The organism is Maribellus mangrovi (assembly GCF_037646455.1).
Lineage (GTDB): Bacteria > Bacteroidota > Bacteroidia > Bacteroidales > Prolixibacteraceae > Draconibacterium > Draconibacterium mangrovi_A.
Genome location: NZ_JBBIXN010000001.1, coordinates 1,238,368 through 1,296,038, shown reverse-complemented (window position 1 = coordinate 1,296,038; position 57,671 = coordinate 1,238,368). Strand labels below are relative to the sequence as shown.

Here is a 57,671-nt window from a genome sequence, read left to right as displayed (position 1 = left end):
ATCGGAGCAGTATTACGACGAATCCAATAAGCAATTTTTAGCCGACCGTTACATTATCGGTACCTGTCCGAAATGTAGTTTCGAGAAAGCTTATGGCGACCAGTGCGAAAGTTGCGGAACTTCGCTGAGCCCAACAGATTTGATCAATCCAACATCGGTGATCAGTGGCAACAAACCTGTATTGAAAGAAACCAGGCACTGGTATTTGCCGCTCGATGAATACGAACCGTGGTTGCGCGAATGGATTTTGGAAGGGCACCAGGAATGGAAACCTAATGTTTACGGGCAGGTAAAATCGTGGATCGACGGAGGATTACAGCCTCGCGCGGTTACCCGCGACCTCGACTGGGGAGTGCCGGTGCCGGTTGAAGGTGTTGAAGGCAAAGTACTTTATGTGTGGTTCGATGCACCAATCGGTTATATCTCGGCGACCAAGGAACTTACTGAAGATTGGGAGAAATACTGGAAAGATCCGGAAACCCGCATGTTGCATTTTATCGGGAAAGATAACATTGTCTTTCACTGTATTATTTTTCCGAGTATGTTGAAAGCTGAAGGAACGTTTAACCTGCCTGAAAATGTGCCCGCCAACGAATTCCTGAACCTCGAGAACGATAAGATCTCGACTTCACGGAACTGGGCAGTTTGGTTGCACGAATACCTCGAAGAATTTCCCGGGAAAGAAGATGTACTGAAATACGTGTTAACTGCCAATGCACCCGAAACAAAGGATAACGATTTTACCTGGAAGGATTTCCAGACCCGCAACAACAATGAGCTGGTAGCCATTCTTGGAAACTTTGTCAACCGGGCTTTGGTGCTTTTGAACAAATACTACGATGGGCTGGTGCCTGAACGTGGCGAACTCACTGATTTTGATCGGGAAACGTTGGAAGCCATTTCAGGAATTAAAGCTGAAGTTGAAAAAAGCATTGACAATTTCCGTATTCGCGAGTCTTTAAAAAATGCGATGGATCTGGCACGTTTGGGAAATAAATACCTGGCAGATGAGGAACCCTGGAAAGTTGTGAAAACCGATCCGGAACGCGTGAAAACCATTATGAATATCTGTTTGCAGATAACGGCGAATCTGACCATTTGCCTGGAGCCTTTCCTGCCGTTTAGTATGGACAAACTGCGCGGCTTTTTAAATCTTGAAAAACTGGATTGGAGTAAATTTGGAGATACTGAATTATTACCGGTCGGGCATAAAGTAAACAAGCCGGAGCTGCTTTTCGAGAAAATTGAGGATAAAGTAATCGAGGCCCAGTTGAAGAAACTTGAGAATGCGCGTAAAGCAAACGAAATGGCTGAAGCTAAAGCTGTGCCGGCCAAAGAGAACATAGAGTTCGACGATTTTGTAAAAATGGATGTTCGTGCCGGTACGGTAATCGAATGTGAAAAAGTGGCTAAAACAAAGAAATTGTTGAAACTGACAGTTGACACCGGAATCGATCAGCGCATAGTGGTTTCAGGAATTGCTGAATACTATCAGCCTGAAGACCTTGTTGGCAAGCAGGTTTCTATTTTGGTTAACCTGGCACCGAAGAAACTTCGGGGTATTGAATCGCAGGGAATGATTCTTTGTGCCGAGAATGCTGACGGATCGCTTTCAATTGTTTCGCCGGATAAAACCGTTAAAAACGGATCAGAGATTCGATAGTTCAGAAAAGCAGTTTCATTCACCCCTTTGTCTCTCTTGAAACTTCGGCATCGACATCTCCCCTTGAGGAGAGAACTGAAGAGGGATGATCTTGAAGTATGAGTTTTACTATGAAGATTGATTAAGATTACAAGCGCCAACATAGCGTTGGTGCTTTTCCGTAAGGGTTCTTGCCGCTTAAGCGGGTAGAAAACTTACTCCATTATATTTAGACCGTTTCTGTACGCAGGAGCGGTTTTTTTATATGATAATCAGGGCGGCAAGTAATATAATCAGCAGAATGAGCAGTATAAACTGATTGCGAACAAAAAGGCCAAGAAGAATCAGAATTTCCACCTCTTCGTTCATGGGAGTAGCCAGTTCGATGGTTCCTTTGTCCTTGGTTATAAATTCGTGCGAAGTATAAGTAATGATGTCCGAACCGTCGAATTTCCACGACCATTTCGACTGCCAGAAGTTCTTGATTTCGAGTTCGAACCGTTTTCCGTTAATAAGGATATCGCTACGGGTATTAAAAAAGTTGATCATAATCGTCCCCAGCAACGCCTGGCTGTTAGAATCGTAAATTTCGAGTTTCGAGAGAAAAAATTCACGGTTAAGCGTAAACAATCTGCCACTGATAATAGCCTGTGCTTTAGAGCTCACCATGCTTTCCCAGTTGATGCTCCCAATCTTTTCATTTCCCTGCGAAATTTCGAGTTTCGACCCGAAAATCTCTTTCGTCCAACTCAGTTTTTCCATCTTCCTGTCTTCGCTTTCGAAATGCAATTTATGAAAATTCGATCGAATAAATAATGGAGAACATTTACATCGGGACGTTTTGACATTTATTAACATATTGCCCGACAACAAAAAAGGTGCTGGTGTTTCGCAGTGGAATATTCTAGACGTATTCCTGTATTTTTCGAATCTGGTTTATAAACGTTTATCCGAGGTATTTTCTGAATTCGCGGAAATCTTTTACCGTTTTAAAATTACGTGGCAACGAAGGCGAATTGATCTCTACTTGAAGCCCTGTTATAAAGATTTTTTGTTTGGGGAAGCATTCTTTCAAGTCTACGAGGTATTGCTCAAGATCTTGTTTTGAAATGGCATTGGTGAAGGCAGTAAAAACAAAGTCGATTTGTTTTTGACTATTAACTTTAGCTAGGTCACCAAATGGAACTGATTGCCCGAGATAGAAAATATTGTAGCCACTTTTCTTGGCCAGGTACGAATAAAACAACAGACTTATTTCATGTAGTTCTTCTTCGTGCAAAAAGAAAAGAATGGTGGCGTTTCTGGTATTAAGCCTTTCTGTTCTGTCGATCGAAGAAATTAGTTTTTGACGGAATAAACTGGTAACAAAATGTTCCTGTGCCGGAAAAATCGAGCCGATTTGCCAGTAGGTTCCAACGCGTTCGAAAAGCTGGAAGAAAATGTTAAAGTATGCTTCTTCAAAATCGTATTTCGAAAGCACTTCGTTTAGTAGCTCTTCAAAACCTTTGTTGTCCATTTCCACCATAAGGATCATAAATCGATCGATGTAATCCGATTCGGAGGTGCGGCTCTCGGAAATGCTTAGTACTTTTTCCCTGATCTGTTCTTCTTCCCAATTGGCGACTTTCGAAATTTTAAATCCGTTTTTTGTGAGCATCGAAATGTTCAGCAAACGTTTCAGGTCGTTATCGTCGTACCAGCGAATATTTGTATCGGTTCGGTGCGGCGTAAGAAGATTGTAACGCTTTTCCCAAATCCTGATCGTATGCATTTTAATACCGGATAATACTTCGAGGTCTTTTATGGAATATCCTGTTTCTTTCATTTTTACCTGTGGATTCAGAAACCTGCCGGGATCTAATATGTTGTTCAGTGTTATCATTACAAAGCTAAACACTTTTATTTAATAATGAGGTTTTTTAGGGACTTGATTTTAAGAATTACGAAACAAATAAAAGGATTCACGAGGAATCCTCTTATTGGTATCGTCTGTCATAGCGTAATTTTATCGTGTTATTCCGGAATCAACACTTTGTCGATTACGTGAATTACTCCGTTCCTTCCCTTAATGTCTGCTTTAATAACTTGGCTCTCGTTGATGTGAACTCCGTCCGAAAGATCAACTTTAATTTTCTTACCATTCAATGTGGCTACAGAAGCGTTCGACAGATCGCTTGACATCACTTCACCACTCACCACGTGATAGGTTAAAATAGGTGTAAGTTGCTCAGCACTTAAATCATCGATCCCTTTTACCCCAAGTTGTTTAAATAAGCTGTTGAAAGCATCGTTAGTCGGTGCGAATACAGTAAACGGTCCGTCGGCGCTAAGAGCACCTGCAAGGTCGGCTTTTGTCACTGCCTCAACAAGTGTTGAAAATTCGGGATTCGAAACCGCAATTTCTACTACGGTCGAAGACTCACTGTCGTTGGTTGCGCTGGTATTTAATGATAGTCCTGAAACTAAAACTACTGCCAGCATTAATGCAAAAAATGTTTTCATTGTTTTCATTGTTCAATTTTTTAAATGGATTTATATCTGCTTAAAATGTTTTTATAAGAACCACAGCATTGCCTTTTTGCAATGCCGTGGTAATGCATTTCTATTGCGGTAGGAGGACTTTGTCGATTACATGAACTACTCCGTTTGCTCCCTGTATATCTGCTGCTATTACATTACTGTCGTTAATCTTTACCCCTGATGATAAATCGACTTGCAGCGTATTTGTTGTATTTAATGTACTTACTTCGCCATTCGCGAGGTCGGTTGATAACACATTGCCCTGAACCACGTGGTACAACAAAATTGGTGTCAGTTGAGCGGCCGTTAGTTCATCGATGCCTCCAATTCCAAGGTCCTGGAAAAGTGTTTCAAATGCCGCATTTGTTGGTGCAAATACCGTAAATGGTCCGGCACCACTAAGTGCATCGGCTAATCCGGCTTTAACCACCGCATTAACTAAAGTGCTGAAATTCGGGTTATCGATGGCAATATTCACTACCGATGGCGGCAAAATTACATGGTCAACAACATGAATTAATCCATTATCGGCAACAATGTCCGCGGTGGTAACCATTGTATTACTATTGATACTTACTCCGTTATCCACACTAATGTACACATCCATAGGATTGTTGCTAAATGTCGATAAGGTGGAATAATAACCAGTTTCAAGATCGCCCGACATGGCTTTGCTGCCAATTACATGGTAAAGCAAAATGCTTTTCAGTGTTTCAGTCGGAACATCATTGAGCGAACCAGCGCCCAAATCTGAAAGAAGCGCATTGAAAGCGTCGTTGGTAGGCGCAAAAACAGTCAATTGTGCCCCTTTATCCGAAACCGCACTAACCAGGTCAGCTTTCGTCAGCGCTTCAACCAGAATTGAAAACTCCGAATTTGCAACAGCAATATCGGCAATCGTATTACTTTCCTCCGGCATCATATCATCATCGTCATCATCACACGCAACAAAAGTTACCGCAATTGCCATCATCAGAATCGGGATTAACTTAATCCTGGATTTGAAAATTTTCATAAATTCAATTGTTTTCATCTTTTTAATTTTTAATAATCTTGTTTCAATTTTATCTGTTAAAATGTTTAACTATCACTAAAACATGGTTAAACAAATAATGTTTAAAAATAAATATAAAAAAATAAACAAAAAATTATTACTGACTCATAAAGCACGTAAATAAAGGGTTTAAATGATTTGTTAAAAAAAGTTAATACGGTTTACGCCTCATTTCTTTTGAAAGAAGTGTGCCATGTTAGATTACTTTGACATGACTGAGAAATGTTATCAATAATTTACATAGCTAAGGACTTTCTTTATAAACATATGTCGACTTAACTGTCTGTGTATCTGTATTATATCGTCTTTTGGGTTGATATTTGTCAAGCCTTAAGGGTATTTTTGATAGGAATATATCTTTAAATTGGAAGATATAACTAATTAAACATAAACTATGCCGGTTCAGTTAAAAACACTGCTCCCCCTCTTTGCATTGTTTATTCTGATATTTTTAATCGCACGTCATTTCCTCATCCCTGATTCTTTTGGCAAGTACGGTCATTATCGTGCCGATTCAATGGATGAGATTGCTGCACTTCCTGTCCACTATGCCGGGAAAAGCCTGTGTATCGAATGTCACGATACGGAAGCTGAGATGCTTGCGTTGGACCAACACGCTGGTCTGTCGTGCGAAATTTGTCACGGTCCTAATGCCAAACATGCTGATGACTATGAGGTAAAAGAGTTTCTGGTTAAAGATGGCAGTAGAAAATTTTGTGGCAGATGTCACTCCATAAATGCTGCCCGTAAGCTGGAAAATGTGATTCAGGTTGATATTGTTGAACATCACCCTGAAAAAGAAAAATGTATTGATTGTCATAATCCACATGCGGTATGGGAGATAAAAGAATGAAAAATACGCGACGGAATTTTATTAAAAAGTCGGCTGCGCTTACCGGAACGATTTTGGCAGCATCGGCGCTAAACCAGGTTTCTGCTGTAATTTTTGCTACCGAAAAGCCTGAAGATCCGGGCAAACCTTGGTATGGGATTGGGATCGATATTGAAAAGTGTATTGGTTGCGGAATGTGTGCCAAAGCCTGTAAACTGGAAAATGATGTGCCGCAGGAACCTTTTTATTTCAGATCGTGGGTAGAGCAGTACACCATTAAAACAGACGGTACAATAAAGGTTGAGTCACCCAACGGAGGAATTGATGGTTTCAAACAGTCAGTTCCGGATGAGGAAATATTTAAAACCTTTTTTGTACCGAAAATGTGCAATCAATGTGCAAAATCGCCATGTACACAAGTCTGTCCGGTTGGAGCAACTTATGAAAGTCCCGAAGGTGTTGCACTGGTGGATGAAAAATATTGTATTGGTTGCAGGTATTGTATTCAGGCCTGCCCGTATGGTTGCCGGTACTTACATCCCGAGAAAAAGACAGTTGATAAATGTACACTGTGCTACCACAGGATCACTAAAGGTTTGCAACCGGCGTGTATGGAAGTTTGCCCGACACATGCACGGATTTTTGGCGATATGAACGATACTAAAGGAGAGTTATATCAGTTTATGAAAGAACATAACTGTCAGGTTCTGAAGCCCCATTTAAATACTGGATCAAAATTATTTTATAACGGTTTAAGTGCGGAGGTAAGATAGTATGGAACATTTATACGACATGCTTAGCAGAGTTGACGGATATATTTACCCCAATGAGATTGAGCTTCACTGGGGAATCCTGATTGTACTTTACCCATATATTACCGGGCTGGTAGCCGGGGCATTTATTCTAGCTTCGCTCGAACGGGTTTTCAAAGTTAAAGCACTCCGGCCTACATATCAACTGGCGCTGTTAACCGCACTCGCTTTTTTGATTGTTGCCATAATGCCTTTGGTGAGTCATTTAGGCAAGCCATTCAGGGCATACGAAATTATGACAACACCTCATTTAAAGTCGGCAATGGCAATTTTCGGATTTATCTATCTCTGGTACTTGATGGCGGTGTTGTTGCTCGAAATCTGGTTCGATTATCGTCGCGATCTCGTGTTGTGGCAAGATCAATCCACCGGATTTAAACGCAGACTCTATAAAATTCTCACATTGGGTGTTAACGATATTTCACCAAAAACCGTGGAGTGGGATGATAAGCTGGGCTACTTTATAACAGTAGTTGGTATTCCTTCAGCTTTCCTGCTTCATGGTTACGTTGGTTTTATTTTTGGTTCCATTAAAGCTAATCCCTGGTGGTCGACAGTTCTTATGCCGGTAATCTTTCTTTTTTCTGCCATGGTTTCAGGTATAGCACTGGTTATGTTTCTGTATATGGCAGTGTCCTATTTCAGAAAAGAAAAAATAAATATGCTGTGCCTCGATGAGATTGGCAAATACCTGTTTTATGTTTTGGTGCTCGATTTTGCGTTGGAATCATTGGATCAGGTTCATCGGATTTACGAGGCCGAAGAGTCGTTTGAAATACTCGATGTTCTGGTAAACGGTAGATTGGAATACACCTTGTTTATTTTTCAGGGCCTTCTCGGAACAATTATTCCTTTGCTTACACTTGGCTTCTTACGTATTTATAAACCCCGGGAAAATATAAGGAAAGGACTATACCTTGCCTTGAGTTTACTTATTTTGATGGGTATTTTCTTTATGCGCTGGAATGTGGTTATTGGCGGCCAGTTGTTCTCAAAAAGCTTTCTCGGATTTACCAGCTTTAAATTAGGGCTAATTGGCGCAGAAGGATTTTTAATGGCTGCTTTCTGGTTGATTTTACCTTTTGCGATTCTTGCTTTTTTGCTGTGGCTTCTTCCTCCATGGAAAAAGGTTCAGGAAGGTCACACGAGCTGATCAAATACTACTTTTTAATTTAAGTTGGAGGATTGTACTATGAACGGCAACATCAATGAGCAATCGGAACTTAATAGCCTCCAAAATCAACTGAATTCTCTCGAAGAAAGGGTGCTTGGAATAGAAAAGCTGCTGCAGGAACTTAAAGCCGGTAAAAATATTTCGGATCCATCCAAAACTGCAGGATCAGTTGAGGCACTTGATATTCGATTCCCGTTTCAGGGGAAAGGTTCTATCGAAACCGGAATTGGTGAATATGGAATGGCATGGCTCGGAAACATTGTATTGCTCTTTGGAATTACCTTCCTTGTTCAGAGTTTAGTTCGCTCCGGAAATATTTTGTTATCGGTATTGAGCGGATACCTTGCCGTTGCCTTGATCTATATTGTTGCCAGGTATTCAAGCAAAACCTATACATACCTCTCCAGATTGCTGTATTACAACGGCCATTTAATTTTATATGTAATTACCTTAAGATTACATTTCTTTCAAGACGTTCCGATTATTACCAATCCATTCTTCGCCGTGGTTCTTCTGTTCGGAATTAGCCTGGTTTTGTTTTTGATTGCTTACAATAAAAAGTTCCAGTTTCTGGCAACGCTCGCTTTCCTGATGGCACTGTTTACCGGAATTGTCAGCAATTCAACCCAAGCTATGTTGGGAGCTGTTGCTATTGTTTCGGCCCTTACTTTGTTTTTGTATTACCGCTTTAATTGGATCAAGCTTGTTTATGTTTTTATCACCTTGGCGTACTTTGTTTTTCTCAACTGGCTTTTAAATAATCCATTTATTACGAATGAAGCCAACTTTCGCGAACAACCGGATTTTGGAATGTTTTACCTCTTTCTTCCCGGGTTGATTTTTTCTACAATAGCACTTCTTCCGAAGAAAGAAGAGCTTAACGGCGACTGGATAACAACAGCTCTGATCTGGAATGGGATGGGATTTACGACGGCACTCGTTCTTATGGTTTTGCACTATTTTAGTGATAATTTCATTCTGATATTCACAATTATTGCAGGCTTTTGTCTGATTTATTCAGTACTGTTAAAAAAATACTCCATTCTTAAAATAGCAGCATCCATGTACGCTATTTATGGTTTTGTGGCCATGAGTATTTTCATCTTTGGTATTTTTAAGTTCCCGCGTGCATATCTCTTACTTTCGGTTCAAAGTTTTCTGGTTGTATCGATGGCTTTGTGGTTTCGATCAAGGTTTCTTGTGCTTACAAATACGCTATTGTTCTTTTTACTGCTTATCTTTTATATAAAGGCCCCTGCTACTTTCCCATCAACCGATTTCACATTTGTGATGGTGGCTTTTATCACGGCCAGAGTAATGAACTGGAAAAAGGATCGGCTAAACCTGAAAACTGAGTTTATAAGGAATTTGTACCTCCTTGCAGGATTTGCGATGACACTGATTTCTTTGTATCACGCTATTCCGAAAACATATGTTACGGTCTCGTGGATTATTGCGGCATTGTTGTTTTTTATTGTTGGGTATTTACTCAAGAATATAAAATACCGTTGGCTGGGAATAGGAACAATGATTGCATCTTTCGTAAATCTCGTTTTTGTCGATATGAAGAATATGGACATTACTTTCCGAGTTCTTATTTTCCTCTTTTTGGCCATTATTTCTATTGCCGTTTCAGTGATCTATACAAGATTTGTCTCAAATCGGAATGAAACAGAAAGCATTGAAGAAGAACCCACTAAATAATCCAATTACGTAATAAAGGATATTTGCTGAATTGATATTAGTGAAATGTGAAACAATTAACATAGTTTCATACGTATGTACAACTAATATAAGCAGGTACAATGTATTTTAATTCAACCTTAAGTGTGATTCCAATAAATATGATTTTTGTTAACATTCGTCAAAAACAACAGGCTTCCAGTCACTCAATCAGCTAAAAGCCTTAATTTTGGCGCACGATTTTCAAAAAAACAACTTTCAACATGGCAGAAAAAGATAAAAAGCTTTTCGCTGATTTTAGCCCTGTTTCTACAGAGGAGTGGGAAGCCAAGATTAATGCCGATTTAAAAGGCAAAAACTACGAGCGCGCACTGGTTTGGAAGACTTACGAAGGATTTAGCGTGCGTCCGTATTACCGTCAGGAAAACCTTGCCGGGAAAGAGAACCTGGACAGCTTACCGGGTGAATTTCCATATGTGCGGGGAAACAATAAGACCGGCAACGACTGGTTAATTCGTCAAAACATTTTTGTGACCGATTTCGAGGCCGCCAACAAAAAGGGACTCACCGTTTTGGGTAAAGGAGTTACTTCGCTCGGTTTTTTATTTAGCGATTGTTGTTCAGTAACTAAAGAAAACCTGGCTGTTTTGCTGAAAGACATTTGTCTGGAAGCAGCCGAAGTAAACCTGGTTTGCCCGAGCGATGATTGCAACCTGGCCGAATTGTTTGTCGACCTGGTATCGGCAGGTAAATGGGACAACAAAAATGTAATAGCATCAACCGCAACCGATCCGATCGGTACGTATGTACTTAAAGGCGTGATTGCAGATGACGCGGTAACAAAACTCAAGGCTGTTGTAGAAAAAGCCAAAATGGTTCCGAATTTCAGGACCATTGCCGTTCATGGTAAATTCTTTGCCAACAGCGGTTCATCCATTGTGCAGGAACTGGCATTTGCATTGGCAGAGGGAGCTGAGTATTTAACTCAACTCACCGAAGCCGGCGTTTCTATCGACGATGCTGCGAAAGCGATCAAATTCAACATGGGAGTTGGCAACAACTATTTTATGGAAATTGCCAAGTTACGTACCGGCCGACTTTTATGGTCAAAGATTGTTGAAGCTTACGGACCGGACAGCAAAAGTGCTGCAAAAATGATCGTTCACAGCGAAACCAACCGCTACAATAAAACGATTTATGATCCGTATGTGAATATGCTTCGTACTCAAACCGAAGCCATGTCGGCTGCTTTGGGCGGAGCGCATTCGGTTACTGTTCTTCCGTTTAACGCGGTTTATGAAGAAACTACCGAATTTTCGGAACGGATTGCACGTAACCAGCAAATATTGTTGCAGGAAGAATCGCACCTGAACAAAATTGCTGATCCGTCAGCCGGTTCGTATTACATCGAAACATTGACTGAATCGATTGCAGACCAAGTCTGGAAATTGTTCCTCGAAGTTCAGGAAAAAGGTGGATTTATTGCTGCTTTCAAAGAAGGATTTATTCAGAATGAAATTAAAGCGATGGCTGCCGAACGCGATAAACGCGTTGCTCAACGTCGCGACAATATATTAGGGACCAACCAGTTCCCGAATTTCAGTGAAAAACTGAAACCCGGTTTTGACGGTTCACTCTTCGAACCGATCGATCTTAGTGAAGAGGGTGCCAAAGTGGAAACATTAAAACCATATCGCGAATCGCAGGCTTTTGAAGCTTTGCGCTACACCACCGATATGTATTCGCAGGATAACAAACGCCCGCTGGCTTTTATGTTGACAATGGGTAATCTGGCATTTCGTAAAGCACGTGCACAGTTCAGTTGTAACTTCTTTGCGGTTGCCGGGTTCGATGTGATCGACAATAACGGTTTTGCAACTGTTGAGGACGGTGTTGCCGCAGCTAGAAAAGCCGGAGCCGATATCGTTGTGCTTTGTAGTTCTGATGATGAATATGCGGAAATTGCTCCGAAAGTTGCTGAACAACTGGATGATGAGATACTGGTTGTTGCCGGAGCTCCAGCCTGCATGGACGAGCTGAAAGAAAAGGGCATTACCAATTTCATTCATGTGAAGAGCAACATTCTGGAAGAATTGAAGGGATATCAAAATAAACTGGGAATATAAACAAGAGATGCTAGATACTGGTCGCTGGATACCGGATAGGATATCCAGTATCGAGAATCCAGAATCAAGTATCAAATATCTGAAATTATGAAGCCAGATTTTAAAAACATAAATATCAAAGCAGCTACAGAGCAGGCAAAAGTTGCCGACTGGACTGCAAAAAATAACATCAAAAAAGACTGGATGACACCGGAGCAAATTCCGGTAAAACCGGTTTACACCAAAGAGGATCTGGAAGGCATGGAGCACCTGAACTACGCAGCAGGTTTGGCACCTTTCCTTCGCGGACCCTATTCGGCCATGTATGCCATGCGTCCGTGGACGATCCGTCAGTATGCAGGATTCTCAACTGCCGAGGAATCGAACGCTTTCTACCGTCGTAACCTTGCGGCCGGTCAAAAGGGTTTGTCAGTGGCATTCGACCTTGCTACACACCGCGGATACGACTCTGATCACCAGCGTGTGGTGGGTGATGTTGGTAAAGCAGGTGTGGCTATCGACTCGATTCTGGATATGAAGATCCTGTTCGACGAGATCCCGCTGGATAAAATGTCGGTGTCGATGACCATGAACGGTGCGGTGCTTCCGATTATGGCCTTTTACATTGTAACCGGTCTGGAGCAGGGTGCAACGTTGGAGCAACTTTCAGGAACCATTCAGAACGATATTCTGAAAGAATTTATGGTACGTAATACCTACATTTACCCACCTGAGTTCTCGATGAAAATTATTGCCGACATTTTTGAGTACACTTCTCAAAATATGCCAAAATTTAACTCGATCTCAATTTCGGGTTACCACATGCAGGAAGCAGGTGCAACTGCCGATATTGAAATGGCTTACACTCTTGCAGACGGTTTGGATTACTTACGCACAGGTGTTAAAGCCGGTTTGGATATCGATGCTTTCGCGCCACGTTTGTCCTTCTTCTGGGCAATTGGAATGAACCATTTTATGGAGATTGCAAAAATGCGTGCTGCGCGTATGATCTGGGCGAAGTTGGTAAAACAGTTCAATCCGAAAAACCCAAAATCGATGGCACTGCGTACACACTCGCAAACATCGGGTTGGTCGTTAACTGAGCAGGATCCGTTCAACAATGTTGGACGAACAGCCATTGAAGCGATGGCTGCCGCACTGGGGCACACACAGAGTTTGCACACCAACGCACTGGATGAAGCGATTGCATTGCCTACCGATTTTTCAGCACGTATTGCACGTAACACTCAGTTATATATCCAGCAGGAAACCGAAATTTGTCGTTCGGCTGATCCATGGGCAGGTTCGTACTATGTTGAAGCATTAACGCATGAGCTGGCACAGAAAGCCTGGGCACACATCGAGGAAGTTGAAAAACTGGGTGGTATGGCAAAAGCCATTGAAACCGGTGTGCCAAAAATGCGTATTGAAGAAGCTGCGGCACGTGCACAAGGTAAGATCGATGGTGGGACTCAAACCATTGTGGGTATCAATAAATATCGCTTGGAGAAAGAAGATCCGATTGATATTCTGGACATCGATAACACAGCAGTTCGTTTGTCGCAGATCGAGCGACTGAAAAAACTGCGTGCCGAGCGTAACGAAGAAGAAGTACAGCAGGCACTGTCAGCCATTACAAAAGCTGCTGAAACAGGCAAAGGCAACTTATTGGTCTTGTCGGTTGACGCCGCTAAAAAACGTGCTTCCTTAGGTGAGATTTCAGATGCCTGCGAAAAAGTTGCAGGACGTTATAAAGCAGTAATCAGAACTATTGAAGGCGTGTATAAAGCAGAAGCACAAGACAAGTCGGAGTTCCAGGAAGCTCAGGCTTTAGCGAAGAAATTTGCAGAGATGGAAGGTCGTCAACCGCGTATTATGATCGCTAAAATGGGTCAGGACGGACACGACCGTGGTGCAAAAGTTGTTGCTACCGGTTATGCCGACCTTGGTTTCGACGTGGATATGGGACCACTGTTCCAGACTCCTGAAGAAAGTGCCAAACAAGCCGTTGAAAACGATGTGCACGTGGTAGGTGTTTCTTCACTGGCAGCCGGTCATAAAACATTGGTTCCTGCCATTATCGAGGAGCTGAAGAAACTGGGTCGCGACGACATCATGGTAATTTGTGGTGGTGTTATTCCTCACCAGGATTATCAGTATTTGTACGATGCAGGTGCAGTTGCCATCTTTGGCCCCGGTACCAGTGTTGCAGGTGCAGGTAAAAAGATCCTTGAGATTTTGATTGAAGCCTATCAGGAAGACTAGATCAAGGCATAAGGATAAAGTCAAAAGTCAAAAAAAATGACAATATAGAAAGCCGGTTCCGTTTGGGGCCGGCTTTTGTTTTGTTTGTGTAATCCAACTTCTACCGGGTCATTATAAATCACATCACTGCAAAAAGTTACAAAAGAAAAAATATTTCAATCGATTTATATCTGATAGTAGGCGTGGAGTATAAAGATGATAGATGCCGGCGTCTAGAAGTGAAATTATGTTACTTTTATGGGTAAAAATAAATCATTACTAAAATCAACTAAAATGAGGAAAGTTCTCTTTATCCTATTGCTATTTCTTTTTAGTGTTAACAGTTCATTTGCGCAATATACTCCGTTTTACCAATGGACTTTGTTGCCTCCGGCTGTGATGGATGAAATTATTGGTGAGTCATCGGGTGAAACAGCCATAAATCATGTGATTGAGATGGTAGGTTATCAGCGCAACCGACCGGCTAGTGAATACGGTACAGCTGCCTTTCGCGAAGGGAAATACGTATTGAATAAGCTAAATGAATATGGAATTGCAGGGGCTACAATCGAACGTTTCGAAGGTGGCGAAACCTGGGATGGTATAAAAGGAGAATTATGGGAAATTGAACCGGGAAGAAAAAAACTGGCCGATTATAAAGACATTGCTCTTTCGTTGGCAAGTGGAAGTCAACCAACCGATGTAACTGCTGAATTGATCTGGGTGGAAGACGGTGAGGAAGAGGATTTTGAAGGTTTGGATGTTGCAGGTAAAATTGTTGTAACATCAGGAACAGTTGGTAGAGCCCATCGAACGGCGGTTGAAAAAGGTGCTGTTGGTGTTGTTGCTTTTGGCTCGAGCCGCGAGTTTACGGCACCACTTGCTATCCCCGCCAGCGGAATCAGGGGAGATAATGCCACGTTTGGTTTTTACCTCACGCCGCGCGAAGGTTACAAACTACGCGACCGTTTGATTCATGGTGAAAAAATTAAGGTCCATGCTGTTGTCGAGTCGCAAATATTGCCATACGAATTGCAGGTACCTACCTGTGTTATTCCTGGCAGCGATCCCGATGCGGGAGAAGTAATTCTTTCAGCACATATTTTCGAAGGCTACACAAAACAGGGAGCCAACGATAACGTATCGGGCAGCGCAGCCATTCTCGAAGTGGCACGCATCATCAACCAGTTAGTTGCCGATGGCCGCGTGGAACAACCAAAAAGAAGCATCCGTTTTATCTGGGTGCCCGAATTTTCGGGAACAATTCCGTGGGTGAGTGCCCATAAAGATATTATGGACCAAACACTCTGTAACATCAACCTCGATATGGTGGGGCTTCATCTAAAAAGTAACAATTCTTTTTTTAGCATGATGCGTACCACTTTTGGTAACCCGCACTATGTGAACGACGTGATGGAAAATTACTTTGTGTACATGGGCGAGGTAACCCGTGAAATTCTTGCCAACAGGAGCAATAAAAAAATTGCGAATCAGATTGTAGCTCCCAGCGGAACCGACGATCCGTTTTATTACCAGGTAGAACAACATTACGGTTCATCCGACCACGAAGTTTTTAATAACTGGACCGTGCATGTGCCGGGAGTGATGCTGATTACCTGGCCCGATATGTACTACCATACTTCGGAAGATACACCTGATAAACTCGATGCCACACAAATGAAGCGTGCAGCAGTTATCGCGGCTGCAGGCGCTTATAACATCGCTTCGGCCGACGAAGAAATGGCGGGATCGATCGCGGAAACCTCATTTACTTACGGATCGAAAAGAATGGGGATTGAATTGGGTCGTGCCCTGGATGAATTGAAGTACGCCAATGCTGAGTCGTTAGAATCTACCTGCAAAAAAGTGAAAGCCTATTTGGAAACTACTTATAAAAACGAGCTTGCCACACTTCAATCGGTAGCAGAACTGGCTCCGGACGGCAAGGTGCTTGGCAATCAGTTGGAAACGCTGAGTGCATCAACAAAGCAGTTATTCGATGCCAACTCAGTTGTTCTGGATAATCAAATTAAACTGACAGCCGAAAAACTAGGCACGAGAGTTCCGTCGTACAAGCTTTCAGAACTGGAAAAACAAGCCAGCGAATTTATTCCTGTTCCATCAGAAAAATTAGCGACAGGTACTTTCAGGATTGAACGTGCGGTGTATGGTCTACCCAAAGATGTTCTGGAAAAATATCCCTTTAAGAACATTGCCAATTCTACTGAACTTTGTGCTTTAATTAATGGTAAAAACAGCGCTTTGGATATTAAAAAGATGTTGGATACTCAACATAAAAAAGAATCGGATTTGCAAAGTGTTTTAAACTATTGTGAGTTGTTGCGCCAAGCAGAACTTATAAATTAAGCACTCGAATTCAGTTCATCGAGAAAATGAAATTTAGCCGGTTCCATGGGGCCGGCTTTTATTTTGTTTTTTCAAGGGAATACAAAAAAAGCGAATCCAATTGGATCCGCTTTTCACGTTGAATGTTACCTTTTCTCTTAGACTACTATTAATTAATCACTACTCTATGCTCATAAATATCGAAGTCGTTTGTAAGAACTATTTTATATTCTCCGCGATTCAACTGTGAAAGATCAAGACCCTTGTGGATGGCTAAGTCGTTTCCCAGTTTGACTTTTTTCAACAATGTTCTGTTGTCGTAGATGTACAGGCTAACGTTCTCTTTTTCGTAGTTCAGGTACGAAAGTTTAACATTTTCTCCGTCCTGGTGAAAATAGGGATCGATCGTTTTTCGAATGTCCATTACTTCAATTTCACCATAGGAAAGGGAAAACTTTTTGCTTACTTCCTCGTTGTCTGTTCTAACGTGATACCAGTATACACCATCTTCAAGATTCGAAAAGTCGTAACGTTTCTTCAATTCACTACGCGGTGCTTGCGTATTCATTTCGTAAAGTTTGTTCCCAACTTCGTCGAATAACTCGATTTCGTAGTTAACCATTTCGGCGTTCGAAATTTCAACCACAGCTAATTCGCTGTCGTTGGTCGCCAAATTCACTTTCAAATTTCCCGATGCCAATGCAACACTTGTTATCAGCATTGCAAAAATTCCTGTTAATAGAGTTTTCATTGTTCTAATTTTTAATTGTTTTTGTTTTGCTTTTACAATACTTAAAGGATTAAATCGATAAAATGTTCAATAAATAATAACAATAGATAAACAAAAAAAATAATTGTGTTCCAAATGCCAACAAAATAAGGCTATTTGCAATAAAGTTAAGGTATGTTAAAACGCTCATAAACTCAAGGTTACTTCTTTAAGAATAGAAGCAAAGCTTAAGATGGCTTTCAACTAAACAGGAAAAGCGAATCATAAAGCGATCCGCTTTTCGGGTTAATTCTACCTTTTCGACCGGAAGAACGATTCTAATCGATGTTAATTTCGTATTTGTAATTTTCTGATTGTGTTGAAATGATGGCATTATAACTTCCTGTGTTTAACTCCGAGAAATTAAGTGCGTGCTGAATTGCAAATTCCCGATTGAAACCTTTTCTGTACAGCACTTCATTGTTCTGGTTATCGTACACAAGAAGTAATAACTTCTCCCTCTCGAAATTCAAAAAACTGATCTTCAGTTGTTTGTCGCTGAGCAAAAAATGAGGTTCTAAATCCTTTCGTTGATCGATGACTTTTGCCTCTCCATTGTTAATTTCCAGGAGGGCGGTAATTGTTTCATTATCTAATTTCACACTGTAGGTGTATACACCGTCGTTTAACACGGAATGGCCGTAGGAATAATTGTACGAAGCACTCGGATTTTTGGTTGTCTTGTAATAGACAATATCGCTGTTAGAGTCGATGACTTCAATTTCGTAGGTACTTTTAACGGCATTCGAGATGTTCACGTCAAGATTGTTTTCCCCGGGTACGATTTTTAACTCCAAATTTCCACTTGCTGCAACAGTCGCGCTAAAAAAAAGCAAGGCCGACATCATAATTGTTTTTAATGTTTTCATGGTACTTTAGTTTAATTGTTATCATTTTGCTTTCATAACACTAAAAGGATTAAGTCGACAAAATGTTTAAGTAAATATACGAAATAATAAACAAAAAAAAGTAATTGTGGCATTTGTGTTAATAAAATAAGCATGTTTGGGCGTAGATTAAAATATGTTAAAATAGTATTTTAAAGCCGTGGTTACTCCTGTAATAATGGAAAAAAGCTTCAATCGGCTTTCAATTAAAAGGGAAAAGCGAATCATAAAGCGATCCGCTTTCCGGGTTTCTTCTACCTTTTCTACTGGAAGGTCAATTCTAATCGATATTAATTTCGTATTTGTAATTTTCTGATTGTGTTGAAAGGATGGCATTATAGCTTCCCTTGTTTAACTCCGAGAAATTAAGTGCATGCTGAATTGCAAATTCCCGGTTGAAACCTTTTCTGTACAGCACTTCATTGTTCTGGTTATCGTACACAAGAAGTAATAACTTCTCCCTCTCGAAATTCAAAAAACTGATATTCAGTTGTTTGTCGCTGAGTAAAAAATGAGGTTCCACGTCTTTTCGTTGTTCGATGACTTTTGCCTCTCCCTTGTTAATTTTGAGGAGGGCAGTAATTGTTTCATCTTCCAATCTCACCTTGTAAGTGTATTCCCCGTCGCTTAACGAAGAATAACTGTAGGAATAATTGTACGAAGTACTCGGTTTGTTGGTGATTTTGTAATAGACGATATCTCCATTCGAATCGGTGACTTCAATCTCGTAAGTACTTTTCACGGCGTTCGAGATGTTCACGTTAAGATTGTTTTCCCCGGGTACGATTTTTAACTCCAGATTTCCACTCGCCGCAACGGTCGCGCTAATAAAAAGCAAGGCCGTCATCATAATTGTTTTAATTGTTTTCATGGTGTTTGTGTTTAATTGTAATCATTAATAACTGTGTTGAGGTTTGACCGTTTTGAATTGGAGTTCTGTAACACAAAGCTACGGCGAAAAAATACCAAAAAGTATTTTAATATGATTTAATTTATACGGGTTAACGATTTATTAATGATGCAAAAATCTGTTCAAATAGATCAAATTGAATTTATTTTGACCTGTATATATCAAATTGATATTTAATAATACAAAAAGAAGTCAATATGGATTTTGGGCAAAGTAATTTAAAATGTAGGCTGTTTTTTTATTTCAACATTCGTTGGGCTGAATGGCATTTATGAAGCCTTACTTCGGGCTAATTCATAAAAAAAGCGAATCGTTTGATTCGCTTTATATAGGTTTTGTTTAACGCTTACATCAATTCAAAATCGTAATTATAAAAGCTCTTTCCGCTGATAAGAACAGCCATGTATTCTCCCGTATGGAGTTCCGACAAATTAAGTGTCTGCTCAATATCATATTCCGGAATTAAACTTTCCTGATAAACCCAGTTGGCATTGTCTTTATCAAAGAGCAGTAACCTGGCTCTCTTATCTTCGATATTTGGGAATGTGAATTCCAGGAACTTTCCTTCAAGTTTGAATTCCGGTGCAAGTTGTTCTTCCCGGCCTGTTATTTTCACTTTTCCGTTTTCTACTTCAATGTTGTTTAAGCTATTCTCGTCGCCCACCTCAACGACAAAAGTGTAAGTCCCGTCGGCAAGCTGTGAAAAATCGTACAGTTTTTTAAAATCATATTCCGATGACTTTTCTTTATCAGAATAAACAACGTTGCCGTAAATGTCCTCCAATTTTACAACAACAGGAACATTTGGTGCTGTTAGTACATCAACTTCCGTTTTATTTTTCTGACCGGGAACAACTTCAACCTGAAATATTTCATTTGCTTTTGTTATGCCTGATGCCAGAACTATTAAGAACAACATCAGTAAAATTCTTATTTTTTTCATGGCATTAAATTTTAATTGTTTTTAATGTTAAGGTTGTCGATTAAAAAACGATATCAAAACCGGTTCGTTCTTTAAAACACTCAACCTGATTCTTGTTATAAATGAAACTCGTAATTGTATAACTGATCGCCGGCTTCAAGAACGGCATTGTAATTGCCGGCTTTTAGTTTCGACAGATCAACTTCTTTGGTGATGGTAAAATTATTTGCCAGGTCGTTATTATATATCAATTGATTGCTACCGTTGTAAAGTAGAAATTTAACATCCTGTTTTTCAAAGTTCAGGAAGGTGAAATCGAGTTCATGCCCTTTAAGTTTGAAATAAGGTGCCACCATTTCTTTTTGATTGGAAAGCTGAACATTTCCATCTTCAACCCTCATAACATTTTCGATGGTTTCATCACCAAGTTTAACCGATAAGGTATAATTCCCATCGTCAAGTTTCGAGAAATTGTAGATCTTGTGGTAAGAAACTCCGGGATTTTTGATATGATGCCAGTAGATCATTTCACCGTTCGCATCGGCGACTTCAACCATACATCTGTCACCTTCATTATCACTCACACTTACCAGTGCTTTTTCGTTTTTGCCGGGGATAACGCTTACATTTAATAATCCGGTTGCCATAACCGAGCCGGATGCTAGAATTGTTACAAGTAGTAACATCGCTTTTTTAAAATTTTTCATGACATCCAATTTTAAAGTTAAAACTTATGTTTTCTTTCAATTCTCTCAACATACTTAGACGCTTTCAGTTTAATAAAGTATGTAAATAAAAATTAAATACTGTTAAGTGTTATATAGAATGTAAGGCGCTGTATTAAAATGTATTAAATGAAGGCTTGTAGGTGTAAAGTTTGTGAAATTTGAGCTGATGTCTGAAGTATAAATAAAGGTAAAATCAGCAGCGAAAAACATAAATGGCTTGAAAATTTTGGATAAAAGGGATTCAAGCAAATTGGATTGGATTACTGCAATATTTTTTCGAAATACTAACAGATAATGAATGTCTTCCGGCACGGCTTGGAGTCTGACAAAAAAGAAAAAGCGAAACCATTCCGGAATCGCTTCTTACTTATCTTTTCTCACTAAACCGAAGGGTTTAATCGATATAAATATCGTATTCGTGTGTTCCCTGGTTACTGACCAACATGGCACTGTATGATCCACTTTTTAATTTGGAAAGGTTAACGGCGTGGTTCATTGCGAACTCAGTACCCAGATCTTCTTCGTACAACATGCGTTTCGAACTGTCGTCGTACACATAAAGCACAATGTCTGATTTGTTGAAATTCAGATAAGAGATTTTCAAATAATTGTTGTTCAAAGCGAAATACGGATCCAGTTCTTTATTGTAATCAATCACCTCAACTTTACCGTTAGTTACATTTACCATGCTTGTGCTCGTTTCATTGGCCACGTTAACCGTAAATGTATATTTTCCATCGTACAGGCCCGTTAAATCATAAACACTGGAGTACGTTTTTGATGGTCGCTGTGTTTGCTTGTAATACAAAATGTTGCCGCTTGCATTTTTTACTTCAATTTCGTAAACACTGTTAACGGCGTTCGAAATTTTCACGATTGCTTCGTTTGCTTCTTCCTGAACAATAGAAACCTTCAGGTTTCCGTTTGCCATTGCCAGTCCCGAAGTGAAAATAAGGGCGGCAACAAATAATAATTTTGCTAAATGTTTCATGTTTTGACTGTTTACTTGTTCTTAATACTTTATTTATAGAACCGTTTGACTACCAGAAGGTTTAAAAGGGGAAGTGTAGTTGAATAATAAAATACCAATAACTCTTTTAAAATCAACGACAAAGACTGTTTATGAACGGATTGACAGTTTAATTGATGTTTTCGTCTTATTCGGCCGAAAGTTTAAATAATCGCTTGAATTGCGTTTTATTATTGGCAAAAAAATGACGCCGGTTGATTTAATTGATGTTCATAGTACATAAAAACAACCGCTGGTGATGAATGGGACGAGAAATATTCCGAAAATCAGAACGTTGCTATGATTTCGGCAAAGATTGAATAATCTCCCTCAGAAAATTATTAAAATTAAAGTTTGTGTGCCCGAATCCCATACGCACTACTACCAGTTTTTTCGATGGAATAACATAAATACGCTGCCCCAGAAAACCATCGGCAAAGAATACATCATTCGGGACATCTTTTAGTGCCTGTATAGGATTTGATTCTTTTAGCCAGAATGTACCCGCGTAATTTCCATCGGAAGATTCAGCGGGACTTTTCATAAAATCGACCCACTGCTTCGAAAGAATAGTGTCGCCGGCAAAAACTCCATCGTTCAAAAAAAGCATCCCGAATCTTGCCCAGTCGCGTGTTGAACCGTAGCTGTACGAAGAAGCTACAAACAAACCGCTGGCATCTGTTTCCACTTTTGTATGCAACATTCCGGTGGGGTAGAGCAATTTGGTGTAGATAAAATTGTGGTAGTCCGTGTCGTTGTTAATTCGGTTCCTTAAAATCCCGGACAAAAGGTTGGCATCGCCCGAAGAATAATTCCAGTAACTTCCTGATGCATAATGCTGTTTATTGTCAAGTATCGATGCCAGCATATCGTCTTCCTGCATAAGCATAACAGTAGCATCCGAAATGGTAAAATAGTTCTCGTACCAATCCAGCCCCGATGACATTTGAATAATATCTTTTACGGTAATGTTTTTCCGCTTGTCTTTGTTCCACTCCTCAAATCCGGCAGGTTCATCAATGGTCAGTTTTCCCTCATCGGCTAAAATTCCGGCTAAAGCACCGGTAATCGATTTGGTCATCGACCAGCCATGAAACATGGTTTCAGCATCGTAACCATCGAGGTATTTTTCGGCAATCAGTTGGTTATCGTAAACCACTGCAATTCCAAGTGTTTTTTTGAATGGTTCGCTGCCGGGGGCATCAAAACAGGTATCTATCAATTCATTTAATCGGGCATAATTAACACCGGTCGGTTTCTCTGCGGGCAAAACACTGCCTTTGGGCCATGGAATTGTATCCGGAGAGTATCCCGGTTCAGGAATGGTGACGGCGGCTTCCTTCAACTTTTTCTCGTTTCTGTTTCTCACCAAAACAGCACCCAGTCCCTCTCGATAAATGGCTTTTCGTTTAGCCAGTCCAAAAACTTTTGAAGTCACCGATTTTTCATCATAGTCGATCTTCGACTTTGCAAGGTTGATCGGGAAAAAGGAAAGGTCTTCAGCCACAACACGCTCAGGTGTTTTGTTCGTCAGGAAAATACTCGAGCACATTCCTTTGGCGGCAAAGGCCGTGATTATAGGAAGTCGGGGCCAAACAAACCATATGGCAACTGCGAGCACCAATACCAGGAAGGCCCCCAGAATTTTTTTTAGTCGTCTCTTTTTCATGATCCTTTTTATCGAAAAGTGAAACCTAAAATTAAAAGTAGAATATTTCCTCGGTCGGAAATCTTATGTCACACAAAATATGAAGTTTAGCTAAATTTAGGTGAAATATGGTATTTTTACAAGATTAAAGAAACTTAGAATTATGAAAAATCAAAGTCTGGCAAAAATATACACCGATGCTTTTCACCAGAACTGGGATAGTCTGGCATTTTCTGATTTCGATGGCGGCGATTTTAAATACAAAGATGTGGCTAGGTCCATCAAATCGCTGCATCTTTTTTACCAGTTATCAGGATTACAACCCGGTGATAAAATCGCGGTGCTGGGGCGAAACTCAGCACGATGGGGATCCGTTTTCCTTTCGGCCATTTCTGCAAAACTGGTAATTGTTCCTATTTTGCCCGATTTTAATAAAAGCGATACCAATCATATCATCAAACATTCCGAGTCGAAGATTGTGATCAGTACACGCAATCAACTGGAAAAAATCGATATGGATCTTTCAGACGATCTGCAGGCTGTAATTGTGCTCGACGATTTTAGTTTTCATGGCGGAAAAGATGAGAACCTTCAATATAAACTCAGCGACGGATTTCAGTATTATGAGGAAAATGAATTCACAAAAGAAGCATTTAAATTCGAAGAGTGGGAGCCCGAAGAAATGTGTGTGATTTCCTATACATCAGGAACTTCGGGTTTTACAAAAGGAGTTATGATCCCGGAGCGGAGCCTGGTTTCGAACATCATTTACGCACAGGAACATATGCCGCTGAAACCGGGTAACCGAATCGTTTCTTTTTTGCCGATGGCACACGTTTACGGTTTGTTGTTTGAATTCTTATTCCCGTTGTCAACCGGTTGCCACATCACCTTCCTGAGTAAAATGCCAACTCCGGCCGTCATCACTAAAGCTTTCGGCCAGGTAAAACCGCACCTGATTCTTTCAGTTCCATTAATTATTGAGAAAATTTACAAGAAACGAATTTTGCCCGCGATAGATAAGCCAACGATGAAAATCTTGTTGAAACTTCCGGTGATCTCAGGAGTCATTCTCAAAAAGATAAGGGCTAAAATGATCGAAACTTTTGGAGGCCAGTTTTTCGAGATTGTTATTGGTGGTGCACCATTGAGTGCCGATGTGGAGAAATTCTTTAAGCGAATAAAATTCCCATTCACAATTGGTTATGGGATGACCGAATGCGGTCCGCTGATCAGTTATGAAGCCTGGGATAAGACCATGCCGTCATCGGCTGGGAAACTGGTTGACAGGATGGAAGTTCGAATCGATTCGGAAGATCCGTTTAATGTGGTCGGCGAAATTCAGGTAAAAGGCGAAAATGTAATGCTGGGTTACTTTAAAAATGAAAAAGATACAGAGGCTGCATTTACTGAAGATGGATGGCTAAAAACCGGCGATCTGGGAGTGATTGATAAAAACGATTTTATCTACATTCGGGGGCGTTCGAAAAATATGCTGCTCGGACCATCGGGACAAAACATTTATCCTGAAGAGATTGAGGCTAAACTTTCGAACCGGAATTATGTGGCCGAATGCGTGGTTGCCGATCGAAGTGGAAAACTGGTGGCCATGGTTTATCCCGATAAGGAAGCCATGCAGACCGATGAAATCGGCGAGGAGCAACTTCCGGGAATTTTTGAAGAGAGCCGAAAAGCTGTGAATTCGGAACTGCCAAAATACGAGCAAATTAGTGCGATAGAAATTGTGGCAGAGGAATTTGAGAAAACACCGAAAAAGAACATCAAACGTTACAAATATGTATAAGAAAAGGAGAGCATTTCGCTCTCCTTCTTTCTTGCTAATTATTTAATTTGTTCAAATGAACATCCATTTGCGGGAAAGGAATAGTAACACCGGCTTTGTCGAGTGCCAGTTTCCCGGCTTCATAAACATCGAAATAAACCTCCCAGTAGTCTTCGGATTTGGCATGCGGCCGAACCGCCAGGTTTACCGAACTGTCAGCCAGTTCGGATACTCCAACAAAAGGAGCAGGATCTTTTAAGACTTTGGGGTGATCGGTCATAATCTTCATTAGCGTATCTTTCGCCTCCTTAATGTTCGACGAGTACGAAATCCCAAACGCCAGGTCTACTCGCAAAACACCCTGCGTGGTGTAGTTCACAATGTCGTTGTTTGAAACTGCCGCGTTTGGAAGGATCACAGTTTTGTTCTCGAAGGTTGTAAGTATGGTTACAAAAATGTGAATCTCCTTAACTTTTCCTTTATGTCCCTGAGACTCGATTAAGTCGCCAACTTTAAAAGGTTTAAAGAGTAAAATCATAACACCTCCTGCAAAATTGGCCAGGGTGCCCTGTAAAGCCAAACCAACGGCCAGACCGGCAGCACCAAGTACCGCAATAAACGATGTGGTTTTCAGTCCTACCATTTCGGCAATACTGATGAGCAGCATAATTTTGAGCAGAATACTTATCAGGCTTCTAAGAAATCCTCGGAGCGAAACATTAACATCGCGTTTTGTCATGATACGATCGGTGGTTTTTACTAAACGTTTAATGATCCACAGACCGATAATCAGAACAATTATTGCCATTACTACCTTGATGCCGTAGACAGCAATAAAATCATAAGCTTTTTCTAAATAATCATGGAATTGTTCATTCATAATGTTTGGTTTTAAAGTTTTTAGAAATTTACGAATAAATATCCGCGAAACAAATGCCTGAAGATTAGGCTCAGAATTACGATCACCATGAAAATATAGTTATTTTTAAAGAACCAACTAAATCTGATATGAAAACAAAAGAAGTAGAAACATCTCCCGGTGAACGCTTATTGTCACTCGATTTTTTTAGGGGATTAACCATGGTTTTGCTTGTTGCAGAAGGGACTCATTTGTGGTCAGTACTATTGCAGGAACCCATTTCGGGAAGTTTCATTGAACCTTTTTTCCGTCAGTTTCATCACCACTCATGGAACGGTTTGCGCTTCTGGGACCTTATTCAACCGTTCTTTATGTTCATCGTTGGGGTGGCCATGCCTTTTTCATACGAAAAGCGGATAAGTCACGGAGACTCAAAAAATAAAATAACAAAGCACATTGTACAACGATCGGTGGTTTTACTGGCTCTGGGCGTAGGCTTGCATTGTGGGTATCGCCGGAAACTGGTTTGGGAACTTTGGAATGTTCTGTCGCAACTGTCGGTTACAATTTTAATTGCCTATTTTTTGATGCGCTACAAATGGGCTACTCAAATTATCGTTTCAATTGCTTTGCTTTTACTCACCGAATTCTTGTACCGGACTTTCCCGGTCGAAGGTTATAATCAGCCCTTTGTTAAGGATCATAATTTCGGAAGTTGGATGGATATGTTACTTATGGGAAAAATCAACAATGGGGGAGGCTGGGTGGCCATCAATTGTATTCCAACTGCGGCGCATACTATTTGGGGTGTTGTGGCCGGGCAACTTTTACGATCCGGAAAATCCAGCGATCAAAAACTCAGATTATTGCTGGTATTCGGTGGCATTTCTCTGTTTGCCGGATATTTATTGGATTGGACCTCGATTACACCCATTATAAAAAGGATCAGTACTTCATCATTTGTATTGGCTTCAGGTGGCTGGGCCTTGCTTTTTCTTGCATTAAGCTACTGGCTTATCGACATGAAAAAACGCAACAACTGGATATTTCCATTTGTTGTTGTGGGTATGAACCCGATTTTCATCTATCTTTTTTTCAATACCGTTGGAACACAGTGGTTCAACGGATTTGTAGCCATCTTCACTCAGGGTTTTCTAAACTGGGTTCAAACACCGGATTTTATTATCGCATTGTTCACCTCATTAACCATACTGGCACTCGAGTGGTGGATGTGTTATTACCTGTATCAGAAAAGAATATTTTTTAGAATATAAGTGAATTTGAATGGAATAACCTGAAGGAATTTCAACATAAATTATCAATAAAATGAGAACAAATCGCAGAACATTTATTCGGACAACAACGGCTGCAGCAGCCGGAACCTTTTTATTATCGCCGGCAATGGCATCAGTTGCGGCTAAAAAATCACCATTTAAAATTTCATTGGCCGAATGGTCCTTTCATAAGGCTTTGTTTGCCAACGAAATGACCAACCTCGATTTTCCAAGGGTCACCAGGGAACTTGGGCTCGAAGGAGTGGAATATGTCAACCAGTTTTTTAAAGACAAAGCCAAGGACGAAAAATACCTTACAGAGTTGAAGAAGATCACTAAAAACGAAGGCGTTAAAAACGTACTGATCATGTGCGACGGGGAAGGAATGGTTGGCCACCCCGACAAAGCAGAACGGGAGAAAACAGTTGAAAATCATAAAAAATGGATCGATGCTGCAGCATTTCTCGGTTGCCATTCTATTCGTGTAAATGCCGGCAGCCGCGGAACTTACGAGGAACAGCAAAAGCTGGCAGCCGATGGTTTGCGCATGTTGTGTGAATATGGCGACACTCAGAAAATAAACGTGATAGTTGAAAATCATGGAGGTTTATCAAGTAACGGAGAATGGCTCGCCGGTGTGATGAAAATGGTGGACCACAAACGAGTGGGTACTCTGCCTGATTTTGGGAACTTTACCATTAACCGGGAAGCCGGAGAGACTTACGATCGGTACAAAGGTGTGGAAATGTTAATGCCTTATGCTAAAGGAGTAAGTGCAAAATCGCATGTTTTTGATCAAAACGGCGATGAGGCAGAAATGGATTATTACCGCCTGATGAAAATTGTGGATGAGGCAGGGTACAAAGGTTTTGTCGGGGTGGAATATGAAGGTTCGGAGCTTCCTGAAAAAGAAGGAGTAATTGCCACCAAAAAATTGCTTGAGAAAGTATTTAAAACATTGTGACCATTTGCAGAAGATCGCGCTTAAGTTTAAACTGGATGTTCCATATAATCAGGGCCTTACGGGTTAATTGATGTTAAATTAAATATCTACCGAAACAAAGCATTTTGGATTGCGTACATACCACATACAACTTTGCAGTAGCAATACGAACTTAAGTGGTTGATTGAAAACATTTAAGACAAAGTTTGAGAGGTCATTAGTTGTTTGTCTTTCAGGAAAGCGGTGATACTGTCACCGCTTTTTTTATAAATCGATTTTGAAAAACTTCGACTCAAAAGGTTTTAATGTAAGTGAACCATTTTCATCACTTTCCCCAATAACATCAACCTGTTCTAAATTGATTTTTTGATTTGTGAGCTCATTTGTCAGATCCAGCGTTGCGTTTTGTCCGTTAATTTCGCGTACCTGGATTGCTGCAGACTTACCATCAGTTGATGGAATGGAATTGATAAGCAAAACATTCTCCGGCCAGCCACTAATAAATGAGGCACTACTTTGTTCGTCGCCTTTGCCTCCACCCGGCAATACTCTGGTTAAAAAAGGGATACGGTTACCCCAGCCAAATTTCACGGCATCCTGTCGATGATTCTCAGCATTGCTCGAAATGGTATAAGTCCACGTATGTCCTCCGCGTTGTTCGGCATTAAAATTAGTTACCCAGTAGTTGTTCATGGGCCATCCAAAAATATGCGTACATTCCGGAGTTGCACCTGCCTTGTATCTGCCCGTGTTAATTCCGCCAAATTGCATCAAGGGAATCTCCTTTGAACTCAAAATAATTTGAGCATCGCTGTTACTTAAACGCGCATAATTTTGCACCGAGTTCCAGTCATTCGATGATCCCGGAATCTGATCAATTCCGGCTCTGATCTCTCCGCCCTGCACATCAAATGCCAAAACACCGTTTTCCAATTGAAAAGGAAATGCAATATAAATTCCTTCCGGATCAGTCACTGATTTTTTCTGGATGGAATAAAATAAATCAATCCGTTTTGTTGTATTGAACAATCTGATCTCAAAAACAAAATCACCGTCGGCAATAGCAGCTTTTGTATTTCCCTTGAAACGAACGGTATTCCAAACCGGATTTTCTTCATAGCCGTCGAACCAAACTTTATCAAGCGATTCGCGTGTGTAGTTATCCAAACGATAAGCTTCCATTTGTGAACGATTATCCAGCCATTCGTAAATGAATTCGCCCAACTGGTATTTTGCTTTCTTATCAACTAACTCTTTATTCAGTTGCTTATCAACCAAACTAGAGATCGTACCTTTTTCGGTGTCGATGATAAGTTTATACCAGTCGTTTTCCATGGTTTCTTGTTCTCCAATACCGAAAGTTTCGGGCCACAGTTCATTTTCTGGAACCTGAATAAAATATTTTTTATAGCCAAAAGCCGGAACATCGTTGGCCCAAATTGCCCAGTATGTTCCATCAGAATGTCGTTCGATTGGTTGCGCATAAGCCTGCTTTCCCGAAGCATCTACTAATTTGAAATTCCGGTTGCGTGGAATGATCTGATGATCGATGTAAACAGCGAATAATCCGCTTCGTTGCCAGTTCAGTGTATTGTACACCAGCAGCGTTGGCACGGTTGCCCGTTCAACATGACTTTGCAACAAGCCCAATGTTTCTTCCCTGATAATCTTTGCTCGTCGTCCGGCTTCCCAGGCATACGATTCTTTCAGTGCACGCTGTTCCATTGTATTTTTTGAAAAAGGCTCGCGAACACTTCCATGGTATCCAACAGTGTGTTCGGTATAGAACAATAGGGCACTGTTTGTTTCATCGGTTTTAAAATCAATATTCTTTGGAAGTTCTGATCCCTGCATTGCTGCCATGGTCAATCCGGCATTATTTGCCATCAGGTCCGTCAGTGCCTCACGGGTGGTGGCAACTTCGCGTGCCGAGGCACCAAATCCATCTGTCCACCAGTCGGGCCAGGCGCCACGAATTACCTGAAACTCCTTACCATGTTTTGCTTCCATTTCTTCGAAGAATTCGGTGGCAGTTGCAGTTTTTAGCTTTGGCCAGGCATATTTCTCGTTCCATTCCCTGATCATATCGGAGGCAAGCATTGATGGCGGGGAATTATCCGTTAGAAATCCGGAATGCTGAATGGAAATGAGATCGTATTGATATCCTTTGGCTTCCAGATTAGTAAGGTATGAAAGCAATTCGTTCTCGAAAACATTAAAATTGCCGGCATGGATTTTAAAAACGGTATTGCCTGTCATGTAATGTTCGGCTCGGTACGCCAGCATTCTTTTTCCCGAAGGCGATTCCCACCAGAATAATGTGGGTTTATCGAATGCAATTAAAGCCCGATGACCGTGTGTTCCCATGTTTAGGTATTTTACCCCCAGGTCGGCGTAATAATCATTCAAACACCAGCCAATTCCGTTCACGTCGTTTTGCATGGCTACTTTTACATCCAATCCATTTTCTTTGAAGTTTTTAATCGGTTGTAACGAAGCTGCAAGAACCTGTTCGTCGGGCAACCCATCGAAATTAAAATACATTCCTGTGAGCTCGATCCGACCTTCTTTTATCCGTTTTTTGAGCCGATCGATCTGCGATTTCGGACGACTGTTTAAATATTCATCAACCGGCCAGGTCGCTTCACAGGTCCAGCGAAATTTAGAGTCATCGGGATAAACATCAGTATTGTCGCAATAATCAAGTGCATAATCGATATACCTCAAATGTTCGGCAAGAATTTCGGTTTGCGGCCGTGTGTAACCAATGTCGGTGTGCGAGTGCTGAACAAAATTCACCCGCCACTTTCGAATCGGTTTTAAACTTAATTGTCCTTCTTCGCTAAAATCGCCAACTTCAAGCCGGTAACCTACTGTAGTTTCATTTTCTACTTTTGGAAGGTTCACTTTCAGGTAGTTGTAACCAAAATTTACATGTTGCTCTTTTACCAGTTTATCCTCGATGTATATTTTTGCGGGTCCGGGATTACCGAAATGCAGAACACCGGCCACTCCCAGTTGAGATTCTTTTCCGTTGTTTTCAACGATTGCCGGGAAGCTTTTAAAACTTAAGCCGTTTTTAATCTCAAATTTAAAAGTCATGTACCACGAAGTCAGGTCGAATCTCCCTCCCCTTACTTTTAAATTCAGGGGCTTACCTTTTTCCAGTTGTTTGGCAGGAACTTTCAGGTACATAAATCCAAAGCGATCCCCGTGTTGATCAATCAGATCTTTGTGAAATGAAAGTGTCATCCCTTCCGGATTTTCGAGTTTCCACTCATCTTTTCCATCCACCCAAAATTCAAAGGTCGGCCTTCCATTAATTTCTAAACTGAAGCTCGCTTTACCGGGCGATGAGCCAAGACCAGCCAACCAAACGAAAGTTACATATTCCTGCTTTAGTTTTTCCGGAACTGCTTCCGTTTGCCATTCCATGCTTGATTTTCCATCGGTTGCGCGAATCAGCAAACATTCTTTTGCCAGGGGAATGGACGAATGGTAGCTAAAATCGTCGCCCGAAATCTTTTTTGAAAAACCATTCACTATTTGAGTATCCCGGAGATCCGGAATTTCAGTATAAACAAAGCTGCTGATAAAACTGAATAATAGGACAAGAATTGTATTTTTCATGATGTCTTATTTTACAAATGCTTTTACAATTTTGACTTCTTCGTCGGATAAATTAATGATTTTGTAGGAGCTTGCAGCTGCCGGAATCACAAATGTTTCGGCATAACTGAACTTCTCAACTGTTCCATACTGTGTTTCAATCTGAATGGATGTTCCTTCCACCAAACTCAGCACATGACATTTATTTTCGGTTTCAATTGTAATGGCAGTTTCCAGATGAATACGGTGAACATCGTATAAGTGTTTTTTGTGGGTGGGCAAATGAAAAAGTTGCCAGCCTTCCCCCTTTTTTAGCAGCATTGGTTTTGAAATGAGTTTATCGGTTACATAGTCTCCTTTTCTGCCAAAGCAAAGATTATCCATTCCGCGTTTTATATTCAGAGGTCGTGGTTTTCCATCAAGATCCGGTCGCAGCCAGTCGTACATTTTAAAGGTGAAAATGTAGGGTGTTGAACTGATCTCGAGTACCAGGTTGTTTTTTCCTGAACCGTGAATTGTTCCAGGTGGAATAAGAAAAAGATCGTGTTTTTTGGCCGGTAATTTCTGAACATACTTTGTAATGTCGATAGCCTGGTTCTCCGTATAACTATCGATTAGTGCCCGTTCAAATTTACCGGGTTGAATATCTTCCTGAAATCCAAGATACACGACCGCATCTTCCTTTGCATCGAGGATGTAATAAGTTTCTTCCTGCGTAAATTCCTCATTGAAAAATTGTTTGGTGTAACTCGTTGTTGGATGACACTGGATGGACAGGTTTCCTCCATCGAAAGTGTCGAGGAAATCGAATCGGATGGGGAATTCAGTTCCATAGACATCAAAAGCTTCACCCAATACATTTTGAGCTTCCTGAAACATCAGGAAATCGAAGGAAAATTCGGCCATCCATCCCGAGCTTTCAAAAACAAGCCCATTTTCGGGGACGATCAGTTCAAATGACCAGGCGTAATTGGACACATCTTTGTTTAATCCGTCGATGTTATTCAGGCACCAGTTGCCACCCCAAACTCCGGGTTCGAACCAGGGGCGAACACGAAAAACGTTCTTACTTATTTTGTGTAGTCCACTGCGCAGATCGCCACCTTTTAACCAGGTAATGTCCTGGTTTCTTTGTGCATCAACAGCAATTTCGATATCCGGTAGCAGATCTTGTTTGTGTTTGTTCAGTACTATCCAATCGATAAAATAAAAACGCTTGTATGTTTCTTTGTTGCTGATCAGCTTTGTCGAACCAATATTTAACGCCGCTTGTGCGCGTGCCCTGAATTGTAGTTCATTTTTTGGCAGATCAAGATAAAGCAGTGCACCTTCAATTCCCGAAAGCGCAGCTCCAACACCATAAATGATGTTGAGATCGGCAGAAGGATTTATTCTAAATGAAGCCAGTTTTTCAGGATCAAAAAAATCAATGAGCGATAATGTGGTACGCTTACCAAACAGGGGGTCGAGTCCTCCTAAAAACGGGGCGATCATCTCCTCGATTTCCTTTTCCGGTATTAAAGCAGCAGAGACATCCATCCAGTTAACAGTCAGCTTGTATCGATCAAACTGTTCCTGTAAATTGTCTTTAAAGTTTTCGAAAAACACACCGATGTAACCATCGATGATGATTGCTTTATGCTGCTTCAGTTCATTCGCGAGGCTCGCAAAACCAGTAAATATCCTGCCTTCACCCAGAGAATGTGTTGGGTAAATCCGGTATTGTTCTTTGGTCCCGTTGTGTCCCTCTACCGGCAATAAATACTGACTACTATTTCTCCAGTTCTTATTCTCCATCTTTTGCATATTCCTCCAGCATTAAAATAGCTTTGTACAACACACCTGCAGATCCGCGGAAGGTTCCCGATCCTTTTGGTTGATTATCAACGGTGTACCATTCGTAAAAACCATCATTCTCCTTTACTCTTTTTACCATGGGTTGAATTTGCTCATAAGCTTCTTTAACGTAACCGTAATTGATCAATTGCTGAATCATTCTTCCTCCAAACCAAGTCCAGTCGCCACCATTCTGGTAACTGTATTCCGGGTTCATTATTTTATTTACGAAAAAGCCATCCGGATACGGTGGATAAAGCGTCAGTCCAATGGAAGCAGCTCCTGCCTGTTTTACCCTTCTTACCATTTCATCGATGGATGTTTTTATTTCGTCTTTGCTCAACAATCCGGCCTCAATGGCAATGGCAGTCCCTCCGAAATAATAGATCTGGTTCTCATCAAAATCGTCGGGAAATGGTGAGCCTTTTTCCAGATAAATGTGGGGGATAAATTTTTGATTGTCTCCGTCCCACAAATATTTGCGGCTGTTTTCAGCTAACTGATCACGAACCGGATCCCACTCCATTCTGGTTTTTGGTAACAATTCCATCAAATTATCGAGAGCTATGATAAACATGGCGTTGTCGTAGATATCGATGGCAGGGTGTGTATTCTGGTCGAGATCGACTCCCCAACCATGTTCAGGCTGAACATCTCCCCAGTCGGCAGTTGTGGCCCCGATTATCAGTCCGTATTTCTTGTTCCACCGGTGTTCGGTCAGAAATTTCATTGCCCATTCCATTCGTTCCGCAACGGACTGGTCTCCCACCATTTCGTAAAGTAAGGTAGTATCGCCGGTAACTTTTATGTATTTGTAAACAGCCTGGATAAGCGAACTTTCCTGATCAGTTTCAACGGTATTTTTATGTGCTGCATAACGGGGCTCCAAATCCGAATAGGTAAAATCGTAATCCACATCAACTTTTTCCCTCGGAGTGAATCCATCGATAATGTTGCCATCTTCACCTTGCATGCGGAAGAATACCAGCAGGTTTTCCTTCAATTCTTCTTTAGGAAAAACTTCAGCCGATAATTCAATAAAAGTATTGTAATCACGAATCCAGACTTCACGGTATCCATCACCGGCATTAAATCCGGTACCGATTATCTCAAGTGCCTTTTGCTTGGTGAAGGCAAAATATTCGTTTTGAAGTATTTGTCGTGAGAGTTCATCATTCTTAGTCGATGAATTCTGACAGGACAGATTAAGAATAATCAAGGCTAAACTGATGTATTTTAGAAACTTGTCTTTCATGTATTTCAATTTTGAGGTACTGTTTTTCCTGATGCGATTCCGTTAAAAGGTTCAATCATCAGTTCAATGTTCCGGAGTTCAGGTTTATCCAGATGTGAGATATCAATTTTTATTACTTTTCTTTCTCCGGGAAACAAGGTGAAGTAATTGTCGCTAAAAAAAACAGGTAAAACCATTTTGCCGGTTGTTTTATCGATGGCCTTAAGCCTTGTGAAAAAGGCGGTTTCATCGGTATTGTTCTCGATTGATGCCAAATATTTTCCCGACGATTCTTTTTCCACTTCTGCGACCAGCTGAACCGGACTAAGTTCTTCCAATTTCTCCATATCTTCCGGTGTACTTTTCAGCCAGTAAAGGTTTTCATCGATTGTTAAACCTTCTTCATTTTTCAATTCTAATCGTAAAAACCAAAGTCCCTCAGGTTTTTCTATATTATCAATCTTTCCTGATACTTCATAACTGTTAGGTTTTACACTGGTGGAATATTCTTCTTTGTTTACCAGCTTTCCGTGCAAATCGAAATAGGAGGCAACAATGTTTAGATTTTTAGCCTCGAAGCAGGTTTGGTTCACAACACAGAAGGAAGAATCATTCAGATTCAGTTGAACATGGACAGGAACCGCTCCATGCTGATAGCCATAGAATCCTCCGTTCTGATCCAAAAAAACATCGTAGAATTGTCCGCGTAATGATGTCCACGGATTTTGATTTTTCCACACCAGCATCCCGGTGTACATGTCCCACATTCCTGCATTAAAACCTTCCTGCAGCGCTCTGTATTGCTCATAATTCACAACTTGAGCCTTTTTGCAGAAATCTTCAATTCCTTTTATTTCCCCAAAATTTTCAATATGATCGCCGTAGCCAATGTATTTGTGGTACTGCCAAACCCGGTTGCCACGGTCATTACGGGGAGGATAAAGGTCTTTCTCGTCCATTATTCTCCGCATGGTTTCAACATTCGGAAGCCCCACAGAACCAAGTTCCGGATTGAAAGGGTAGGAGGGTGTTACAAAAAATCGTAAAGGATCCTGGATCCTGTATGGCCCGTCGCCATTGCCACCAATTGTATTTCGTAAAATGCTGTCGGAAGTGGATTCATTAACGTAATAACGAGTTCCATCGTATTTTGGAAAGATATCATTGGCCAGCGCATCATTAATATCATCAGGTGGAGGAAATTCGTTACCTCCACACCACAGGTACAGGCTCGGATGGTTTCTCAACATTTTTATCTGATCGATCATCGAGGTGAGGAACAGCGAATGATCATCGGGATAAGATCGTCGCCTTTCTTGCGATTCTTTTTTTCTTGGATCGGGCCACCGTCCATTGCAGTCGCCGGTTACCCACAGGTCCTGCCAAACCAGGACGCCGTATTTATCGCATGCTTCATAAAACTCCGGTCGTTCAGTAATCGAACCTCCCCAGATGCGGATCATGTTCATGTTCATCCGGGCGTGCATTTTTACTTCTGCCTCGTATCGCTCGGGCAATAACCTTAACATGGCATCCGAAGAGATCCAGTTACCGCCTTTGATAAATACTTTTTGGCCGTTCACCAGAAAAACACGCCCACCCACTTTTTCATCAAAATAGGTTCCCGTTTCACGAATGCCAAAATTGAGTGTTTCGGTGTCTGAAATTGTGGTGTTTTGGTCGAATGATAATTTTAAACGATAGCGATTCTGTTCTCCCATACTGTTTGGCCACCACAATCCAGGATTATTCATTTTTATTTTTGGAAGTTCCACCAACAAAGTACTATTCGCTTCAATGCTGACCGTTTGTTCCCACTTTTCATTTTCAATCTCTGCAGTTAAAATGCCTTCCTGAATTTTGTTGGATGCATTTACCAGCTCTGCTGAGAGTTCAATAAATGCCGGATCTTGTTTTTCTCCGGGAAATCTTTTCCCCGGAACACTGGTTTTTACATGTGGATGGCGTATATCAACGGCACCGGTTATTTCAATCGAAACCTTGTCCCAAATACCGGTGTTGCGGTCGCGAATTGGTGCCACCCAGTCCCAGCCGGGCGTGTATTGTTGTGTTACCGAACGGGCAATTGTACCATCACCTCCCTGCCCGCCATTGGCCTGTCCCACCGGATTTGGCGGCTCAACCTTTACAGCCAGATTATTTGTTCCGTCTTCAGACAAAAAAGATGTGATTAAATATTTTTCCCGCAAGAACATGCCAGCATGAGTATCTTTATTCACCCGCTTGCCGTTCAGAAATATATTTGCTGAATAGTTAATCCCCCTGAACTTGAGCCACACCTGTTGACCTTCTTCCGGTTTTGGAAGTGAAAATGAATTACGATACCAGAAAGTATAAAAATCAGGACCGGTTTCATAAATATCAGGAATAAGTTCATTGTTCATTCCATAAAATGGATCCGGGACTTTATTATTATGAAGCAAAGTTGTGAGTGCGGTCCCGGGAACAACAGCATCCATCCAGTCGAAAAGCTTAAATCCGGGAGATGTGATTTCGGTTCCATCAACCGGGATTTCATTAGCTCGTTTGGCTTTCCAGTTTTTATTTAAAAGAATTTCCCCGTTTTGTGCCAGCGTTGTTCCGGCAAAAAAGATCAATAGGATTGTGAGAATATTTTTCATTTTTTATCCTTCCTTTTATTCTGTACTCATTGATGGTGGCAGGTCGCCAATACCCCAGTTTTTATTTGCAGTTGAATCCATCTCAAATGTGAGTTTACCGCCATGCATTAAATCTTCCCTGCTTATCCAACAGTTTTCAAGTGTTGCATTGTTGAATTTTACATTCTGAATGTATTTATTACTTGCGGAGTTGTTTGTTGTTTCAAGAACCAAGGATCTATCAGGAGACACTTGTATAGTAACTTTCTTAAACATCGGACTACCGAATTGAAAGCTTGGGTCGGAAGAAGTATGTCCCTGAACATCGAATAATCCCAGTGCCGCCATTACATACCAGGCACCCAGTTGTCCCTGGTCTTCATCCTGACCATATCCGTATCCGTGAAGTGATTCTGTTCCGTAAAATTCATCGCAAATGGTTCTTGTCCAAAACTGCGTTAGCCATGGTTTCCCCGAATAATTGAATAGCCAAGGTTGGTGCAGGCATGGTTGATTGCCCTGGTTGTATAAGGTCTGAACTCCTGAAAAACTATGTATCTCTTTTCCCCCTCCAAAAAGTGATTTTCTGCTTTCGCTAAATGTCTGTTCGAGTCGCTGATTAAAAGTTTCAAGTCCCATTTCCTGTATTAACCCAAGTGGATCGTGAGGAACATACCACGAGTATTGGTAAGCGTTTCCCTCCTGAAAACCATCCCAACCTCTCATCGGATCGAAATCTTTTATAAATTCCCCATTTGGAAGTTTAGGCCGGATAAATTTGGTTTCTGCATCAAATATATTTTTCCAGTATCCGGCTTGTTTCATCAGCTTTTGATAATCATTTTCGTGTCCAAGGCTTTTTGCCATTTGGGCTACTGCAAATGAGCTGAAAGCATATTCAAGTGTATGCGATGCTCCGAAATTGAATACCCATCCATTCGAAATGGTGGTGTCCTGATAAGGCACATATCCAAGATTTACAAAATAACTGAGATCGTATTTTCCGTTTCCCAGGTTGCGGCCCCGGTATTCTGTTTCGTTTTTTAAGGCAGCCTGATACCCGGTTTCGTAATCAAAATCGCGAATTCCGCAATTGTAGGCTGCAGCCATTAACAATCCCTGAAAGTTGGTTTGCACACCATTGGTAAAAACTCCGGCTGCTTCTCCATCGTGCAACCAGCCTGTTTCTTTGTAGAAATCAATGTTCGACTGAACGTATTCAGCCAGATAGTCGGGATAGGCAAGTGCCCAAAGCTGTCCCAGGTTCCAGAATCCTCCCCAGATCCCATCGGTATTATAATGATGGTATTTGGGATTACCGATATCATCCAACGGAATCTGACCAACGCCTTCTCCGTTCAATTTATATTGCCCGTTTACATCGCTTGCCAGTCCCCGGCCAAGAAGGGCATGATACAAACCGGTGTAAAATTTTGTTTTGTTTGCTGTATTTTCATCTTCGACTTTGATTCGGCCTAACATAGCGTTCCACTTTTTGGTAGCAGTCAGGTGAACATCATCAAAGTTTTTTCCGTTTGCTTCGATGTTTAAATTTAACCGGGCATTTTCGATACTTGTATAAGATAGTCCGACCTGCATTTCTACCACATCATTTTCGTTTGTTTTGAATTCGAGGCACAGGCCATTTTTAATTCCCTTAGTTATTTGTGTATTTAATGAAATCGAGTTGTCGGTGAAAGCGGTAACGCTCTCAGGTACTTTATTCAGACGGGCTACAAAATACATTTTCACCCGATTCCCGGGATCGCAGAATTTGGCATATTCGGGATATGTTTCAACATAACCTTCCACCTCATTTTTATTGACAAGGGCGGCGTAGGCCTCTGTCACATCACTGCTTTCGCCTTGTTTATGCCCAACATCAAAAATGAGTTTGGCGCTATCTGAATCGGGGAAAGTGTAGCGGTGAAATCCAACTCGTTCCGTGGCGGTCAGTTCCGCCTTAATTTGGTAATCTTTTAGAAAAACCGAATAATATCCCGGTTCCGCTTTTTCATCTGCTTTATCGAAACGCGAACGGTAACCACTATCCGGATCTTCCAGACTTCCCGGAACTGTTTTTAATTCACCAACAACAGGCATTACAACTACTCCTCCGATTTGAAATTCATGAAAATGGCCAAATCCTTCTATCGATTGGTGTCGGTCATCGTAACCTCCTGGTAGCCAGCTGCCCATGCTCTCGTATGCGTTGGTATGCGGAGCCAGCTTTGCCATGCCAAAGGGTAAAGCCGCCGGGGTATAAAAAAACCATCTGCCGTGTACCGATCCAATCTGCGGATCGACATATTGTACGGCATTATATTGCTCCTGCCTGACTTTTTGAAAGGTGCAAGCATATATAAGAACAAGAGAAAGTAATAGTCCGAAATATCTCATGCTGGTTATTTTTTAAGTGCGATGAATGATAATATCAGCAAATAAACAGAACATCCCACAAGTACAAACATTCCGGCGCTAATGCCGGCAAGGTCAGTAACTTTCCCTATTATTGGAGGAATGAATGCACCTCCGGACACTGCCATGATCATTAATCCGGAAATTTCGTTGGCACGTTCCGCGTACTTTTTAACAGTCACAGAAAAGATCAACGGGAAAATGTTTGATGCTGACATTCCTATTGAAAACATAAGAATAAGGGCGATAAAACTACTTGGTGAGAGAATAAATGCAATTACTGTTATTAAGGTTGCAAGCGTTGAACCGATCAGAAATTTTTTAGCTGATAAACGGGTTAAAAGTAAGGCTCCAAGGAAAGTCCCCAGCATTTTACCAAAAAAGTAAAGACTGCGACCCTGTTTGGCAGGCTCGGCGTCCATTCCCAGTTTATCCATCAAAAATTGCCCCGATGCTGCATTTATCCCGACATCAATTCCCACAACAAAGAAAATTCCGATCACCATTAAAGCAATGTAGCTGATCGACAAGAGTTGCAAACAGGAACCAATTGTTGCTTTCTTTTCTTTCGACAGAGTTTCCTCAATATGTGTAAAGTGCAGCCATAAAACCGAGAATACAGAAACAGCTCCAAAGACAAGGAGGAGAATTTTCCAATCACCAAACCGAACGGCAAAAAATGTAGCCAGGTAAGGCGCTACCATTGAACCGATGGCTTTAACAAATTGAGAAAAACTCAGAAAACTTGAAACACTTTTTGAAGGGACCACATCAATGAGTAGAGGATTGGCCGACACCTGGATGATTGTGTTTCCGATTCCCAACAACGCAAAGCCAAACAGCAAGGTGGGGAAGGAGTAAATAAAAAATGGCAATATGAGTCCCAGGGCGGTTAGAAGCATTCCTATGTTCAGCATGTTCTTTTTACCTATCCGATCCTGCATAATGCCAACGGGAACAGAAAGAATAAAGAACCATGCGAAAACAGCCAGCGGTATAAGTTGAGCAAGAGTATTACTTAATTCAAAATCAGCTTTGGCATTATCGACGCCGATACCTACGAGGTCGCAAAAACTCATTACAAAAAATGAGAGCAGAACCGGAAGAATATAAGTATAGGAAATTTTGTTTTTTGTCATAAAGCTAAGTTTGATTGAATAGTGATTCAAGTTTCAGGAAATTCTCTGTTGAATTGCTTACATTTTTCTAAGTGCAGGCAATACTTTTTCATAGAACTCATCATTTATAAGTGTTGCAGCGCCAATGAACGAAGCGTCTTCTTTCAGTTCCGATACAAAGATTTCCAGTGTTAATCCGTTCTTGTTGAGGTAGTGATTAAAACTATCACCGAATAAGGCATAGGCCCTTGAAATATTTCCACCCATCACAAAAGCTTCTATTCCGAATTTTTCTATCCAGGGATGAAGAAAGATTCCCATTTTCCGGCCAAAATCATCGAACAAATTTCTGGAAGAAATATCGCCGGGAGCCAGTTCTGCAATCTCTTTTACACCTGTCAGTTGTTTCCCTGTGAATTGCTGAAACCGCTTTATCAGCCCGCGTGTTGAAAAATAATCATCCGCAATTCCATCTTCGAAAGGCAGATGCCAAAGGCATCCCTGCTCTGGAACCTCGGCTCCATCTACAATCGGCAGACCATCTTTTATAAATGCAGAACCAAATCCGGTTCCAAGTGTAACAGATAGAGAATGACTACAATTCTTAGCCATTCCAACCTGATCTTCACCTATTGCAAAGGCCGTTGCATCATTAATGAAGCGGATCTTAAAATCCTTTGGAAGGTCGAGATATTTTTTTAGTTCGTTGGGTACATTCAGACCGTAAATATTCTCATATTTCCCGTTTTCGCCTGTCATTAGTGAAATTCCTTCTACATAGTTGAAAGGGCCAGGCATGGCAAAACCGATCCCAACTACATTTTGAGCACCGGCTAATTTCATGCTCTCTCTTATCGTATCTCCCCAAGCTTTTATAATTTTATCAGGCTGGTCGTGGTTATTTAAATCATTTTCTGAATGTGTATTTTTAAGAAGTTGCTTTTTATCCAGATCGTAGGCCTGGCAACTGATGTGGCTTCCGCCTACATCAACTCCAATTGCAAGTCTTTGTTTCATTTTATCTTCTGATTTCTATTGAATAAGTAAATTTTTCTGCCACGTAGAAACCGATATTATACTCAACCGGACGGTTTCCGGGATCGCTGACAAATCTTTCACGAATCAAAACAGGTTCTCCCTGTTTTATATGCAGGCGATTTGCCGTAATCTGTGATGCTATCCTGGCTTTAATCCTTTCGCGCGAAATACTTACCGGAGTCTTGTACTTTTTTTCCAGCAATTCGTAGAGCGGTAAACTGAAATCTTCATTTTCGGAAACTCCAATGCGCGGATGCAGGTAGCTCTCGAAATAAACAAAAGGAGCATTTTCATCTCCACGTAACCGGCTAATGCAAAGTACTTTTGTATTTACCGGAATGTTGAAGAAAGTAGCTATTTTCTCATTTGCCTCCATCCACTCAGCTTTAATCAGGAAATTTCTGAATATGATTCCTTTTTCAGTCATTTCCTGGGTGAAAGAGTGCCAGCTGTTAAGCTGTGTTGTTAAGGTGTTCTCAGCCACTTTGGTTCCAAATCCTTTTTTCCTGAAGATGAGCCCTTCAAATTCCAGTTTATTGGTAGCCTGACGAATGGTATTGCGACTTACTCCCAACAATTTGGCCAGTTCAACCTCCGGTGGCAGAAATTCGCCTTTCTGGTAACGCGGTTGTTCTATCAAATTTCGAAGCAACTCTTCCACCTGGTAGTGCAAAGGAAGTTTGCTGGTGTGATCAATTTCAAGCTTCATTTGTTCAAATGTTCATACATTTGCAAATATACAATTTACCATGGATGTGTTTTAAAGTATTTAGAATATTTTTCGGTAGCATCGTGAATTTGGATCGGTTTTACTTCCCTTATCATTATTTCTGATTTTAACTTTATTTTGTAAAACTGAAAAATCACGTAAACACGTTGAATTATACTCGGAAGTTAATGCCAAAATACATTTAAAGAACACCCAGATATTTGCAAATTCTTCTATGTTATCAATATTAACATATTGTATTTCCGACTAATAATCACTAACTTATACTTACTTACCGTAGAACCGTAACGATTTTCAACACGATTTGTATTCTTTTATGGTGTATCTGCATTCTTTCGGGGCAATATTGTTACTGGAAAAGAAAAACTGATAATACTAACTTTTAAAAAGCAATCAGATGAAAAAACTAACTTTAACTGCAATTATTCTATTAGGAATAATTGTAATCGTACACGCCAAATCCTGGCGCGTAAACAACACTCCTGGCGTAGATGCCGATTTTAACTCTCTAACGGCGGCTAGAGATAGCGCGTCAGCTGGTGATACGCTTTATATCGAAGGCTCCGCTAGCACGTATGGCGATTTTAATATCAACAAAAAGCTCATAATAATTGGTCCCGGATATTTTCTGACTGAAAATGATTCTTCACAGGCGAATAAACTAGATGCTATTATGAATAATGTTCGGATTCAGGCTAATGGAATCATTTTTTCTGGAATTCGTACTACCGGATATATACTTAACCAAGCCAGTAATACTGTTATCACCAGGAACTATGTAACTGATGCAAGTCACGGAATTAGTCTTGCACATGATGTTAATAATATCCACGATGTTGTTGTTAGCCAGAATTTTTGTACTCAAATAATGAAGAACAGGGATGCAAGAGACATACTCATTTTCAATAATATAGTCTCTACGTATATCCTTCTGGGAACTGCTTCTGATGATTTTACGGGTGTTATAAAAAATAATGTGGTTGGCTATTACATTGAAGCTGTTCATGCCGAAATAAAAAACAATATTATTTACAGCGAAAGTAATCCATACAATAGCAATTACATAGGATATAAAATATTAAGCGGAAGTACATTTCAGTATAATCTCTTTGCTGGAGCAACCGTACCCAGTGGAATTGGCAATGTTGCAAATGTGGATATGAGTATAGTGTATACTGATTTTGAAAATCAAAATGTAGATAATGATTTTACTCTAAAAGACGGTTCGCCGGCAGCCGGAGCAGGAGAGAATGGAACAGATTGTGGCGCTTTTGGCGGAGACCAACCTTATGTGCTCTCGGGAATTCCCGGCGTTCCTCATATTTACGAAGCTATCATTCCGACATCTGCATCAAGTGACAGCGGATTAAAAGTATATCTGAAAATAAAAACCAATAACTGATAATAAGCATGAAGACAAAGTGGTTAATAAGAACCGGTCAGACTGTCTTATTTCTATTGCTTCTTCTTAATTTTAAAGTTCCTGATGCTATTGCCAGTACAAATTTAAATTCAGCTTCAGGAGACAATTCTGTAAAGGAGATTAATCAGGAAGTAATTAGAAATATTCAAAGTATTGGTTCTGATAAAATAAGCTTAGAAAGCAACATTGCCAGAATTGAGTATTTCTTCGATACCGATCCGGGATATGGAAATGGAACACCTATTCAGTTTAGTTCGGGTAGTGAAATCACAATTGATGACGCGATACCAGTAAATTCTTTGGAAGAGGGGATCCATATTTTCTTCTTGCGTGTTTGCGACGATCAAGGACACTGGAGCCAGACTCTCAACAAGGTATTCCTAAAAACCAAATTAAAGTCTGATAATGATTATAACATAACCCGGGTGGAGTATTTTTTCGATGCTGATCCCGGATATGGAAAGGGGACAACTGCTGAATTTACATTAAATAGTAATATCATTTTTGATAATAACTGGCCTGGCAGTTCGCTCGAAGATGGAGTTCATATGTTGTACATTCGGGCGCTCGATGAATTTGGACACTGGAGCCAGACTTTTCACCGCTTGTTCCTAAAAACACAAATGCAATCAGATGAGGTGAATATTGAGGAAGTAGAATATTTCTTCGATAACGACCCAGGCATTGGAAATGGTACAAGAATAGCGATTACTCCGGGAGAAAAGATCACAATCGAACAGTTAATCTCCGTTGAAGAATTAGATCCGGGCCTTCACAGTATTAATATCAGGGGCAAATTTGCTGACAATAAATGGGGACAGATATTCCACAGGTCATTTATAAAATATCCATCGTACGATGTTGTAAAAGTGGAATATTATTTCGATGATGATCCCGGCCTTGGTAATGCGATGGATTTACCCATCATTCCTTCAGGGATGGTGATAATCGACGACGTTTTACCCATTAATTCACTTACATCAGGAAATCATACCTTAAACGTGCGTGCATTAAGCGAAAATGGCCAATGGAGCGATGTGTTTACAGCAACCATAACCGTATTTTTAACTGGAATTGATGATCTTGCCTCTAAGAAAGCCTTGGTAAATGTTTATCCAAATCCAACTAATGGGATACTGAATGTTGAGGTAACTAATATAGGAGAGCCTCTTGAATTACAGCTTGTATCAGCTAACGGTTCGGTTTTGCTGAACAGGAAAATTTTTGAGGAAAGTAATACATCGCTGGATTTAGGCTCGTTTACCAACGGGATATATATTCTTAGGTTTCTTTACAAAGATGAGGTTAGAATCCAGAATATCATTTTAAGCAAATAGATTTACCGATAATAAAAACCTGGGTGCAAGTAACTTGATTAGCGTTTTTTCAGGTAGAATGGCAGGTTCGGATCAACTTTTCCGCCACCGCCTCTGCGACCGGTTTCAACTTCAATGTAGTAAACCAGACCAGCACTTATTTGAGTGGTCAACGACAGTCGGCGATTATATTTTAGCAAATCGTCGCTTACGCTGTATGTAAAATTGGGTACTCCGTTTATTATCCCGGAATTAAACATCGTGGCGGTGGCATCAGCCTGGAAAGCCAGTTTATCGGTGATGTCGTAGCTAAAACCAATTCCGAATCCACCGTGAAAAGCCGGCCATTTTTTCTGATCGGAGTTGGAGGTGCCGCGGGCATACAAGACATCTGTTTCAAGTCCAGCATCCGGAGAATCTTTGTAGCTTAGATCGGTTCCTACGAAGGCCACAACCCCCGTGAGTTTTACAAAGGGCTGAAAATTGGATTCGGGTAAGAAAAAGTGTTTGAAGTTGACGGCTAAATTGATCAGGGTGGTGTTGTATTTTATGGCTGATTGGATGTATTTGTCCTGATACTGGTTAAAATAAGGTGTAAGGTAATAATTGTAAAACGGAGGATTATCATTGAAGCCCTTTAAGGTAGAATAATCCACTTCCACACCAAAGAATTCATGTTCCGAGATTTGAAAAAGTACCTCACCTTCGAAACCATATGAAAGTTGCGGGGTAAATCGTTCGGTGCTTTGTGCCGGTGTATTTGCAATTGCATCGGGATGAGGGACATCAGAACTGCCAAATTCGCTGATCAGCATTCCGGAGTTGGCGGCAATCCGAAATCCAATAAGCTGTGCTTTACTGATTCCGGGTAGTGTTATCAGAATGAATAATAAACATATGATCTTTTTGGCATCCATGTATCGTAGTAATAACAACCTTCAAGTTAAGTTGTTTTTCTGAAAAAAGAAAAGAACTTGCGATACAATCTATCGGCGTTCTTTTACTTCTTTTGCATCAACGAGTTTAAAAAGTTTATCGGCGCGTCGAAGAATTGTATCTGTTTGGACCGAAATACGTTGCCCTTTCAACCCTTCTTCCACCGGTTCCAGTTCGAAGCGAATTTCCTCTACTTTTCCCTCGTAAACCCCGGTTGTTGGCCCGGTAACAATAATCTCGTCGCCAACTTTAAGGTTCTTGGTTTCCAGCTTAAATTCGGCCACACCAATTTTTTTGAAGTAGTTGGTAACTTTACCAATGTACAACTTTCGTTTGGTAGCCCGCGAACCGTAATTATGGCTCCATTCGCCCAGGCGCTGGCCAAGATAATAGCCATCCCAGAAACCCCGGTTGAAAACCGATGACAACCGTTTATCCCAGTTTTCAATTCGTTCGTCGGTATAATCTTCATCGAAATAGGCATCAACAGCTTCGCGGTAACACTGCACCACGGTTTTTACGTATTCGGGTGAACGGGCGCGCCCTTCGATTTTAAGGACCGAAACTCCGGCATCGAGAATTTTATTCAGAAAGTGGATTGTTTTTAAATCCTTGGGCGACATAATGTACTCATTCTCGATATCGATTTCGGCACCGGTTTCTTTGTCGGTTACGGTGTAGGCACGTCGGCATGTTTGCAGGCAGGCACCGCGGTTCGCAGATGAGTTCATCTCGTGCAAACTCAGGTAGCATTTTCCACTGGTGGCCATGCAGAGTGCACCATGCACAAACATCTCAATTTTTATCAGTTCGCCGTTCGGGCCTTTTACGTTTTGCTCTTTTATCTGGTTGCTGATCTCCCAAACACGTCCCAGGTTCATTTCGCGCGCGAGAACCACCACATCGGCAAAACTGGAATAAAACTTTACCGCCTCGATGTTGGTGATGTTTACCTGGGTGGAAATATGTACTTCGAGATTAATGGACCGGGCGTACTGAATAACAGAAATATCGGCAGCAATAACAGCGGATACCCCGGCTTCTTTGGCAGCATCAAGTACCTCGTGCATTTTATCCAACTCGCCATCGAAAATTTCCACGTTCATGGTCAGGTAGGTTTTTACCTTGTTTTCGCTGGCAATACTCACAATTTTACGCAGATCGTCGAGGTTAAAATTATTGGATGAGCGCGATCGCATATTTAGGTTTTCCACCCCAAAATACACCGATCCGGCTCCTCCCTGAATAGCTGCCATTAACGATTCGTACGAACCGACCGGCGCCATTATTTCCACTTCTCGTCGTTTCATTCTGATAAAATTTGCGGCGCAAAGTTATTGAACTTTTTGATATTGAACTTCCCCGGAGTTTGAAACTTTGGAAATCCTAAAAATATTAGCCTGAAAAGCTAAAGAATGCTAACATAATATTTTGTTTGTACGCAACTATTTTGTATTCTTATTCATCTTCAAGAAAACGCTAATGAGACCTAAGCTGTACAAATTAGCACTGATAGTTTTTATTCTTCCAATATTTTGTAGCGCACAGAAGGAAGCATCGGTTTGGTTTGCAGGGTCAAATACTCGGATTAATTTTCAGTCGGACAGTTTCGCTGTTATCGACTCGGGAATAAATAGTTATTATAAAGCTTCGATTTGTGACGAAAACGGGAACTTACTTTTATACACTGACGGGCGCACAATCTGGAATGGAAATAACGAGGTATTGATTAATGGAACTAACCTTTCTGAATCAACTTATCTTATCACGGGCAATCCCATATTCGTTCCCTATCCAAAAAAGGAAGGGCACTATTTATTATTTTATGTACAGAATCTTAAATCAAGCCCTTACCTGCGGGATAAAGAATTGGTTTATGCGGAAATTGATTGCCGCGCAGCGAATAATCGGGGAGAGGTAATTTCGAAAGGCCAATTTTTACACAATGATTTCCACTCTCACCCAACGATTTCCGGATATTGTAACAACAGTCATTACTGGCTGGCTATCGATAGAAATGATAATATTTATGAACCGAGAAGAGATCGGATATTTTTTTATAAGATTGATGAAAACGGTGTACACACATCCCCATTAATTAATGATCGGTTTGATATTGGAAACTCAGCATATTATAAATTCTCGCCAAATGGCGATAAACTTTTTTTTGCTTATCAGGAAAATACCAATCAAAATGTTTATTCAGTAGTAGCCGATTTTAATTTTCTAACAGGGGAACTCTACAATTACCGGATTATTTACGGAGATATTCTATATTCCAGAGAATTTTCAGGAAACAGCCAATACCTTTATTATTTCTCAGAAAGGAAACTTATTCAGGCTGATGTCAGGTATTCGACAAGTGGTAAAATACAGGAATTAACAACTACTCTTGAGGAACTACCACAAACTGAGAATTCAAGTCGTAATGGTACTTCATTGCAACTTGCTCCCGATGGCCGAATCTATTTTCTGTATTTTGATCCTATTGAAGAAAAGACCAAGATAGGAAGAATCAATTATCCGAATAATAAAGGTTTAGACTGCGATGTAGAATTGAATTTTTACACCCCGAAAGAAACACTAAGTTTCTTTCCAAATTTTTTAACCAGTATTTTTAGAAACAAGAAACCGGAATATCTTGACGAAGTAATTCCGGAAGCCGGACAAGAACTTGAAATATGTTCGGGGACAAGCGCCCTGATAGGAAAAGCAGAACAATCGTCCGATGCGATCTATCAATGGTTGTCCGAGACTTATATCGAAGATCCATTTTCGCCACAAACAATTGTTAGGGCACCAAAATTTTATGGAGGTAGTAAAATAAGAAATTACAGTCTAAGAGCAACCGATGGTAATTGTTGGTTAAAATTTAGTTCGGCAAAAGTCACTTTTTTACCTCAACCAGAAAATTTGGAGATTGATGGTAGCTGGTCGGTTTGTCCTTTTGTTGAAGGTGTAGAGTACTGGACGGATAAAGAAAATGTGGATTTAGGGTGGTTTGTTAATGGTGGAGAAATTGAGCAGGACCCAAGTTCTGATACGCTTAAAATTAACTGGATGGATACAAATCCCAATGCATCGGTAAATGCCTATTATACAAATTATTATGGGTGTGTATCTGATACGGCTGTTTTTCCGGTTCGAATTAATGTTGAACTGATTACTGAAACACCAAAAGGTCCGCAAAACCTGTGTTTGGCCGATGCTTATGCTGTCAACTACCAAATCAGAAAAACAAATGGCTCGGTTTATCAATGGACTGCCGAACAGGGTGAGATCATTTCGGGGCAGGGAACGAACAAAGTGCTGGTAAACTGGAAAACAGAAGGAAGTCACCGACTTTCGGTGAATGAAACCAGCACTACAATTGATACCGTTTGTTATGGCGAGTCGGAACCATTGCTTGTGGAAGTTTTGAATGATAGTCTTGAAATAGAGTTGACTTCAGTGTCTTTTGGAGCGCTTGAAACAATTATAAATTTGAGCTATGAAAGTACTGGGTACAATCCTTCGCAGCATCCATTAACTGCCATTGTTACGGATGAATTTGGTAGCATCAACTATGAAGTTTCGGCAAATAGTTTTTTTTACCGGCACTCTGAAGATGAACTAAATCCCGAAATTATTCAGTTGAAAGTTGTTAATCGTTGCGATGAGATTTTTTATTCCAACAAGCAAGAATCCATTGTATTAAAAAACACCGGATATATCGAGAACTCGGTTAAGCTTGAGTGGAACCATAATCGGTTCTGGAGCGATAAACGGACGGAAGATGAGCTTTGGCATTCATTTTTGCCATCTGAAGGCTGGGAGATATTGGAGAATTTTATTGGATCGGGTGATTTTCTTTATTCAAACGAGAGCCTGCAACTCGATCATTATTTCAGAATTAAAGAAAAGAACCTGGATGAGGGTGTAGAGTCGTGGTCAAATATTTTGCATGTAAAATTTGATGATAAAATTACGATTCCCGATGTATTTACGCCCAATGGCGACGGGATTAACGATGTTTGGGAAATCAGGAATATTGGCTACCACGACTTTCGGTCGTTAAACATATTGGATCGGTACGGACAAAAGGTGTATAGTTGCAAAAACACGTTTGTCCCCTGGGATGGAAAGACCGGAAATGGTATTAAGCAGGGTACTTATTTTTACGAGCTTCAGCTGGGTTCAAACAATACCCGTTACGGACAAATAACAATCCTCAAATGAAAAAACTGTTCAATACAATAGCTTTATTTATTTGGGCACAGGTAGTTTTTGCGCAAGACTTTCCTTACCATTATTTTGTTCACACCGTGCCTCTCGTTTCTAATCCTTCGCTGGCGGCTGCAAGCGATAAACTAAATATTAATGTAGCCAGCTATAATTTATGGGCAGGTGGTTTTAAGCCCCTTAACGACAACGTTATCGCTTTCTCGTACGATGTAAAAAGAAAAGGAAAAGCCGAAACCAGTTTTGATCCGGAAGTAGGAGTTGGTTTTGTTTTTGCAAACGAGAATATCGGTCCCTTTACAAGGAACATTCTTCAACTCATTTATGCCTACCACATTCCACTAACGCGCGATTTGCAGCTTTCGTTGGGTGTTAGTGGCATGGTCGGGAATATAAGTATTAATGTAAATTCCCTAAATCCTTTACATGGCGATGATCCGAGGTTAGTTACGGGGAATAATAAGACTATATCATTCGACGGAGGATTTGGTGCTGCATTAATCAATAAACAATATGAAGTTTCTTTATCAATATTAAATCTTGCTCCAAGCGATTATCGTTTTGAAGATCCCTCCATAGAAGACATTGTCAATTTCAGAAAATATTTTTTGTCGGGGACATACCACTTGGATTTAAATCCTAAAATATTCATCTCTCCTTTAATTACACTCCGCAATGTTGAAAAAGACAATTTTGGTTACGATATATCCGGTGCCGTTCGTTTATCTTCCTTTCGTTTTGGTGTAGGTTACCGAAGCGAGAAGACACTGTTTTTATACACAAGAATCGACTTCAAAAACTTTGAATTCACCTATACTTCCGAGAATCCAATGCAATCCAATCATATGGTTGGCAATGGTCATAATTTCTCATTAGGATGGAAAATCAGTAAACTCTAATCTAAACAAACTTCTCCCTTTTCTGCAGATTGAATAAACCGTAAAGAACAAATACCAGCATTCCTATTCCAAGGAAAATACGGTTTTTGTGAATGGTACTTTCCCAGATCACTTCGTTGAGGTTATTCGGAATGTCAAATGGGTTCAGGAAAGGATTCCACTGTGTGTTTCGCATGGCATCCTGAAGAATGATAAGTGCAACACCGATCAGAACCATTGCCACTGCCGTACCGTTCCCGTTCTTTATCAGTGTTGAAAACATAAATCCCATCGATCCCAAAAAGATGATCGGGAACATGAGTTGATACGACATTTCCGCCACATTTACTCGATAAAGCAATATAGAAGCAAATTCGGAAAACAGAAGTATAATTAAAAATACCAGGGTGTAGATCATTATTAATCGCACCAGCCACACTTTGTAACGGTAATTCGGGATTCCAAAAAGTATCTCCAGCATCCGTGAATCATCGTCGTGCTGAATACCAAAAACCGAGGGATAAAAAATCAATAATATCCCCGGGAAAATAAGCAGATTATACACCATATCCTCTCCCATGGTTTCGTTATTCCAAACCATTTGAATGGCAAAAAACAGAAAGAATCCGAGTGCAGCAACGAGGAACCACACAAAGCGGTTACCAAAAATAATCTTCAGGTTGTACCTGATCATTTTTACAAGAACGAACAGGTTATTTTTTATATCGATTTTATCAGCCATGTTATACAAAGTCTTTTAGTAAGCATAAATAAGCATCTTCGAGGTGTGGTGAAACATTCACCGCATCTTCGGCCGGCTTTTCTTTGGCCAGGCAGCGTACCTTAATGTTTTCGCCGTCGCGCATGTGATGCACAATCATTTGCTTATTGGCAAATTTGTCGAATTCTTTAGCAGGCATCGAGAATTGCCAGACAAATTTGTTGCCCATATTCACCATAGCGCTTGGTGTGCCAAAGTACTTCAGGTTACCGCGATTGATTACCGCTACCTGGTTACACGAGCTCGAAATGTCCTCGATAATGTGGGTCGAGAAGATCACAATACGTTCGCGGCTGAGTTCAACCAACAGGTTCCGGAAACGAATTCGCTCACGCGGATCCAATCCTGCTGTTGGTTCGTCGACCACGAGAATACGCGGCAAATTCAGCAGTATCTGTGCAATACCGATACGTTGTTTCATACCTCCCGAGAAAGCCCCGATCTTATCTTTGCGTCGTTCCCACATGTGTACATTTTTGAGCACATATTCCAGTCTTTCGTTCCGTGTTTTTGTGTCCTTAATCCCTTTCAGAATGGCCTGGTAATCGAGAAATTCGAGTGCCGACATGTTTTCGTAAGTACCGAAAGCCTGTGGCAGGTATCCGATCAGGCCCTGCAATTCTTCGCGGTATTTCTGGGTGTCCATGCCGTTGATCCAGATCTTTCCGTAACTCTGTTCCAAAATTCCTGTAATGATTCGCATCATTGTCGATTTACCGGCACCGTTAGGACCAAGCAAACCAAACATTCCGGTTTTTATTTCGAGTGTTACACCGTTGAGTGCACGGAATGGACTTTTACGCTTTCCGATAACAGGTATCTGACGGACCATAGTAAAGTAACCTCGTCGCAATCCACCCAAACGTCCTCCAATTCGGGCGATGTTCACATTTTTATTGTGAATGTATTCGGCCGAACTGTATATAATCAGTAATATGTACCAGATGATGCCCACAAAAATTACCATTCCCAGGTTGTCCCAGTCTTTGTAAAATATGTACAGAAAAACTGCCGGTACTACCCAGAAAACAATGTTAAAGATCCATTTTTTCAGTTTCAGGTAGGTCTTCTTTCCACTTGATTCGTGCAGGTTAACAAGCACCTGGTTAAAAGGGACCCAAAGCAGGAAGAGGAAGAAGTAAACGGCATGCGACAATATCCACATCCAGAAGTTGTTTTCGAGGAACGAGAAGGTAAAGTAGGTCAGGAAAACGAACAATGGTATTTCCCAGATCAAATCGTAAAAGTCGCGTAGTTTCTTAAAATCTCGAGTAAGTCCGGCGCGTTCACGGATTTTGATGCCCGACTTCCATTCGCGTACAAATCTCGAATCGCGATCGTAAATCTTAACCAGTTTTTGTATTTTGATGACGATCGGTTCTTTTTCGTCGATTACTTTCTCACTGGCTTGACGCAGACTGGTCATCACGAAAGCGATAATACCCGGTACCAGAATAATCAGCAACATGTAATCGAGCAGTTGCCACACAAAAGAATCAACTTCGAAATAAATAAAATAAGATCCGACAACATAGGATACGATTATTCCGGTTTTTAATCCCCAGTGCAGCGATTTTATCCAGTTCAGTGCATTTTCCAGTCCGGCATAAAGTGTAGGTATAAAGACCAGGGTAAGCAAAGTACTCAATGCCAGTCCGCCAATCACGGTAATGGCAAAAGGCGCTCCAATGGCTCCAACATATTCTGCCTGTCCCATGGCCAGCGGGAACAAAGCCACAATGGTTGTTATGGCCGTAATAAGTATCGGGCGGACACGCGAGAGGCCTGCGGTCATTAATGCCCGCGATTTACGGAAGCCGCGTTTTCGGAGAATATTGGTAAAATCGATAAGTATAATTCCGTTGTTCACCACTACTCCAATCAGAATAATAAAGCCCATGAGCGTGTTGGCGTTGAAGAGGCTGTTCCCGGTGAAAATAAGGCCCAGGAAGGAACCAATGGCTGCCAGCGGAATCGAGAATATAATCACGAAGGGCGTAGAAACCGATTCAAAAACTGAAGCCAGGATCATTAAAATAAGAACGAATGCGGCGGCAATCAGGAATTTGAATTCCGAATACTGATCTTCTTCGTGAACCACTTCAACAGCAACGCCCGAAGGCAGTTTATATGCGCCGATAATATCATCAATTTCGAGGCGGTAAGCTTCAAGCAGATCTTTCGACTGTTCTGCTTCATCAACAAAACTGTAGGTCAGCTCGATTTGTTTTTCCTGATTTACACGGGTAATGCTGGCCATTCCATTGGAGTATACCAACTGTGCCAAGTCCTGAAGGTCGTAGGTTGCACCCTGAGAGTTACTTACCGGCAAGCGGCGCAAATCATCAATACCTCTTTCAGTGTTCTCTTCTTCTTCACCATCAGGCAACTTTTCTTTTACCACAATTTCGTACTCTTCGGTGCCTTGCTTAAAGTTTACACCGGCTGTAAATTCATTGGTAAAGGTGGCCAGTTCAGAAGTAATATTATTGAGGGTGATGCCATATTCGGTAAGCAGCAACTGGTTGAAATACATATGTACCTCGGGCCGGTTCCTCGATACATTAACGTTGGCCCGACGAATGGATTCGAGGTCTTCGATGTAGTAAAGCAGGTCGTCGGCAACCCCTTTCATTACTTCAAAGTTTTCGCCTTTAATGACTACGCGTTCCTGGTTGCTGCCAATTCCCATAAATTGGGCAAAACCCTGCGTGCCCGATCGTCCTCCTCCGCCACCGCCGCCGCGGAAACTACTGCTCGATGTTGGCGCTTCAAGACTGATCTCTCCGCGGGAAATATTGTTGATTTTTGATTCCACATCGCTCTTGATTTCAGCGATGGTACGGTCGGCAATATCTTTGTAATCGTCTTTCAAAATAAAAGTGAGGATGGCTTCCTCTTCTTCTATTTTTGAAATGAGATCCTTTTTTTCTTCAATGTCGTTCAATCGACTTTCCACCTCGGCAACCACCTGGTCGGTTGACTCAAGTGTTGCGCCCGTTGGCATGGTTACATAAATTGAAAATTGTGTTTCTTCAACCTCGCTGAGGTTGTTGGTACTTATCGCCAGCACAATAAAAACGGTGAGGAAGAACAGCACAATTGCGCCAATTATGGTTCGACCGGGAACCCGCATACTGGATTTTAGCAGTAAAATGTAAATCTGGATAATGCGGTTGTTGGTGGTCACTTTTTCATAGAAAATATTGTGTTGCCGTTTTCTGCGAAGTAAAACATGCGCTGCCATAGGAATCAGTAACAGTGCTACAAACAGCGACACAATGAGGGTAGAAATAATGGAAACGCCAACGTGGTTACCCAGCAGTTTGATCATGTAATCGGTAGAAAAAACAAAGGGCAGAAACACGGTTACAGTGGTTAATGTAGCCGCTACAATCGATCGCCACACTTCCTGTGTTCCCTGTGTTACGGCTGTCTCGGCATCAAAACGGTTCCCCGAAAGCCGGTATATATTTTCGAGCACCACAATGCTGTTATCGAGAAGCATACCGATGGCGAGCACCAAACCTACCAGCGTTAAGCTGTTCAGTGAAATATTAAAGGCATAGAACAGGTTGAAAGCTGTGAATACCGAAATGGGAATAGCCAGTGCGATAAAGGAAACAATCTTCAGGTTTTTCAGGAACATCCAGAGCACAAATATCGCCAGTAATCCTCCCACCAATGCCAGGTTGATCATCTGGTCGATGTTGTTTTCCATGGTTTCGGCAGTATTGGTTTGTACCACAAGTTCTACGTCTTTTGCGGCCAGTTTTTTATTGAGCTCGGCAATTTCGTCCTGTACCCGATGCGAGAGGTCGATGAGGTTGGCTTGCGAATCGCTGACCAGTAACATCGAAATGGCATCAAGGCCATTCACACGGCTGATGGAAGTTTCCTCTTTTACTCCAAAAAATACTTCGGCAACATCGCGCAGGTAAATTGGCCCGTCGGCAACAACGATATTTTCGATGTCGGATACTTTGTCGTATTCGGCCGTAACGTGCACAAAATATTGTTTATTGGCATCGTGAAGGTAGCCGGCAAATGTCCGGTTTTGCGAATTCCCGGAAATGGCACTTCTTAGTTGCGATGGTGTTATTCCATACGCTTCGCAGGCAGCAGCGTCGTAGGTAACTTCAATCGAGCGTTCTTTCCCCCCATAAACCGTTACCGAAGCTACTCCGTCAATGTTTTCCATCTCAGCAGTTATCTCCTGGTCAACGATGTTTCGTATCCGGTCGACACCACCACTTCCCCTGATCTGAAGCTCCATGAACTGGTTGGTGAGTTGATCGATATCAACCCGATTTACCACTACAAAGAAATTGTCATCAAGATCGGCAGTTACCAAGTCGATCTTTTCCTGCAACTTCAGAAAAGTGTATTTAAAATTGACATTTTGTTTAAAATTTACTTGTATAGACGCTGAGTTATTGTTAATGTACGACTCCATGCTTTCGATGCCTTCCATAGTTCCTATGGCACCTTCGATTGGTATTACAGCCTGGTTTTCCATGTAGGCGGGATCCACCTCAATCCGCGACTGGATTTGCACATACAGCATTGGTAACTCTGCGTTAGGCATTAATTCCACCGGCAGCATTCTATAGGAAACGATACCCAGAAGGGTCAGCCCCAGGAACAGCATGCTGATGAATATTTTTCTATTTATGATGAACTTCATCCGTTTGTCTTATTCGTTTCAGGTTTTGTGTTAGCTGGCTTTTGCTTCTTCTCTCTTCGATCTTACAAACAACAACCTAAATCTGTCGAGGACATCGTAAACACATGGTATAACTACCAGGGTTAACAGGGTTGAAGTAACCAGACCGCCAACTACAGCCAGGGCCATGGGCGAACGCAACGAGGCGCTTTCGCCAAAACCAAAGGTTAAAGGCAACAGGGCCAGAATAGTGGTTAAGCTGGTCATTATAATCGGGCGGATACGTTGTTGTCCTGCCTCCAATATTGCGCGACGACGATCCACACCTTCCCGCATGAGTTGATTGATGCGGTCGACCAGAATAATGGAGTCGTTTACCGCAATTCCCACCAGCATAATTACACCGATAATGGCCATAATATTTAGCGTTTTACCCACAATGAAAAAGATGAGAATGCTACCTACCACAGCCAGTGGAATAGTTAACAGGATGGTAAATGGATGGATCAACGACTCGAACTGCGACGCCATAACCATGTACACCAATACGATGGAAAGAATCAAGGCGAAAGTAAGGTTGGTCAGCGAATCCTGACGTTTTTCTTCTTCACCGGTTACCAAAATCCGATATTCGGGCAGCAGGTCGATGGTCGCTACCTGTTCGCGGATGTCTTTGGCAACGTGGTCGAGTGCCACACCTTG

Annotated in this window: 40 protein-coding genes (2 of these 40 only partly in view); 15 read left to right on the top strand and 25 right to left on the bottom strand. The window is 41.1% G+C overall.

The features are described 5' to 3' along the window. On the top strand, window positions 1–1,663 hold the 3' portion of the coding sequence (gene metG, locus WFY05_RS04790; RefSeq protein ID WP_340111592.1) for a methionine--tRNA ligase. 371 nt of this gene lie to the left of the window's left edge; only the last 1,663 of its 2,034 coding nucleotides appear in the window; its start codon lies off the left edge, out of view; it ends in the stop codon at window positions 1,661–1,663. 240 nt (window positions 1,664–1,903) lie between these two features. Here metG and WFY05_RS04785 read toward each other — a convergent pair whose 3' ends face one another. The 4 genes from WFY05_RS04785 to WFY05_RS04770 all read right to left on the bottom strand — a co-directional run bounded on the left by WFY05_RS04785 (window position 1,904) and on the right by WFY05_RS04770 (window position 5,195). Next, entirely contained in the window at window positions 1,904–2,404 is a 501-nt protein-coding gene (locus WFY05_RS04785) for a hypothetical protein (RefSeq protein WP_340111591.1), read from the bottom strand. 184 nt (window positions 2,405–2,588) lie between these two features. Continuing rightward, a complete protein-coding gene (locus WFY05_RS04780) occupies window positions 2,589–3,524 on the bottom strand; it encodes a MerR family transcriptional regulator (protein WP_340111590.1) in 936 nt (311 codons plus the stop codon). Window positions 3,525–3,655: 131 nt separating this feature from the next. Further along, window positions 3,656–4,153 (bottom strand): fasciclin domain-containing protein, encoded by a 498-nt coding sequence (locus WFY05_RS04775; RefSeq protein ID WP_340111589.1) that lies wholly within the window; start codon window positions 4,151–4,153, stop codon window positions 3,656–3,658. Window positions 4,154–4,244: 91 nt separating this feature from the next. Next, complete coding sequence (locus tag WFY05_RS04770) at window positions 4,245–5,195, bottom strand: fasciclin domain-containing protein (RefSeq protein WP_340111588.1); 951 nt, start codon at window positions 5,193–5,195, stop codon at window positions 4,245–4,247. Window positions 5,196–5,610: 415 nt separating this feature from the next. Between WFY05_RS04770 and WFY05_RS04765 the strand changes: the two genes are divergently transcribed. The 7 genes from WFY05_RS04765 (at window position 5,611) to WFY05_RS04735 (ending at window position 16,433) form a co-directional block, all read left to right on the top strand. After that, the gene (locus WFY05_RS04765) at window positions 5,611–6,069 is read left to right on the top strand and encodes a hypothetical protein (protein ID WP_340111587.1); all 459 of its coding nucleotides are present in this window, start codon (window positions 5,611–5,613) and stop codon (window positions 6,067–6,069) included. Then, window positions 6,066–6,821, top strand: coding sequence for a 4Fe-4S dicluster domain-containing protein (locus WFY05_RS04760; RefSeq protein WP_340111586.1), 756 nt, complete (start codon window positions 6,066–6,068; stop codon window positions 6,819–6,821). The genes WFY05_RS04765 and WFY05_RS04760 overlap by 4 nt, the downstream gene beginning before the upstream one ends. Before the next feature lies 1 nt (window position 6,822). Next, window positions 6,823–8,013 carry an NrfD/PsrC family molybdoenzyme membrane anchor subunit gene (gene nrfD, locus WFY05_RS04755; protein ID WP_340111585.1) on the top strand — a complete coding sequence of 397 codons (1,191 nt, stop codon included), beginning with the start codon at window positions 6,823–6,825 and terminating at the stop codon, window positions 8,011–8,013. A gap of 39 nt (window positions 8,014–8,052) precedes the next feature. Further along, window positions 8,053–9,738, top strand: a complete 1,686-nt coding sequence (locus tag WFY05_RS04750) for a DUF2339 domain-containing protein (protein WP_340111584.1) — start codon at window positions 8,053–8,055, stop codon at window positions 9,736–9,738. Window positions 9,739–9,980: 242 nt separating this feature from the next. Next, window positions 9,981–11,843, top strand: a complete 1,863-nt coding sequence (locus WFY05_RS04745; RefSeq protein WP_340111583.1) for a methylmalonyl-CoA mutase family protein — start codon at window positions 9,981–9,983, stop codon at window positions 11,841–11,843. Window positions 11,844–11,930: 87 nt separating this feature from the next. Continuing rightward, entirely contained in the window at window positions 11,931–14,087 is a 2,157-nt protein-coding gene (gene scpA / locus WFY05_RS04740) for a methylmalonyl-CoA mutase (RefSeq protein ID WP_340111582.1), read from the top strand. 273 nt (window positions 14,088–14,360) lie between these two features. Continuing rightward, entirely contained in the window at window positions 14,361–16,433 is a 2,073-nt protein-coding gene (locus tag WFY05_RS04735; RefSeq protein WP_340111581.1) for a M28 family peptidase, read from the top strand. A gap of 148 nt (window positions 16,434–16,581) precedes the next feature. On the opposite strand, the gene WFY05_RS04730 is transcribed toward WFY05_RS04735, so the two are convergent. The 7 genes from WFY05_RS04730 to WFY05_RS04700 all read right to left on the bottom strand — a co-directional run bounded on the left by WFY05_RS04730 (window position 16,582) and on the right by WFY05_RS04700 (window position 23,306). Beyond that, window positions 16,582–17,163 (bottom strand): T9SS type A sorting domain-containing protein, encoded by a 582-nt coding sequence (locus WFY05_RS04730; RefSeq protein ID WP_340111580.1) that lies wholly within the window; start codon window positions 17,161–17,163, stop codon window positions 16,582–16,584. Window positions 17,164–17,459: 296 nt separating this feature from the next. After that, on the bottom strand, window positions 17,460–18,050 hold the full coding sequence (locus WFY05_RS04725; RefSeq protein ID WP_340111579.1) for a T9SS type A sorting domain-containing protein: 591 nt from the start codon (window positions 18,048–18,050) through the stop codon (window positions 17,460–17,462). A 298-nt stretch (window positions 18,051–18,348) separates the two neighbouring features. Continuing rightward, window positions 18,349–18,939 carry a T9SS type A sorting domain-containing protein gene (locus WFY05_RS04720; protein WP_340111578.1) on the bottom strand — a complete coding sequence of 197 codons (591 nt, stop codon included), beginning with the start codon at window positions 18,937–18,939 and terminating at the stop codon, window positions 18,349–18,351. 385 nt (window positions 18,940–19,324) lie between these two features. Further along, entirely contained in the window at window positions 19,325–19,921 is a 597-nt protein-coding gene (locus tag WFY05_RS04715; RefSeq protein ID WP_340111577.1) for a flagellar hook assembly protein FlgD, read from the bottom strand. A gap of 95 nt (window positions 19,922–20,016) precedes the next feature. Beyond that, complete coding sequence (locus WFY05_RS04710; protein ID WP_340111576.1) at window positions 20,017–20,607, bottom strand: hypothetical protein; 591 nt, start codon at window positions 20,605–20,607, stop codon at window positions 20,017–20,019. A gap of 415 nt (window positions 20,608–21,022) precedes the next feature. Continuing rightward, window positions 21,023–21,619: a hypothetical protein gene (locus WFY05_RS04705; protein ID WP_340111575.1), complete on the bottom strand. Its 597-nt coding sequence runs from the start codon at window positions 21,617–21,619 to the stop codon at window positions 21,023–21,025. 316 nt (window positions 21,620–21,935) lie between these two features. Further along, window positions 21,936–23,306, bottom strand: coding sequence for a serine hydrolase domain-containing protein (locus WFY05_RS04700; RefSeq protein ID WP_340111574.1), 1,371 nt, complete (start codon window positions 23,304–23,306; stop codon window positions 21,936–21,938). Window positions 23,307–23,448: 142 nt separating this feature from the next. On the opposite strand from WFY05_RS04700, the gene WFY05_RS04695 reads away from it, so the two are divergent. Further along, a complete protein-coding gene (locus tag WFY05_RS04695) occupies window positions 23,449–25,089 on the top strand; it encodes an AMP-binding protein (protein WP_340111573.1) in 1,641 nt (546 codons plus the stop codon). A 34-nt stretch (window positions 25,090–25,123) separates the two neighbouring features. On the opposite strand, the gene WFY05_RS04690 is transcribed toward WFY05_RS04695, so the two are convergent. Next, window positions 25,124–25,948: a mechanosensitive ion channel family protein gene (locus WFY05_RS04690; RefSeq protein ID WP_340111572.1), complete on the bottom strand. Its 825-nt coding sequence runs from the start codon at window positions 25,946–25,948 to the stop codon at window positions 25,124–25,126. Between the two features lie 128 nt (window positions 25,949–26,076). On the opposite strand from WFY05_RS04690, the gene WFY05_RS04685 reads away from it, so the two are divergent. Further along, a complete protein-coding gene (locus tag WFY05_RS04685; protein WP_340111571.1) occupies window positions 26,077–27,201 on the top strand; it encodes an acyltransferase family protein in 1,125 nt (374 codons plus the stop codon). A gap of 52 nt (window positions 27,202–27,253) precedes the next feature. Then, entirely contained in the window at window positions 27,254–28,165 is a 912-nt protein-coding gene (locus tag WFY05_RS04680) for a sugar phosphate isomerase/epimerase family protein (protein WP_340111570.1), read from the top strand. 243 nt (window positions 28,166–28,408) lie between these two features. Here the strand turns inward: WFY05_RS04680 and WFY05_RS04675 are convergent, their stop codons facing one another. Genes WFY05_RS04675 through WFY05_RS04640 form a run of 8 tightly spaced genes read right to left on the bottom strand, consistent with a single transcriptional unit; the run spans window position 28,409 to window position 42,727 of the window. Beyond that, window positions 28,409–31,774, bottom strand: coding sequence for a glycoside hydrolase family 38 N-terminal domain-containing protein (locus WFY05_RS04675; protein WP_340111569.1), 3,366 nt, complete (start codon window positions 31,772–31,774; stop codon window positions 28,409–28,411). A 6-nt stretch (window positions 31,775–31,780) separates the two neighbouring features. After that, on the bottom strand, window positions 31,781–33,550 hold the full coding sequence (locus WFY05_RS04670; protein ID WP_340111568.1) for a class I mannose-6-phosphate isomerase: 1,770 nt from the start codon (window positions 33,548–33,550) through the stop codon (window positions 31,781–31,783). After that, window positions 33,540–34,844, bottom strand: a complete 1,305-nt coding sequence (locus WFY05_RS04665) for a glucosidase family protein (protein WP_340111567.1) — start codon at window positions 34,842–34,844, stop codon at window positions 33,540–33,542. The genes WFY05_RS04670 and WFY05_RS04665 overlap by 11 nt, the downstream gene beginning before the upstream one ends. 5 nt (window positions 34,845–34,849) lie before the next feature. Then, window positions 34,850–37,465 (bottom strand): glycoside hydrolase family 2 protein, encoded by a 2,616-nt coding sequence (locus WFY05_RS04660; protein WP_340111566.1) that lies wholly within the window; start codon window positions 37,463–37,465, stop codon window positions 34,850–34,852. 15 nt (window positions 37,466–37,480) lie between these two features. Beyond that, window positions 37,481–39,844, bottom strand: a complete 2,364-nt coding sequence (locus WFY05_RS04655; RefSeq protein ID WP_340111565.1) for a GH92 family glycosyl hydrolase — start codon at window positions 39,842–39,844, stop codon at window positions 37,481–37,483. A gap of 5 nt (window positions 39,845–39,849) precedes the next feature. Further along, the gene (locus WFY05_RS04650; protein ID WP_340111564.1) at window positions 39,850–41,001 is read right to left on the bottom strand and encodes an MFS transporter; all 1,152 of its coding nucleotides are present in this window, start codon (window positions 40,999–41,001) and stop codon (window positions 39,850–39,852) included. Window positions 41,002–41,058: 57 nt separating this feature from the next. Continuing rightward, window positions 41,059–41,997, bottom strand: coding sequence for an ROK family protein (locus WFY05_RS04645; protein ID WP_340111563.1), 939 nt, complete (start codon window positions 41,995–41,997; stop codon window positions 41,059–41,061). A 1-nt stretch (window position 41,998) separates the two neighbouring features. After that, the gene (locus WFY05_RS04640) at window positions 41,999–42,727 is read right to left on the bottom strand and encodes a GntR family transcriptional regulator (RefSeq protein ID WP_340111562.1); all 729 of its coding nucleotides are present in this window, start codon (window positions 42,725–42,727) and stop codon (window positions 41,999–42,001) included. A gap of 418 nt (window positions 42,728–43,145) precedes the next feature. Here WFY05_RS04640 and WFY05_RS04635 point away from each other — a divergent pair, with 418 nt between their 5' ends. Further along, window positions 43,146–44,150, top strand: coding sequence for a right-handed parallel beta-helix repeat-containing protein (locus WFY05_RS04635; protein ID WP_340111561.1), 1,005 nt, complete (start codon window positions 43,146–43,148; stop codon window positions 44,148–44,150). 8 nt (window positions 44,151–44,158) lie between these two features. Continuing rightward, window positions 44,159–45,508 (top strand): T9SS type A sorting domain-containing protein, encoded by a 1,350-nt coding sequence (locus WFY05_RS04630; RefSeq protein ID WP_340111560.1) that lies wholly within the window; start codon window positions 44,159–44,161, stop codon window positions 45,506–45,508. 38 nt (window positions 45,509–45,546) lie between these two features. Here WFY05_RS04630 and WFY05_RS04625 read toward each other — a convergent pair whose 3' ends face one another. Together WFY05_RS04625 and WFY05_RS04620 are read right to left on the bottom strand one after the other, a co-directional pair. Beyond that, a complete protein-coding gene (locus tag WFY05_RS04625; protein WP_340111559.1) occupies window positions 45,547–46,422 on the bottom strand; it encodes a hypothetical protein in 876 nt (291 codons plus the stop codon). A gap of 51 nt (window positions 46,423–46,473) precedes the next feature. Next, the gene (locus WFY05_RS04620) at window positions 46,474–47,733 is read right to left on the bottom strand and encodes a peptidase U32 family protein (protein WP_340111558.1); all 1,260 of its coding nucleotides are present in this window, start codon (window positions 47,731–47,733) and stop codon (window positions 46,474–46,476) included. Between the two features lie 172 nt (window positions 47,734–47,905). Here WFY05_RS04620 and WFY05_RS04615 point away from each other — a divergent pair, with 172 nt between their 5' ends. Continuing rightward, the gene (locus tag WFY05_RS04615; RefSeq protein ID WP_340111557.1) at window positions 47,906–50,641 is read left to right on the top strand and encodes a T9SS type B sorting domain-containing protein; all 2,736 of its coding nucleotides are present in this window, start codon (window positions 47,906–47,908) and stop codon (window positions 50,639–50,641) included. After that, on the top strand, window positions 50,638–51,543 hold the full coding sequence (locus WFY05_RS04610) for a PorP/SprF family type IX secretion system membrane protein (RefSeq protein ID WP_340111556.1): 906 nt from the start codon (window positions 50,638–50,640) through the stop codon (window positions 51,541–51,543). Before WFY05_RS04615 ends, WFY05_RS04610 begins: the two co-directional genes overlap by 4 nt. Window position 51,544: 1 nt before the next feature. Here WFY05_RS04610 and WFY05_RS04605 read toward each other — a convergent pair whose 3' ends face one another. The 3 genes in view from WFY05_RS04605 to WFY05_RS04595 are tightly spaced (at most 30 nt apart) and all read right to left on the bottom strand, a layout consistent with a single transcriptional unit that may run on beyond the window. Then, a complete protein-coding gene (locus WFY05_RS04605) occupies window positions 51,545–52,264 on the bottom strand; it encodes a hypothetical protein (RefSeq protein WP_340111555.1) in 720 nt (239 codons plus the stop codon). A gap of 1 nt (window position 52,265) precedes the next feature. Beyond that, window positions 52,266–56,990, bottom strand: coding sequence for an efflux RND transporter permease subunit (locus tag WFY05_RS04600; protein WP_340111554.1), 4,725 nt, complete (start codon window positions 56,988–56,990; stop codon window positions 52,266–52,268). A 30-nt stretch (window positions 56,991–57,020) separates the two neighbouring features. Next, on the bottom strand, window positions 57,021–57,671 hold the 3' portion of the coding sequence (locus WFY05_RS04595) for an efflux RND transporter permease subunit (RefSeq protein WP_340111553.1). Its footprint extends 2,466 nt past the window's final position; the window shows 651 of its 3,117 coding nt (coding positions 2,467–3,117); its start codon lies off the right edge, out of view — the gene reads right to left on this strand; the stop codon is at window positions 57,021–57,023.

Coding starts and splice junctions, on each gene's coding strand:
- WFY05_RS04785 (WP_340111591.1), bottom strand. CDS start 2,404: ATGGAAAAACTGAGTTGGACGAAAGAGATTTTCGGGTCGAAACTCGAA.
- WFY05_RS04780 (WP_340111590.1), bottom strand. CDS start 3,524: ATGATAACACTGAACAACATATTAGATCCCGGCAGGTTTCTGAATCCA.
- WFY05_RS04775 (WP_340111589.1), bottom strand. CDS start 4,153: ATGAAAACAATGAAAACATTTTTTGCATTAATGCTGGCAGTAGTTTTA.
- WFY05_RS04770 (WP_340111588.1), bottom strand. CDS start 5,195: ATGAAAACAATTGAATTTATGAAAATTTTCAAATCCAGGATTAAGTTA.
- WFY05_RS04765 (WP_340111587.1), top strand. CDS start 5,611: ATGCCGGTTCAGTTAAAAACACTGCTCCCCCTCTTTGCATTGTTTATT.
- WFY05_RS04760 (WP_340111586.1), top strand. CDS start 6,066: ATGAAAAATACGCGACGGAATTTTATTAAAAAGTCGGCTGCGCTTACC.
- nrfD (WP_340111585.1), top strand. CDS start 6,823: ATGGAACATTTATACGACATGCTTAGCAGAGTTGACGGATATATTTAC.
- WFY05_RS04750 (WP_340111584.1), top strand. CDS start 8,053: ATGAACGGCAACATCAATGAGCAATCGGAACTTAATAGCCTCCAAAAT.
- WFY05_RS04745 (WP_340111583.1), top strand. CDS start 9,981: ATGGCAGAAAAAGATAAAAAGCTTTTCGCTGATTTTAGCCCTGTTTCT.
- scpA (WP_340111582.1), top strand. CDS start 11,931: ATGAAGCCAGATTTTAAAAACATAAATATCAAAGCAGCTACAGAGCAG.
- WFY05_RS04735 (WP_340111581.1), top strand. CDS start 14,361: ATGAGGAAAGTTCTCTTTATCCTATTGCTATTTCTTTTTAGTGTTAAC.
- WFY05_RS04730 (WP_340111580.1), bottom strand. CDS start 17,163: ATGAAAACTCTATTAACAGGAATTTTTGCAATGCTGATAACAAGTGTT.
- WFY05_RS04725 (WP_340111579.1), bottom strand. CDS start 18,050: ATGAAAACATTAAAAACAATTATGATGTCGGCCTTGCTTTTTTTTAGC.
- WFY05_RS04720 (WP_340111578.1), bottom strand. CDS start 18,939: ATGAAAACAATTAAAACAATTATGATGACGGCCTTGCTTTTTATTAGC.
- WFY05_RS04715 (WP_340111577.1), bottom strand. CDS start 19,921: ATGAAAAAAATAAGAATTTTACTGATGTTGTTCTTAATAGTTCTGGCA.
- WFY05_RS04710 (WP_340111576.1), bottom strand. CDS start 20,607: ATGAAAAATTTTAAAAAAGCGATGTTACTACTTGTAACAATTCTAGCA.
- WFY05_RS04705 (WP_340111575.1), bottom strand. CDS start 21,619: ATGAAACATTTAGCAAAATTATTATTTGTTGCCGCCCTTATTTTCACT.
- WFY05_RS04700 (WP_340111574.1), bottom strand. CDS start 23,306: ATGAAAAAGAGACGACTAAAAAAAATTCTGGGGGCCTTCCTGGTATTG.
- WFY05_RS04695 (WP_340111573.1), top strand. CDS start 23,449: ATGAAAAATCAAAGTCTGGCAAAAATATACACCGATGCTTTTCACCAG.
- WFY05_RS04690 (WP_340111572.1), bottom strand. CDS start 25,948: ATGAATGAACAATTCCATGATTATTTAGAAAAAGCTTATGATTTTATT.
- WFY05_RS04685 (WP_340111571.1), top strand. CDS start 26,077: ATGAAAACAAAAGAAGTAGAAACATCTCCCGGTGAACGCTTATTGTCA.
- WFY05_RS04680 (WP_340111570.1), top strand. CDS start 27,254: ATGAGAACAAATCGCAGAACATTTATTCGGACAACAACGGCTGCAGCA.
- WFY05_RS04675 (WP_340111569.1), bottom strand. CDS start 31,774: ATGAAAAATACAATTCTTGTCCTATTATTCAGTTTTATCAGCAGCTTT.
- WFY05_RS04670 (WP_340111568.1), bottom strand. CDS start 33,550: ATGGAGAATAAGAACTGGAGAAATAGTAGTCAGTATTTATTGCCGGTA.
- WFY05_RS04665 (WP_340111567.1), bottom strand. CDS start 34,844: ATGAAAGACAAGTTTCTAAAATACATCAGTTTAGCCTTGATTATTCTT.
- WFY05_RS04660 (WP_340111566.1), bottom strand. CDS start 37,465: ATGAAAAATATTCTCACAATCCTATTGATCTTTTTTGCCGGAACAACG.
- WFY05_RS04655 (WP_340111565.1), bottom strand. CDS start 39,844: ATGAGATATTTCGGACTATTACTTTCTCTTGTTCTTATATATGCTTGC.
- WFY05_RS04650 (WP_340111564.1), bottom strand. CDS start 41,001: ATGACAAAAAACAAAATTTCCTATACTTATATTCTTCCGGTTCTGCTC.
- WFY05_RS04645 (WP_340111563.1), bottom strand. CDS start 41,997: ATGAAACAAAGACTTGCAATTGGAGTTGATGTAGGCGGAAGCCACATC.
- WFY05_RS04640 (WP_340111562.1), bottom strand. CDS start 42,727: ATGAAGCTTGAAATTGATCACACCAGCAAACTTCCTTTGCACTACCAG.
- WFY05_RS04635 (WP_340111561.1), top strand. CDS start 43,146: ATGAAAAAACTAACTTTAACTGCAATTATTCTATTAGGAATAATTGTA.
- WFY05_RS04630 (WP_340111560.1), top strand. CDS start 44,159: ATGAAGACAAAGTGGTTAATAAGAACCGGTCAGACTGTCTTATTTCTA.
- WFY05_RS04620 (WP_340111558.1), bottom strand. CDS start 47,733: ATGAAACGACGAGAAGTGGAAATAATGGCGCCGGTCGGTTCGTACGAA.
- WFY05_RS04615 (WP_340111557.1), top strand. CDS start 47,906: ATGAGACCTAAGCTGTACAAATTAGCACTGATAGTTTTTATTCTTCCA.
- WFY05_RS04610 (WP_340111556.1), top strand. CDS start 50,638: ATGAAAAAACTGTTCAATACAATAGCTTTATTTATTTGGGCACAGGTA.
- WFY05_RS04605 (WP_340111555.1), bottom strand. CDS start 52,264: ATGGCTGATAAAATCGATATAAAAAATAACCTGTTCGTTCTTGTAAAA.
- WFY05_RS04600 (WP_340111554.1), bottom strand. CDS start 56,990: ATGAAGTTCATCATAAATAGAAAAATATTCATCAGCATGCTGTTCCTG.